This is a genomic window from Shewanella chilikensis, from assembly GCF_002836945.1.
Lineage (GTDB): Bacteria > Pseudomonadota > Gammaproteobacteria > Enterobacterales > Shewanellaceae > Shewanella > Shewanella chilikensis.
Genome location: NZ_NIJM01000038.1, coordinates 1 through 41,637 on the forward strand (window position 1 = coordinate 1; position 41,637 = coordinate 41,637).

At 51.7% G+C, this 41,637-nt stretch carries 31 protein-coding genes and 3 tRNA genes; 18 read left to right on the forward strand and 16 right to left on the reverse strand.

Annotation, left to right across the window (positions count from 1 at the left end):
• Positions 1-92: 92 nt before the first annotated feature.
• Positions 93-1,475: a Na+/H+ antiporter NhaC family protein gene (locus CX651_RS14060; RefSeq protein ID WP_101056552.1), complete on the reverse strand. Its 1,383-nt coding sequence runs from the start codon at positions 1,473-1,475 to the stop codon at positions 93-95.
• 575 nt (positions 1,476-2,050) lie between these two features.
• Between CX651_RS14060 and CX651_RS14065 the strand changes: the two genes are divergently transcribed.
• The 3 genes from CX651_RS14065 to CX651_RS14075 all read left to right on the forward strand — a co-directional run bounded on the left by CX651_RS14065 (position 2,051) and on the right by CX651_RS14075 (position 5,308).
• Entirely contained in the window at positions 2,051-3,265 is a 1,215-nt protein-coding gene (locus CX651_RS14065) for a pyridoxal phosphate-dependent aminotransferase (RefSeq protein WP_101056553.1), read from the forward strand.
• A gap of 109 nt (positions 3,266-3,374) precedes the next feature.
• Positions 3,375-3,962, forward strand: a complete 588-nt coding sequence (gene yfbR, locus CX651_RS14070) for a 5'-deoxynucleotidase (RefSeq protein WP_101056554.1) — start codon at positions 3,375-3,377, stop codon at positions 3,960-3,962.
• An 11-nt stretch (positions 3,963-3,973) separates the two neighbouring features.
• A complete protein-coding gene (locus CX651_RS14075) occupies positions 3,974-5,308 on the forward strand; it encodes an anti-phage deoxyguanosine triphosphatase (RefSeq protein ID WP_101056555.1) in 1,335 nt (444 codons plus the stop codon).
• Positions 5,309-5,716: 408 nt separating this feature from the next.
• Here CX651_RS14075 and CX651_RS14080 read toward each other — a convergent pair.
• The 4 genes from CX651_RS14080 to CX651_RS14095 all read right to left on the reverse strand — a co-directional run bounded on the left by CX651_RS14080 (position 5,717) and on the right by CX651_RS14095 (position 8,049).
• Positions 5,717-5,803 (reverse strand) — tRNA-Leu (locus CX651_RS14080).
• A 41-nt stretch (positions 5,804-5,844) separates the two neighbouring features.
• Positions 5,845-5,918: transfer RNA gene (locus CX651_RS14085), tRNA-Cys, on the reverse strand.
• Positions 5,919-5,938: 20 nt separating this feature from the next.
• Positions 5,939-6,014: transfer RNA gene (locus tag CX651_RS14090), tRNA-Gly, on the reverse strand.
• Between the two features lie 592 nt (positions 6,015-6,606).
• On the reverse strand, positions 6,607-8,049 hold the full coding sequence (locus CX651_RS14095) for a glyceraldehyde-3-phosphate dehydrogenase (protein WP_039032918.1): 1,443 nt from the start codon (positions 8,047-8,049) through the stop codon (positions 6,607-6,609).
• A 193-nt stretch (positions 8,050-8,242) separates the two neighbouring features.
• Here CX651_RS14095 and CX651_RS14100 point away from each other — a divergent pair, with 193 nt between their 5' ends.
• The 4 genes from CX651_RS14100 (at position 8,243) to CX651_RS14115 (ending at position 13,381) form a co-directional block, all read left to right on the forward strand.
• The gene (locus CX651_RS14100) at positions 8,243-9,187 is read left to right on the forward strand and encodes a DUF2989 domain-containing protein (protein ID WP_308427930.1); all 945 of its coding nucleotides are present in this window, start codon (positions 8,243-8,245) and stop codon (positions 9,185-9,187) included.
• A gap of 211 nt (positions 9,188-9,398) precedes the next feature.
• A complete protein-coding gene (gap, locus tag CX651_RS14105) occupies positions 9,399-10,409 on the forward strand; it encodes a type I glyceraldehyde-3-phosphate dehydrogenase (protein ID WP_101056556.1) in 1,011 nt (336 codons plus the stop codon).
• Positions 10,410-10,748: 339 nt separating this feature from the next.
• Positions 10,749-12,299 carry a YjjI family glycine radical enzyme gene (locus tag CX651_RS14110; RefSeq protein WP_101056557.1) on the forward strand — a complete coding sequence of 517 codons (1,551 nt, stop codon included), beginning with the start codon at positions 10,749-10,751 and terminating at the stop codon, positions 12,297-12,299.
• Between the two features lie 11 nt (positions 12,300-12,310).
• On the forward strand, positions 12,311-13,381 hold the full coding sequence (locus CX651_RS14115) for a YjjW family glycine radical enzyme activase (RefSeq protein WP_308427931.1): 1,071 nt from the start codon (positions 12,311-12,313) through the stop codon (positions 13,379-13,381).
• Here CX651_RS14115 and CX651_RS14120 read toward each other — a convergent pair.
• Both CX651_RS14120 and pssA read right to left on the reverse strand, forming a co-directional pair.
• Entirely contained in the window at positions 13,368-14,303 is a 936-nt protein-coding gene (locus CX651_RS14120) for a LysR family transcriptional regulator (RefSeq protein WP_101056558.1), read from the reverse strand. The genes CX651_RS14115 and CX651_RS14120 overlap by 14 nt on opposite strands.
• A gap of 120 nt (positions 14,304-14,423) precedes the next feature.
• Complete coding sequence (pssA, locus tag CX651_RS14125; protein WP_101056559.1) at positions 14,424-15,737, reverse strand: CDP-diacylglycerol--serine O-phosphatidyltransferase; 1,314 nt, start codon at positions 15,735-15,737, stop codon at positions 14,424-14,426.
• Positions 15,738-16,085: 348 nt separating this feature from the next.
• Between pssA and CX651_RS19990 the strand changes: the two genes are divergently transcribed.
• Together CX651_RS19990 and dacB are read left to right on the forward strand one after the other, a co-directional pair.
• A complete protein-coding gene (locus tag CX651_RS19990) occupies positions 16,086-16,250 on the forward strand; it encodes a hypothetical protein (RefSeq protein ID WP_100143596.1) in 165 nt (54 codons plus the stop codon).
• A gap of 51 nt (positions 16,251-16,301) precedes the next feature.
• On the forward strand, positions 16,302-17,840 hold the full coding sequence (dacB, locus tag CX651_RS14130) for a D-alanyl-D-alanine carboxypeptidase/D-alanyl-D-alanine endopeptidase (RefSeq protein ID WP_101056560.1): 1,539 nt from the start codon (positions 16,302-16,304) through the stop codon (positions 17,838-17,840).
• A gap of 105 nt (positions 17,841-17,945) precedes the next feature.
• Here dacB and CX651_RS14135 read toward each other — a convergent pair whose 3' ends face one another.
• From CX651_RS14135 to CX651_RS14175, 9 genes are all read right to left on the reverse strand, one after another.
• Complete coding sequence (locus CX651_RS14135) at positions 17,946-19,715, reverse strand: acyl-CoA dehydrogenase family protein (protein WP_101056561.1); 1,770 nt, start codon at positions 19,713-19,715, stop codon at positions 17,946-17,948.
• A 254-nt stretch (positions 19,716-19,969) separates the two neighbouring features.
• Positions 19,970-20,704 carry a 5,6-dimethylbenzimidazole synthase gene (gene bluB / locus CX651_RS14140; protein WP_101056562.1) on the reverse strand — a complete coding sequence of 245 codons (735 nt, stop codon included), beginning with the start codon at positions 20,702-20,704 and terminating at the stop codon, positions 19,970-19,972.
• A gap of 174 nt (positions 20,705-20,878) precedes the next feature.
• Positions 20,879-22,867 (reverse strand): cation:proton antiporter domain-containing protein, encoded by a 1,989-nt coding sequence (locus tag CX651_RS14145; RefSeq protein WP_101056563.1) that lies wholly within the window; start codon positions 22,865-22,867, stop codon positions 20,879-20,881.
• Positions 22,868-23,203: 336 nt separating this feature from the next.
• Positions 23,204-24,208: a Holliday junction branch migration DNA helicase RuvB gene (ruvB, locus tag CX651_RS14150; protein ID WP_025009694.1), complete on the reverse strand. Its 1,005-nt coding sequence runs from the start codon at positions 24,206-24,208 to the stop codon at positions 23,204-23,206.
• Positions 24,209-24,243: 35 nt separating this feature from the next.
• A complete protein-coding gene (ruvA, locus tag CX651_RS14155) occupies positions 24,244-24,861 on the reverse strand; it encodes a Holliday junction branch migration protein RuvA (protein ID WP_101056564.1) in 618 nt (205 codons plus the stop codon).
• Entirely contained in the window at positions 24,858-25,379 is a 522-nt protein-coding gene (gene ruvC / locus CX651_RS14160; protein ID WP_025889772.1) for a crossover junction endodeoxyribonuclease RuvC, read from the reverse strand. The genes ruvA and ruvC overlap by 4 nt, the downstream gene beginning before the upstream one ends.
• Positions 25,380-25,390: 11 nt before the next feature.
• Positions 25,391-26,137, reverse strand: a complete 747-nt coding sequence (locus CX651_RS14165) for a YebC/PmpR family DNA-binding transcriptional regulator (protein WP_039032909.1) — start codon at positions 26,135-26,137, stop codon at positions 25,391-25,393.
• Between the two features lie 106 nt (positions 26,138-26,243).
• Positions 26,244-28,025: an aspartate--tRNA ligase gene (gene aspS, locus CX651_RS14170; protein WP_101056565.1), complete on the reverse strand. Its 1,782-nt coding sequence runs from the start codon at positions 28,023-28,025 to the stop codon at positions 26,244-26,246.
• A 188-nt stretch (positions 28,026-28,213) separates the two neighbouring features.
• The gene (locus CX651_RS14175; protein ID WP_373296853.1) at positions 28,214-31,021 is read right to left on the reverse strand and encodes a transporter substrate-binding domain-containing protein; all 2,808 of its coding nucleotides are present in this window, start codon (positions 31,019-31,021) and stop codon (positions 28,214-28,216) included.
• A 156-nt stretch (positions 31,022-31,177) separates the two neighbouring features.
• Here CX651_RS14175 and cmoA point away from each other — a divergent pair, with 156 nt between their 5' ends.
• The 9 genes from cmoA to CX651_RS14215 all read left to right on the forward strand — a co-directional run bounded on the left by cmoA (position 31,178) and on the right by CX651_RS14215 (position 41,466).
• Entirely contained in the window at positions 31,178-31,909 is a 732-nt protein-coding gene (cmoA, locus tag CX651_RS14180; RefSeq protein WP_101056566.1) for a carboxy-S-adenosyl-L-methionine synthase CmoA, read from the forward strand.
• Complete coding sequence (cmoB, locus tag CX651_RS14185; RefSeq protein WP_101056567.1) at positions 31,906-32,874, forward strand: tRNA 5-methoxyuridine(34)/uridine 5-oxyacetic acid(34) synthase CmoB; 969 nt, start codon at positions 31,906-31,908, stop codon at positions 32,872-32,874. Before cmoA ends, cmoB begins: the two co-directional genes overlap by 4 nt.
• A gap of 63 nt (positions 32,875-32,937) precedes the next feature.
• Positions 32,938-33,702, forward strand: coding sequence for an ATP-dependent zinc protease family protein (locus tag CX651_RS14190; RefSeq protein WP_039032905.1), 765 nt, complete (start codon positions 32,938-32,940; stop codon positions 33,700-33,702).
• An 8-nt stretch (positions 33,703-33,710) separates the two neighbouring features.
• Positions 33,711-35,216, forward strand: a complete 1,506-nt coding sequence (locus CX651_RS14195) for an inactive transglutaminase family protein (RefSeq protein WP_101056568.1) — start codon at positions 33,711-33,713, stop codon at positions 35,214-35,216.
• A 1-nt stretch (position 35,217) separates the two neighbouring features.
• Positions 35,218-36,165: an alpha-L-glutamate ligase-like protein gene (locus CX651_RS14200; RefSeq protein WP_039032903.1), complete on the forward strand. Its 948-nt coding sequence runs from the start codon at positions 35,218-35,220 to the stop codon at positions 36,163-36,165.
• Positions 36,137-37,975 (forward strand): M3 family metallopeptidase, encoded by a 1,839-nt coding sequence (locus CX651_RS19885; protein WP_110691264.1) that lies wholly within the window; start codon positions 36,137-36,139, stop codon positions 37,973-37,975. The genes CX651_RS14200 and CX651_RS19885 overlap by 29 nt, the downstream gene beginning before the upstream one ends.
• Positions 37,935-39,005, forward strand: a complete 1,071-nt coding sequence (locus tag CX651_RS14205; RefSeq protein ID WP_229839804.1) for a DUF3541 domain-containing protein — start codon at positions 37,935-37,937, stop codon at positions 39,003-39,005. The genes CX651_RS19885 and CX651_RS14205 overlap by 41 nt, the downstream gene beginning before the upstream one ends.
• 58 nt (positions 39,006-39,063) lie before the next feature.
• On the forward strand, positions 39,064-39,960 hold the full coding sequence (locus CX651_RS14210) for a LysR family transcriptional regulator (protein ID WP_101056570.1): 897 nt from the start codon (positions 39,064-39,066) through the stop codon (positions 39,958-39,960).
• 414 nt (positions 39,961-40,374) lie between these two features.
• Positions 40,375-41,466 carry a hypothetical protein gene (locus CX651_RS14215; protein ID WP_101056571.1) on the forward strand — a complete coding sequence of 364 codons (1,092 nt, stop codon included), beginning with the start codon at positions 40,375-40,377 and terminating at the stop codon, positions 41,464-41,466.
• Positions 41,467-41,637: the final 171 nt, after the last annotated feature.

Genomic DNA, 41,637 nt, shown 5'->3' on the forward strand with positions numbered 1-41,637 from the left:
CCGATTGTCTCTCATCAGAAGGATCGGTCAACCGATCCTTATCTGATCTACATTGAGGACATACCCGGGGATTTTAGGTCCCTAGTTAAGGCTCAAGCCACTATGATAAAACCAACAAAAGTCAGTGCCGCTGCGATTAAAGCATAAGGCAGTTGAGTGACTGCGTGACTTACCAGGTTACAGCCGGAGCCTTGCGCCGCAAGGACGGTGGAATCTGAGTAGAAACACGCCTGACTACCAAAGGATGAAGCAGACAACAAAGCACCTATCACCAAGGGGATATCAGCACCAACAGATTGCGCCAGCGGCATTACAATAGGAATGGTTACCGCAAAGATTCCCCAACTGGAACCTGTGGCAAAGGCCAGAATCGCCATGGCTACAAACACCACTGCTGGCAAGAGCTTAGGTGTCATAAAGGGACTCAGGGAGTCAATGACATACTGGGGCAGCAGCAGTTGGTCGCAAACATCCTTGAATACAAAGGCGGCGATAACAGTGCCTATGGCCGGTAGCATGCTCTTGAAACCATCGATCATCTGATCCATCATCTCGGACAAGGGCATCAAACGCTGCACCGCGTAATATGGCAAGGTAATTACCAAGGTTGCCAACAAGCCTTTCCATACATCGATATCGAAGTAGACGGTAAAGCCAACCAACAGCAAAATAGGTATCAGGAAATTGTGTAATTGTCCTTGTTTATCGGCCTGCTCAAACTCCTCCTCCATCGCACGCACGGCATATTCATCCAAGGTCTGGACTTCATCAAAATTTGTTTGCTCTTTAGCCGGACTACCGGCCGCCGCAGCAAGCTGTGCTTTTTTCATTGGCCCTATAGCCGGAACTATGCCGAGAATAACCAACAGCACCATAGCAACCGCCAACCAGGCGTAAAACATATAAGGGATCGCCTGCATATAGATTTGGATCCCCTCACCTTCGGCGGCCACACCGTTGTTGACCAAAAGCCCGCCAAAAAATACTGCCCAAGTGGATAGCGGCACCAACACGCACACTGGCGCAGCGGTAGAGTCGACCACATAGGCAAGCATCTCACGGGAGATCTTGAACCTGTCGGTGACCCGCTTCATGGTTTCGCCGACCGTGAGTGCATTCAGGTAATCATCAATGAAGATAACCAGGCCGAGTACAAAGGTCATCAGCAGAGATGAGCGTGGCCCCTTGGCGAGTTTGAGCGCTTTACGGCCAAAGGCCAAGGCGCCGCCGGTGCGCACCAATAAGGCAATCAGGGCACCGAAACTGCCACACACCAGGATTAACCAACCTATGGTCTCATCGGCCATCACTTTGAGTGAAATATCAGCGAAGTTATTCAGTACCTGGCTGGGATCCAAAAGTAGCAGACCACTGACAGCGCCTATGATCAATGCCAGGATGGGACGACGCAGCCAAATGGCCAGCACCAATACAACAATGGGGGGAACAAGACTTAACGCTGTCGGCTCAGACATGCACTTAGGTCCTCAAAAAGATGGCCTTACGGCCCTATAAAGTCATGTGGGGCGTTTAAGACACCGCCAAAACAACTGCTTTATTTACGGCTTTCCGCCAGACGGACAGTAACAACTGGTCGCTTTTGTTGGAGCCTTGCTAAAAACATCGCGCAGAAAATAATGCTCAACTGCTTATGAGTCAACCATAATCTGAGTCAGTCAGCGCAAATTTTGACCTTACAGGCAATTATCGAAAAATTTCTATATGATTCAATAGCTTTTACATGCACATTTTAAGCGCTTTTAGCGTTATTGACATATAAGCATTCAGTTAAACTGCCTTTTTATTTTAAATAATATCGAATCAGTTTTGTGTTAATCACCAGTTTCTTGATGATTATGTAGTTTTAAATGCTGATTCATAACCAGAATATGGCTATATCATCTATTATTTGGTGTGTTATTTGCCATTAAAAGATAAAGATTCTGTTAAAAGCGAAAAAATATGACTCCCCCCCCCTTTCTAAGATGCTTTAAATTAGGTATCGTGCCGAAGGTTAAACTCTTTCATATCAGCCAGTTTCGAGGTAGTAATGCGGCCAATCATCAAATCCAATAAGCTCGACAGTGTTTGTTACGATATTCGAGGACCGGTACATAAAGAAGCACGTCGATTGGAAGATGAAGGCCATCGTATTCTTAAGCTCAATATAGGTAACCCGGCCCCCTTTGGCTTTGAAGCCCCGGAAGAAATAGTTCGTGACGTGATCCTCAACCTGCCATCGGCCCAAGGGTATTGTGAGTCCAAAGGTTTGTTCTCTGCCCGCAAGGCGATTGTGCAGCATTACCAGTCCCAGGGGATCTTCGGTGTCGATATCGAAGATATCTATATAGGTAATGGCGTTTCCGAATTGATTGTGATGGCCATGCAGGGGCTACTCAATACCGATGATGAGGTGTTGGTTCCCTCCCCTGACTATCCACTGTGGACCGCGGCGGTTAACCTGGCCGGCGGCAAGGCACGCCATTATCGCTGCGATGAATCAGCCGACTGGTTTCCCGATCTTGAGGATATCAAGAGCAAGATTGGCCCAAGAACCCGAGGTATAGTGATCATCAACCCCAACAATCCAACCGGTGCCGTATACAGCCGTGAGCTGTTGTTGGAGATTGTTGAACTGTGCCGGCAACACTCCATCATACTGTTTGCCGATGAGATCTATGACAAAATTCTTTACGATGGCGCTGTGCATATCCCGGCCTGTAGTCTGTCGGATGATATTCTCACCGTGACGTTTAATGGCCTTTCCAAAGCCTATAGAGCCGCCGGTTTCCGGGTCGGTTGGATGATGCTGTCCGGTAATCTCAAAGCAGCGCACAGCTATATTGAGGGGCTGGAGATGCTCTCCTCTATGCGTCTTTGCGCCAATGTGCCCAATCAGCATGCGATTCAAACCGCGTTGGGCGGTTATCAAAGTATCAATGAGCTTACCGCCATCGATGGTCGCCTGACCCAGCAGCGGGATATCTGTTATGAGCTGCTCAATCAAATTCCCGGTGTGAGTGTGGTGAAACCCAAGGGCGCCATGTATGCATTTCCCCGTCTCGACAGCAAGCGTTTCGGCCTCAGGGACGATGAGCGCCTGGTGCTGGATCTACTGAAAGAGAAGAAAATTCTCTTGGTACAGGGCACGGCTTTTAACTGGCCGGAGCCGGATCACCTGCGAGTGGTGTTCCTGCCTCATAAGGAAGACTTACAGCGGGCCCTGCTCGCCTTCGGTGACTTCCTCGAGTACTACCGTCAATAACACAATGCCAGCCGCCCGTCGAGGCGGCTTTTTTATCCTCGCCCGGCACTGACAGCCTTTAACCACTGAGGTAAAGTAAGAGAAACGCGCAAAAACTTAGGGAAGTTGTATGAGTCACCTTTTTGCCCACCTGGCCAGGATGAAGTTAATTCAGCGTTGGCCTTTAATGTATAACGTCCGCACCGAGAATGTGCAGGAACACTCATTGCAGGTTGCCATGGTGGCCCATGCGCTGGCCATCATCAGTAACCGTAAGTTCAATGGCCAATATTCGCCCGATCGCGCCGCCACCCTGGCTATCTTTCACGATGCCGGCGAAATACTTACTGGCGATCTGCCCACCCCGGTCAAATACTTCAATGCCGAGATAGAGGCCGAATACAAGAAGATTGAAGCCATAGCCGAAGCCAGGCTGCTGGAGATGGTGCCTGAAGAGTTTCGTGACGATTACCGAGCGCTGTTTATCAGTGATAGCGCCGAGCTCAGCCATCGCAAGTTGGTCAAGTCTGCCGATACTCTGTGCGCTTATCTTAAGTGTCTCGAAGAAAAGCGTGCCGGAAACAACGAGTTCAACAGTGCCCGCAAGCGACTCGAAACCATGCTGGATGCCAACCCAGACCCGGCGGTGGCGTATTTTCGCGAACATTTCATTCCCAGTTTCACCCTGGATCTGGATGAAATCAATCAACTGCTCTAGCAGGAGAGATTATGAGCCAAGCCCACTGGCAAACCAGGCGCGAGCCCAATAACAGTCAGCGCCGAGACGATAATCGCAGTCCCTATCAGAGAGACAGAGCCAGAATTCTGCACTCCGCCGCCTTTCGGCGCTTACAGGCCAAGACTCAGGTGCTTGGAGTGGGCATGAACGACTTTTACCGCACCCGCCTGACCCACTCTCTGGAAGTCTCACAAATAGGTACGGGCATAGCCGCCCAGTTGAAGCAGCGCTATCCCGAAATGGCCTTTTTACTCAACTCCATGAGTCTGCTCGAAGCCCTGTGCCTGGCCCATGATATCGGCCACCCACCCTACGGCCATGGTGGCGAGGTGGCACTCAACTACATGATGCGTGAGCACGGCGGCTTTGAAGGCAATGGCCAGACCTTCAGAATCCTTACCCGGCTTGAACCCTATACCGAACACTTTGGCATGAACCTGACCCGCCGCACCCTACTCGGTGTACTCAAATACCCGGCGCCGGTACGCACACTGAAAGTGGATAGACCCCAGCCAGAATTGAATCACTATCGTCAGCTAAGGCCGAGCCAATGGCCACCTGTCAAAGGGGTTTTCGATGACGATGAAGCTATCCTCGATTGGGTACTTGAGCCGCTGGACAGTAAAGACAAGCAAAGCTTTCTCAGCCATTATAGTCCGGGCGATGGGCTGCACCGCCGTACCCGTTACAAGTCATTCGACTGCACTATTATGGAGCTGGCTGATGATATCGCCTATGCGGTGCACGATCTCGAAGATGCCATAGTGATGGGAATTGTCACCGGCTCCAATTGGCAAGAGGATATGCATGCCCCGCTGCAAGCCATTGAAGATGAGTGGATCCAAAGCCAACTCGGAAATATTGAGCTCAAGCTGTTTTCCCGCAAACATCACTTGCGCAAGGATGCCATTGGGACTCTGGTAAATGCGCTGGTCACCGCCATCAGAATCGACCAGACCCCGGACTTTGCCGAACCCTTGCTCAGGTTTAACGCCAAGTTGGAACCGGCCTTTGCTGAGCTATTGGAGCTACTGAAGCAGTTTGTCCTTAAATATGTGGTGCGTAAGCCCGAGATCCAGATGCTGGAGTACAAGGGGCAGCAGATAGTGATGGAGCTGTTTGAAGCCTTTGCCTCGGATCCTCTGAGACTCCTGCCCCACAATACCCAATCACGCTGGCAACAGGCCAACAATAAAGGCGAAAACAGTCACAGAGTAATAGCAGATTATATCTCAGGTATGACTGATGAGTTTGCCGCCAGGTTACATCAACAACTGTTTAGCCCAAAGGGCGGTGCCATCATAGACTTGAGCCAGAATTATTGACCTCAGCATACAAGTGCCGATCAGTTAATAAGGGGCCAAAAAAGTTAAACTGTTAAAGGGACCCCATTCATTTATTTCACATGAGTGAGATGCTATTTACACAGGCTTTGCCATATCGTTGTAAAGGGGCGCCAATAACCCGAGCTCATCAAGGCAGGTATATAATAGCTGTTATTTTTTGATGATTTATACCAAGGGGAACATGGCGATAGTTTTACCATCATGAATCACTACATGATTGACCATGACCAACCACTATAGATGGCTGTATAGCTGCGCTGCTGCCTTTTACCTTGATGTATGAAAAAAGAGGTTACTTTTGTTGGGTAGCCATCTTAGAAAATATTCGGAATGCTAGCTGTGAAAATAAAAAAGAGGCCGCAAAATTGCTTGGCCTCTTTTTTAATATGGTACCCGAGGACGGACTTGAACCGTCACGCTGTTACCAGCGAGGGATTTTAAATCCCTTGTGTCTACCGATTCCACCACTCGGGCAAATTGTGCGACAAGGAGTATATCTCATCGTCGCTGAAGAGTGGAGGCGCGACCCGGAGTCGAACCGAGATCGACGGATTTGCAATCCGCAGCATAGCCATTCTGCCATCGCGCCCCAAGCCGTAAGGCTGGGATTGGAGCGACATATCGGGTTCGAACCGATGACCTGTACCTTGGCAAGGTACCGCTCTACCAACTGAGCTAATGTCGCATCACTTGCTTGCTTCATCATCCAAGCTGACGATCAACAAAGGTACCGACCTTCTGTTTTATCAACTGAGCCAATGTCGCATCACTTGTTTGCTTCATCATCCAAGCTGACGATCAACAAAGGTACCGACCTTCTGTTTTATCAACTGAGCCAATGTCGCATCACTTGTTTGCTTCATCATCCAAGCTGACGATCAACAAAGGTACCGACCTTCTGTTTTATCAACTGAGTTAATGTCACATACCAGTTCCGCTATTCAAGCGGAAGCCAGAGTCTTATCCCCTGACTGCGGAATGGCATTCTACCGATTTAAGGGCGGGAGTCAATCGGCAAATAGGCATTTTTATGTCAAAACCGCTTGAATGCTGGCAATTTACTCAACCGGGAGCAGTTTCCAATCAAAATGATTAAAATGCAATCCGATTCAGTAGCTTGTCGACTCCCTTCCCTATCAAATGGCATCTTAAAAGTCGTTGTACAACGCCGCTATAAAAACACTTCCCAAACGGCCCCTGGTGAATCCAATAATATCCAGGCCTGGATATAACAAGGCCCGGTACTCAGACCGGGCCTTGGCTATTAAGAGTCGGAATTAATCTTCAGACAGCGGCAGAGACAAGTAGTTAAGACCTAACATCTTCTGCATTACACCCACCACCTGGCAGCTGTAACCAAACTCGTTGTCATACCATACATAGAGGATGGCACGTTTGCCATCGGCGATGGTGGCTTGAGAGTCGACCACACCAGCGTAGCGTGAGCCGACCAGGTCACAAGAAACGATTTCCGTAGACTCGGTGAAGTCCACCTGGTTTTGCAGCTCTGAATGCAGCGCGATATCACGCAGATAAGCGTTCATATCTTCTTTGCTGGTTTCAGCATTCAGGTTCAGACTGATGATGGCCATGGACACATTCGGAGTCGGTACCCGAATTGCGTTACCTGTCAGCTTACCGGAAAGTACCGGCAGCGCCTTGGCAACCGCTTTGGCGGCTCCGGTTTCAGTGATCACCATGTTCAGCGGTGCACTGCGGCCGCGACGATCGGCTTTGTGGTAGTTGTCAATCAGGTTCTGGTCATTGGTATAAGAGTGGATGGTTTCCACGTGACCATTTTCGATACCGTACTTGTCATTAACGGCCTTCAGTACAGGCGTAATGGCGTTGGTGGTACAGCTGGCGGCAGAAACAATAACATCTTCCGGCAGAATATCGCTGTCATTAACACCAAAGACTATGTTCTTGATACTGCCTTTGGCAGGTGCAGTGAGCAGAACTTTTGACGCACCTGGGCTCTTAAGGTGCAGACCCAAACCGTCTTCATCTTTCCAGATACCTGTGTTATCGACCACCAAGGCATCGGTAATACCGTACTTGGTGTAATCCACTTCATCGGGTGAGTTGGCGTAAATCACCTGAATATAAGTACCGTTGGCGATGATGGCATTGTTCTCTTCATCCACCTCGACAGAGCCGTTAAAAGGTCCGTGTACTGAATCACGGCGCAGCAGGCTGGCACGTTTTTCCAGGTCACCCTTACGGCCACCGCGCAGAACAATAGCGCGCAGGCGTAGCTTGTTGCTGCGGCCGGTTTTTTCAATCAACAAACGGGCCAGCAGACGACCGATACGACCAAAACCGTAGAGAACGACGTTGCGTGGCTCAACTTCATCTTTGCTTTCAATGGCACTGGCCAGCTCGCGGCTCATATAAGCCTCAATTTCGCTGCCATCGGTATGGTTACGCCAGTACTTAACGGCCAGTTTACCTATATCCACTTTGCACTGTTTGACATCCAGTTTGCTCAGGGCTTCTACGAAGGGGAAGCTCTCACGCAGGCGCAGCTTGTCGCCCACATGGCGACGAACCAGACGATGGGCCTTGATAATATCGATGGTGGAGGCGATCAGCAGGGGTTTACCATAAACCACCACTTCTACGCCCTGATTGCGATACAACTTGCCCAACAGGGGCTGCATGGCCTCTGCCAGTTCGAAGCGTTCTTGCCAACTTTGTAGGTGTTTATCAGCGCTCATTTACAGATCCTTTATCTCACTTTTCCACTTAAATTAACGGGAAAGGTTTGAGTAACAAAAAGAAAAGACCAATAATCATATTTATGACAGCTAACCTGCCCCTCTTTGGTCGGCGCTATTGTAATGAAAACTGCAGCTTCAAGCTAGTAGCAGATTTTCGCTAAATCTCTAATTAAATTACAGATTTAACCATGTGGAGCGTATTTTGACGCGTAATCTAGTAATAATTACATCATTTATCCTTATAGCTTGGGTTAGTGGCTGTGATAACAGCGGTAACCCTGCCACTATTTGTAAGAATAATCCTGAACTTTGTGACGATTTGCATAAGGATAGCTGGTGCCGACGGGAAAAAAACAGTCTGATTATTCAGCGCTACCAGGTAAAAACCACATCGGAACCCTCAGGCAAGCAAATTTATCACTTGCTCGTTAACTTGGAAAATTACAACCGCTGCGTGGGGCTTGCGTCAGGAGTACAACATATTCTCAATCCAGAGCGCACCAATGACAGGGCCAGAGCCTATGGCTTGAGTGCGCAAAGTCTGTCTGAATTGCAAGCCTCCACCAAGGGCAGCAATGACATCTATATAGCCTTCTATCACTGGGCTCATTTGGGTGATGATGCGGCGCTCAAGATACTGCTGGAGGCGGAACAACAGCAACAGATAGATTCGCCCGAGATCCTTGCCGGGCTCGCGGGCTATTATCTCAAGTTTGATGCCATCAAAGCGAAACAACTCTATCTTAAAGTGTTTTCAAAAAGTACAGATAAGAACTTCGACTCCGATTGGTTGTTGGGGCTGGCAAGTGCTTCCCGGCAGTTGCAGGATATGGAGCAGGCCTATCTGCTCTCGAGAGCCAATTTGCTTTTGACCGACAACCCGGTCGATGAGGCCCAGCTCAAGGCCATGATAGGCAACAACAGTCAGTTAAGTACACACTTGGATGAACAGGCAAGCAATTTGGCCGAGGCTCTGAAAACTGGGAATTATCTTGAGAGTGACTGGCCCAAACGCCTGCAAGGTAATGCGGGGAAACAAGTTGATACTGAGGCGGGAGCAGCACAAGCCGCAAATAGTAAAACCACTGATAGCAGCAAGCTTGAGAAAAGCGCCGAAGCGGCCAAACAAAACTGATGATGTACTCTCCGGGCGGCAAATTACTTGCCAGTTTGTAATTTACGCCTGTCGGTCGCACAATTAAAGCATTGTTTCGCGACCGCTGTAATAAAAACACCTAATTTGTTAACGGAATAGCCAGTTGCAGCGTGATTTAACTTGACGACCCGCGACATTTTTGTAATTTTACTACCAATTACTGTTTTTACATTCACCAGAGGGATATGAGATGACTATCCGCGTAGCAATTAACGGTTATGGCCGTATCGGACGCAATGTTCTGCGAGCTCTATACGAGAGCGAGAAAGACTATCCAATTAAAATCGTTGCCATCAACGATCTCGGAGACGCTTCCATCAATGCTCACCTGACCAAGTATGACTCTGTTCATGGCCGCTTCAACGCCAAAGTCGAACACGACGATGAAGCTATTTATGTCAACGGCGACAAGATCCCAACCTTCCAGGAACGCGATCCATCCAAGCTGCCATGGGCCGAGCTGCAGGTAGACGTAGTCTTCGAATGTACCGGTATTTTCACTTCCAAAGAAGCGGTACAACCGCACCTGGATGCAGGCGCCAAGAAGGTTATCATCTCAGCTCCCGGCAAGAATGTTGATGCCACCGTGGTATACGGGGTTAACAACCAGGAAATCACCAAAGAGATGACTGTTATCTCCAATGCTTCCTGTACCACTAACTGTCTGGCGCCTGTGGCCAAGCCGTTGAATGATGCCATCGGCATTGAGTCCGGCCTGATGACTACGATTCACGCCTACACCAATGACCAGCGTCTGTCTGATGTGTATCACAGCGATATGCGTCGTGCCCGCGCCGCGGCACTGTCGATGATCCCGACCAAAACAGGCGCAGCGGCGGCTGTTGGTTTGGTTGTACCAGAGCTTCAGGGCAAGTTCGACGGCCTGGCGGTTAGGGTTCCGACAGTCAACGTGTCTCTGGTTGATCTGTCCTTTATCGCTTCCCGCGACACCACAGTGGAGGAAGTTAACGCCATTATAGAAGCGGCAGCCAAGACTTCACCCATGAACGAAGTGCTGGCGGTAAACAAGGAACCTCTGGTTTCCATCGACTTCAACCACAACGCCTTCTCATCCAACTTCGACGCCACCCAGACTCGCGTCAAGGGACGTCTGGTGAAAGTCATGGCCTGGTATGACAACGAGTGGGGTTTCAGCAACCGTATGCTGGACAACGCCGTTGCCTTGATGACAGCCAAGTAATCCGAATTCAAAGCCAAACGCCTGCCAAGTGCAGGCGTTTTTTATGCCAGTTGTATACTGTCCTGCCAAGGCTTAGGTCTTTCTCAAGCGACCATGACCCGTTTTTATCCGTCCCTCAGCAGTGCTTTCACCCTATATCTCCCAGCTTCTTCATTGTCCTTGCAATATTTGATGTAAAGCAGCGGATTTCCATTTTAGATAAGCGCTCTCAAGCACATTTCACTTCCGGAAAATAAAGTCCCTACTTAGACTCAGGTTAAAAGCCATTTCAATTATTATGTTTGAAAGCCAATTCGGCCATTGCGCCGGTTAGCGCCTTTCCTTTAACGGAGTCTCACTATGGACAATCAATTTCTCAGTCTTATTACCGATCCCTTGCTTGACCCCAAGCAAAAGACCCTGGCGCTGGCCGGTGCTGCCGATGCCAGTATTCCCTATCTTCCGCGCAGTGAAGCACTGACCCAAGCCATGGATAAAGGCGTTATCTGCGATATGTTTGAGGGCCATGCCCCATTCAAACCCAGATATGTTTTGCCCGATTACCAACGTTTTCTCGAGCAAGGCTCCGAGTATCTGGAGTTGACACCGGCCGAAGATCTGGATGATGCCCTGATGAAGCTGATGGTGCTGTATCACCATGTACCGTCAGTCACCAATATCCCGGTGTTTCTCGGCTATCTCGATAGTTTATTGTTGCCTTACTGCCAGGATGTCAGAGATGACGCCTTGTATCAGAAACTGAAACGCTTCTGGATCCAGTTGGATCGCACCCTGCCAGACGCCTTTATGCACGCCAACATAGGCCCAGAGGACAACCGTGTCTGCCGCACTATTTTGCGCATTGATGCCGAGCTCAAGCAGGTGGCCCCCAATCTAACCTTTATGTATGACCCCAAGCGCACGCCCAAAGCGCTGCTGCGACTGGCGACAGACAATATCATTGCCTGCAGTAAACCTCACATAGGCAACTGGCCGATACATGCCCAAACCTTTGCTTGTGCTCCCGGTGAGGCGCCAAATCAAACGTTTGGCATTGTCAGCTGTTATAACGCGCTCCCCACCCGAGGCGGCGCCAATACGCTGGTCAGACTTAACCTCAAAGCCGTCGCCGAAGAAGCCGGTACCCTGGAGGAAATGCTCGAGCGCACCCTGCCACATTACTGCAACCTGATGTATGAACTGATTGAGCTACGCTGTGAGTTTTTACACCATAGGTCCCATTTCTTCGACTCTTTCCTGGTAAAAGAAGGCCTCATTGACGAATCCCGCTTTGCGCCCATGTTCGGCGTTTATGCCATGGCCGAAGCCGTCAATCATCTGCAGCAGCTGGCTGGAATGAGTGGCGAATATGGTCACAGCGAGCAGGCCAATGCGCTCGGTTTAGCCATTACCCGCGCGCTCAGTGATAGAGTAACCACGACCCAAGTCAGTTTCGGCTTTAATGGCCGCGCCTTACTTCATGCCCAGGGGGGACTTTCCATCGACAAAGGCACCACTCCGGGAGTCAGAATCGCCTACGGCCACGAGCCGGATCCTGTCACTCATGTGTTGGCGCTGGCGCCGCAACACGCTTTCTATCCTTCCGGGATCAGCGAGATCCTGACTCTGGATGAAACCATCAAGGCCAATCCTGAAGCCCTGCTTGAGCTGTGTATCGGCGCGCTGGATACCGGCTTTCGTGAATTTACCGCCAATACCGCCGATACCGATCTGGTGCGCATCACAGGTTATATGGTGAAAAAGTCGCAGATCGCCAGTTACCGGCAACAAGGTTCACGTACCAACACCACCTTCCTGGGCACAGAGGCCAGTGAAACCACGGCCGTGACCCAAAGGGCACCGCGGGTAGTGAGCGCCGAGTTCCATGCCGCCGGCAAGTCCCAGGTGTAAGGGCGTAAGCTATGAAGAGTGCAGCCCCGGGAGTGTTTGATAGCCCGTTCAATCATTCTGAGCTTAATCGCTATAAACTGAATGGGTGTGAGTCGCATAGCCGTGAGTTAAGTCGCGGCGATACCGATGCTTCGGCATTGGCTATGGACTCCGAGGTTGCCAGTGCCGAAGTCGCCAGGGTACTGCCCTTCTCGACCGTAGATGGCCCGGGCAATCGCATGGTGTTTTTCCTTCAGGGTTGCAATTTTCGCTGCCCGGGTTGCCATAATCCGGAAACCATCACTCTGTGTAATGCCTGCCAAGAGTGTATTGCGCACTGCCCGGCAGGTGCCTTGAGCCTTAAATCAACTGCGACTGACACTCAAGCAGTTCCCAATAGCAAGGCGTCTCTCAGGCTTGCCTGGGATAGTACAAGCTGCATCGGCTGCGACACCTGTCTCGATGTTTGCCCTTCGAGCAGCCAGCCCAAGACCCAACGCCTGTCAGTCGGAAAAGCGTTGGCGCTGATTAAAAGGCAGAAAGCTTTTATCCGCGGTATCACCTTGAGTGGTGGAGAGGCCAGCTTGCAGCTGAAGTTCGTCAGTAACCTGTTTAAGGCCATTAAACAAAGCCCAGAGCTCAAACACCTGACTTGCCTTTTGGATACCAATGGCAGCCTGGGAGCAAGTGGTTGGCAACGTCTGCTTCCTTGGCTTGATGGCGCCATGGTTGACCTGAAAGCCTGGGATGAGCCGGCTCACCGACGACTGACAGGCCGTGGCAATATCAAGGTTAAGCAGAGCCTGCAACTGCTGGCCGAAGCAGGGAAACTGGCGGAAGTCAGGCTACTGGAAGTCCCCGGAACGAGTGATTATTGGCAGCACTTTAACGCTTTGGTGTCGTTTTTGCTCGACTTGCAACGCCGGCAAGCGCTGAAGGGGGAGCCGATGCGGCTACGCCTAAACGGTTACAATCATCATGGTGTCAAAGGCGAGGCCTTGCTCTGGCCCAAGGCAAGCCAACAGCAGATTGATGACCTGGCCAAGGCGCTCAGCCGTGCCGGCATAGCCAATATCAGTCTGCCACCGGTTAACCTAGGCTGATGGACTGCTTAAAGCCACTGAGTAGGGTCGCTTTTAGCCATTGCAGCGCCGGATCCCGGCTGCCACTTTGATGATGCACCATGCTATAGCCCACCTTGCCATAAGCAAATGGCAATGGCTTAACCACCATGCCGCTTGCCTGCGCCGCCATTGAAGCCCACAGCGCCGAGCAGGTAAACAGCAAGTCCGTGTGGCGGCAGAGACTGGCGGCGGCGCCGAAGTCGGCGACTTCCATCGCCAGAACTCGCCTGCGGCTCAATTGTGCCAATGACTGCTCGAAAAAGGGTTGCTGCAGATCGGCGTCCAAAATGCCCACATGGGCGAAGCTCATATAGGCATCCAGCGTCAGCTCTTTTGCCGCCAGCGGGTGCTCGGCTCGCATCAGACAACACATCTCGTCCTCGGCCAAGCGCTCCCAAATCAGTTCGTTGCGGCCAGTCGGCGGTTGTCCCAAGTCGTGAGGCAGAACCAACAAGTCCACCCGTCCTTCACACAGGGATTGAAACCCCGTGCTCTCTTTGGCATGCACTGCCAGTGTCATTCCCGGCGCCTGCTGCTGCACACGGGCGATAGCGCTCGCAAGCAGTTCGAAGCTGCTTTCCCTCAGCGCTAAATTCATCCGCCCTTGAAATCTTTCCGGGCGAAAGCCCTCTTCGGTAAACAGGTTATCCATCTCTCTGAGCATGGCGCTGATAACCGGCCCGAGTCGTTTGGCCTTGGCCGTCGGCAACAGCTGGTTACCCTGACGGTAGAAGAGCTCGTCGTCAAGGCAATCCCTGAGCTGGGAGAGTATTTTGCTGACCGCCGAAGGGCTCAAACACAGCCGCGTGGCCGCCTGGGTGACGCTTTGCTCTTCAAGCAGCTGTCTGAGCACCAGAAGATGACGGAAATTGATGCGGGATAAGCGGACGATATCACTCATTCTGGCTGTGCTTAACCTTGACTGGATTTAACCTTGACTGAATAAGCCAAGGTTAAACCATAACTGAATGAAGTTCTGCAATCATGCTCTCATTCGGCCAAGCGCTTGAGAAAAGCGCTATCAGAGAATACGCCGCAGCAGAAAGTCGGCCTTGAGTCTGCGAATGCGGTTCATGATTTTCTTTACCGGCTTGGGGTAACTCTGCAAGGTATCTATCTGGCTGTAATGATACAAACGCTGGCTGTGCAGCAGCAGATGTTGCTGCTCTTTGACAAAAGACTCGGCCAGCTCTTGTTTGTCATCATGCAGCAGCAAACCATTTTCCAGATCCAGAGCCCAGGCCCGCGGATTCAGATTGCTGCCGGTGAGCAGGTGTTTGCGACTATCCATGCTCACCCCTTTGAGGTGATAACTGTTGTTGTCATGCTTCCACAGATGGATATTGAGTAGTCCTTGATCCACCGCCCATTGCTGGCGTTTGACAAATTTACGCAGCGACTGCTCATAGAGGTACGGCAAGGCACCTATGGTGGAAAAATCCTGCTCCGGCGGGATATAAAAGTCATTGGCCGTCTTATCACCCACCAGAATATCCAGACGCTTGCCGTTGCGCAGGTGTTTAACCAACGCCCGCACCAAAGCATAGGGCGGGTTAAAATAGGGAGTGCAGATAAAGAGTGATTCCTTGGACTCTTCCACCATGGCGAGTACCGCCTTGTTGAGCGGATTACGTTTGCGTCCAAGGCCCAAAAGCGGCGTGACCCGCAATCCCTCTTTAACACCCTTAAATTGATAGCTTGCCGCCGACAGTCGCTGTTTAAAGCTTCGGACATCAATTTTTTCCGGCAGTACTTCCTCTTCTTCCGGACAGCTTAGGCAACTGACCGCTTTGTCGCTCAAAATGGCACTGTCAATCATCTCTCGCATGCTGGCAGCCAACTCGGCCGATTCCAGTAAGTGATAGCGATCGAAACGATATCTGTCTTTCTGCTGCAAATAGATATTATTGAGGCTGGCGCCACTGTATATCACGGCATCATCGACAATAAAGCCCTTGAGGTGCAACACTCCCATAAATTCGCGGGATTTCACCGGTACACCATATATATTGAAACGCTGCTGTGCTTGTGCCATCACCTGACGGTACATCAGGTTGTTGCCGCCATCACCCTTGTGGCCAATAAGGCCGCGGCGGGCACGGTGAAAATCCACCAACACCTTGATTTCGAGTTCGGGTCTGGCTGCTTTGGCCGCCAGCAGTTCGGCAAGAATTTCGCGTCCGGCCTCATCGTCTTCCAGATAGAGTGCCGCAATATAGATGGCCTCTTTGGCGTTACGGATCCGCTCAATCAAGGTCTGTTTGAAGTTACTTGGGGTCAGCAGCCAGTGCAATGCATCCGGCGCTATGGCAATTCCACCCAGCTTATCCAGCAAGGTATCCTCCTGTCACTGTATGTTCCGGCAATCCACTCGCTCCCTGTGTTTCCCGGCAAAATGTCCTTCCCCTGTGATGGCGTAATCAATAAAGATCCGCGGCGGGGCGAATAAGGCAATAGAAATTACCCACTTGTCTTCGCTCGGGCAAGCCTTTTCTAGTCAACAGTCGCTATTGGTTCACGATTTCGGCGCAATTTGTATCAAAAGCGGTGATTACGACACCACGCCATGAGTAAAACCGACCCAGATCACGCTTTTGTGATGGCAGCCCTGTTATCACAGCATTAGCCTTATACACTAAGATGCCCTTAACTCCTCACTCACTGAACTCAAACCTGGATGGCAATGAACAAACAATTCTGGTTGACGCTTATCGGCACCTTGCTCGCGGCCTGGGCCCTGTTTCACTTCAAAACCTATCTCGGCCCTTTGGTACTGCCGCTGTTTATCGGTTTGGTATTGATAGTCACACTTAAACTCTATGCTCTGATGGACAAGGACGACAGCTGAGGCTCTGCAGGTTATACTCTCAAAAGCATTCACGGAACCGGAGGCTTTTCCATGCCACAGCTGTCCCTGCAGGGCTTGGCACGTCCACTGTTATTATTGAGCGCCATGGCGCTGCCTTCCCCTTTGAAGGCCGATAATACCTCCCTTGATGATCTTTTGAATCTGATTACCCCGGCTTCATCGCAAACTGCCGTCTGGATAGAAGATCTGCAAAGCGGCGAGCAACTGCTGAGCCACAACAGCGAAACCCTGATGATCCCGGCCAGTACCCAAAAGCTGCTGACCGCGGTAACAGCCACCGAACTGCTGGGAGGAGAATTTCGCTATCACACCAGCATTCTCAGCACAGGTTCCCCCCAAAATGGCGTGCTTAAAGGCGATCTCTATCTGCTGTTCAGTGGCGATCCTACCTTAAAGCGCCAGGATCTGATGGAACTGATCAAGCGTGTCACCGAAGCGGGTATCAACCAGGTGCAGGGCAATCTTATCTTGATAGGAGAAACCCATGAACAGCTCAGAGCACCCGGTTGGGTATGGGATGATTTGGGGATCTGTTACGCGGCCCCCGTCTCTAGCTATGTGATTAACCAAAACTGTGTCCATGGCAAACTCGAGCCCACACTCGCCTCGGATAAAGCCAAAATTTCCGCACCGATTTATCTGCCGGTCAAGCTAACCACCAACGCCATCTTCGACAAGGGCCACAAGCAGGGCTTTTGCGAACTGCAACTTGCTAGATTACCCGGTAACCACTTTCATTTCAGTGGCTGTTTCCCAGGTGCTCAGGTATTACCGCTGGCGCTGGCGGTCAACGACCCCGGCCAATATGCCATCGACAGCGTCGCCGGCATCATCAAGGGCAAGCTCAATATCAAAGGCAAGATACTGACTTCCAATCAGCTGCCTGCCAGCTCAAGGGTGGTGGCCAGTCACGCCTCAGATGCCCTGCCCGAGCTTTTGGAAACCATGCTGCTGGAATCCGACAACCTGATTGCCGACAGTCTGCTTAAACAGCTGGGTAAACACTATTATGGTGATGGCGCCAGTTTCAGTGCTGGTGCCAAGGCCATCAGGGAAGTGCTGGCGGAAAAAGGCATAGTGCTGGAAAGAGCCCAGTTGATAGATGGTTCAGGCCTATCTCGCTACAACCTACTCAATGCCCGGCAGTTGGCGCAGTTGCTGCGATTGATTGCCGATACCCCGGATTACCAGTGGTTGATGCACAAGCTGCCGGTTTCCGGCCACAGCGGCACCTTGAAGTACCGTAAGCATTATGCCAACAAACCGCTCAAGGGCAGAGTCTGGGCCAAAACAGGCAGCATGCAGGGTGTGGTGAATCTGGCCGGTTATGTTACCGATGACAGTGACAAGCAAGTGCCCAGATACCTGTTTGTGGTGCTGGAAAATGGTTTGAGCCCCCAGAGTAAGGAACTTGAAGCCGCGCCCTTTGCCACACTTTTGCTGCAAGGGCTGACAGATTACCGTGCAAACAGCCACGCAGAAGGCCAATTGGCGGCAAAAGAGCAAGACAAGCCCAAACCAACACAGCAGGAAAAAGCGCAGACAGAGCTTAATGTCAGCGCCCGTTAGTAGAGCAACGTCAAAGCTTGTACTTAGATAAAAACGGCAATAAAGCCATAAGAAAAGAGCCGCTTATAGCGGCTCTTTCGATTCAGCTTGAATACTTCTGTATTATCAGAACAGCTCGGGCGCAAGGGCCATCACACTATCATCACCACCGGCCAGCTGACTCAAGTGGAAATCGGCCTTGGCCAACAACTTGGCAAAGTAGAACTCCTTCAGTTGGCTCTTGACCTCGGCAAAGCCTGGTTCGAGCGCATCGGTTGCAGCGAGTGCCTTATCGGCCATCAACAGCCACAGGTAACCGTAGAGTATGTAACCAAAGGCATCCAAGGCTTCAACCGCCAAGGCGTTAATGAGCGCAGGCTTAGCGCCTTTTTGCTCGTTAATAGCGGCAATCGCACTGGCAAACTGGTCGAAAAGGCTTTCAACGCGCTGTTTCTGCTCATTTGATACTTGTTCAAAAGTCGCCATATCGGCCTTGATATCGGCGATAAACTCATTCAGGGTCGCCAGGCGGTCACCAGTGAGCTTACGCCCCAAAAAGTCGATGGCCTGAATACCATTAGTGCCTTCATAAATCTGGGCGATACGGGTATCACGCACTAACTGCTCTATGCCGGTCTCTCGAATATAGCCGTGACCACCGAATACCTGCTGCGCCAATATGGTGGCATCCAGACCGCGATCGGTCAGGAACGCCTTAGCGACCGGAGTCAAGAGACCCACATAACAACTGGCTTTGGCTTTAACCGCTCCATCTTCAGCAAACTTGGCCAGATCCAGCTGTTTACCTGTGAGCATGGCCAAGGCCCTGCCCGCTTCTGTCATGGCGCGGATATTCAGCAGCATGCGCCGCACGTCGCCGTGTACCAAAATAGGATCTGAATCGCTGCCGGTTGGTGAGCCGCCGGCAGCGACGCCCTGGAGGCGCTCTTTGGCATAATCGGCCGCCATCTGATAAGCACCTTGAGCACTGCCAAGCCCCTGAATACCGATAGACAGACGTTCGTAGTTCATCATGGTGAACATGCACACCAGGCCACGGTTGGGCTCGCCGATAAGATAACCCTCGGCATCATCGAAATTCATCACACAAGTCGCCGAGCCCTTAAGGCCCATCTTGTGCTCTATGGCGCCGACAGTTACACCGTTGGCCTCGCCCAAACTGCCGTCATCGGCCACCTTAAGCTTAGGAACCAGGAACAGCGAGATGCCCTTACTGCCGCTGATCTTGGCCAGCACCAGGTGAACCAGGTTCTCGGTCAAGTCCTGATCGCCACCTGTGATGAAAATTTTTGAACCACTGATAAGGAAACTGCCACTGTCGGTCGGTTCGGCGCGAGTGCGGATATTACGCAAGTCCGAACCAGCCTGAGGCTCTGTCATATCCATGGCCCCAGCCCATTCACCGGAGTAGAGTTTAGGCAGATATTTAGCCTTGAGCTCCTCACTGCCGTGAGCGTGAATACACAGTGCAGCGCCTGAAGTCAGAGCGCTGTAAAGTGTAAAGGCGTTACAGGCGCTATAACCCATTTCATCGACCATAACACCGAGCATTTTCGGCATGCCCATACCACCCAGCTCAGGATCGCCGCACAGCCCTACCCAACCACCTGCTGCAAACTCGGCATAGGCCTCTTTGTAGCCATCGGGTGTAATCACCTTACCAGCCTCGAAACTGACTCCTTGCTCATCCCCATTGCGGTTTATAGGATGGATAAGGTCGCGACACAGTTTAGCTCCTTCTTCAAGGATAGCGCCGGCAGTATCAAGATCGACCATATCGGCCATTGCCGGTAATGAAGACCAGGTTTGTTCGGCATCAAAAACATGTTCAAGCAAGAAGCGCATGTCGGTTAACGGGGCTTGGTAGGGATTCATCTAAAGACTCTTAAACGTTGAATTTAAACACTTGTTTCAATCTAACTCAGTTAGCGCAGTAATACAATGCGCCAAAGGTAGAATTACCGAGGCGATATCCACAGAAATGAGGGTTTTATGGGTATAAACATATTCTGATTATCAAGTGCAACTCCCAAACCCAAAGCGGATATCACCTGCCGTTTTCTATCGGGCCACTCCACAGCCTCTCTTCAAGTATTGACAATCAAAACAGTCAGATAGAGTTTTGGGATCTATTCATATCCCTTTTCATGAAGATATTCTGCCAAAAGTTGCTCTGTTTGTTGCTGCTGGGTCGCTTGCCAGCCATCTTCGTGTATCGCCAAGGCTAAGGGACGCCTCGGCAACCAACCTTTACGTTCAAGCTCTGGGGTATCACTAAAGGCACTTACACGACCCAAACACAGATAGGCGATAATTCTTATCTGCTCCGGGATCCCCAAGGTCTCACGCAGCACTTCATCGTCGAGAATACTGACCCACCCCACCCCAAGACCTTCTGCTCTGGCAGCAAGCCACAGATTTTGCACGGCACAAACCGCACTGTAGTTGTCCATTTCCGGTTTGATGGTGCGCCCCAGCACCACTGGCCCAGTGCGGCTTGGATCGCAAGTTACGCAGATCCCCAAAGGTGCTTCAACAATACCTTCTAGTTTTAGTCGTTGATAATGGCGTCGTCTTTCACCATTGAACTGCTCGGCAGAACGCGCATTGGCGGCGTCAAACCCTTCTTTAATTGCCTGACGCTTGGCGTTACTGCGTACCAAAATAAAGTCCCAAGGTTGCATAAAGCCGACGCTGGGCGCATGGTGCGCGGCATCCAAGATCCGCTGTAAACTATCCTCGGCAACCGGTTTTGACAAAAATTGGCTACGTACGTCACGACGAGCAAATATCGCCTTATAGAGGGCTTCTCTTTCTTGCAGAGAAAACGCCTGTGCTTCGGAGGAAACGGTAAAATCAGACATGGTTCACCTCTTTGATGACTGCTGTGCCAGGACTATAGCAGGCATTTTACTGATTGGGCCAATCCGAGGTTCCGGGAATTGATGCCATATCACCAAGCACTTTATAAAAAAATACCGGGTCGTTTGAACGATCCGGTATTTTCAATATTTTTCAGGGCAAAGGTTCATGTTTTATCAGACACTTACTTCTCCACGACCTTGTTTATTGTCCGTGCCGCCGGCTTTTCCATCTTCATTGCCCTTCTTGTCTTGCTCGTCCGATGCAGTTAATACGGCTTGCTGCTCTTTGGCTTCCAGCTCCTTGGCCTTTTGCTCGGCTTCAGCCCTTGCCTGTTTAAGGGTTTCTTCAGCTTCCTTGAGTGCTGAAGCTTCTGCCATCGCTTCTTTAGGGATCAGGCTGATAAGTTCAATTCCCGTTGGCAAGTCTGTCGTGTTACCGGTCAACATAGTGACCTTACCGTTTTTCAAATACATCAGTGGTACTACAGTTTCACCATAACGACGGTAAAAATCTTTGTAGCCAAAGCTTTCTGTCAGGTTAGTGCTCTTAAGCACCCCGCCCTTGGACATCAAACTGGCCAGTTTGGCGTAGGAGACAGTTTCACCGAATAGGCACATACGCTTCAAATAGGACTCAGACAATTGATGGCGGGCACTGGTACCATTGCTTTCCGTGTTACTGAGACCATAAACCTTCTTCTGCCCGAGTATGTCCTGAAAATGGAAATAGACCAAAGGATTAAGCTGACGATAAGGAGAGAGGATTAGCACCTTGCCGATACCGGTCAAATCCAGATAAGTGTCGGCATGTTCGGAAGCAGGATTACCGAAGTAAACCGGGATATTATCCATTCGTGCCAAACGAATATTATCCCAGTTACTGTCGGCAAGGATCACCTTGATATCCTTACCCTTGAGCACCTTGGCCAGCTCCCGGGAAAACTTGGAAGCGCCAAAGATCAGCAGGCCGCGGGCAGAGCCTGCCTGCACCCCAAGAATACTAGCCCAGCGTCTGGCGGTGAGCGACTGGATCACAACTGTGCCTATGATGATCAAGAATACCAGCGGCACTATAGTTTCAGCGCCGGGCACTTCCATCTTCTCCAGCTTGATGGCAAACAGTGATGACACAGCCGCCGCTACAATCCCTCTTGGTGCCACCCAGCTCAAGAACCACTTTTCAGCGCTGCTAAGAGACGTTCCTATGCCCGAGATCCAGATGCTCAAAGGCCTAGCCACCAAGAGCACCACAGCCAGTACTCCAAGACCGCCCAGACCAAGGTCGAGCATGGCAGATGAGTCCAACCTGGCCGCCAGCAAAATAAACAGCGCCGAGATAAGCAGTACCGTTAGTGTCTCTTTAAACTCGAGAATATCGGCAATATCCACGCCGCGCATATTGGCCAGCCAAATCCCCATTACGGTTACTGTCAACAGGCCGGACTCTTCCTGCAATAGGTTTGAACCGACAAAGACCCCGAGCATTATGGTCAGCACTGCCGTGTTGGTGAGATAGTGGGGCAAGAGGTTGCTTCTCAACATCCGACCAACAAGATAACCGGCCAGAGCCCCCAGGCCCAGGCCTATCCCCAACATGGAACCAAGCGCCAGCAGTACATGAGCCGTCTGCCCGGCACTGACAGTAATATACTCAAACACTAATACCGCCAGCATGGCGCCTATCGGATCTATGACTATACCCTCCCAGCGCAGAATGCTCGCCAACTGAGACTTGGGCTTAACAGTTCGGAGCATGGGCACTATCACAGTCGGGCCGGTAACCACTACCAAGGCACCAAACAGCAGCGCCAGCGGCCAGTCAAAGTTCAGCAAGAAATGCGCCGCCGAGGCGATACAGCCCCAGGTGATCAGCGCCCCCACAGACACTAAATGCGTCACCATCCGGCCATGATCTTTGATCTCCTTGAAGTTGAGTGTCAACGCCCCCTCAAACAGAATGACCGCCACCCCGAGGGAAATTATCGGGAACAACAGATCGCCGAAAATCGCGTCGGGATTAAGTAAACCCAGCCCTGGCCCCAGTAATAAACCACACAATAGCAGCGGCAATATCGCCGGCAGACGCATCCGCCAGCCAATCCACTGACACGCCAGAGACAAGACTCCTATCAACGCCAGCATGGCGGTGATTTTTTCAACCATAAGTGAATCCTTTTGTTTGGGGCGCCCCGAAAGCCGTTTTACCATCAGCCCAGTAAAAGCCGCATTATGAGCATATATGAGTTAACGAAATATGTACCAGCTTTGAATATCAATGATTTTTCAAAACCCGGTTGTACAAGAATAAAATCTGATAAGAACTGGAAGATGCACATAATATTAAGCAAAGTGCTTTTCCAAAGGAAGTTGAGACAGCTGCAACACTAAAGTTTTTAATACAATAAGTTAACTATCACAGTTCAGTTTGCCAAGATGCAGGATTTACCCATTTTGCGTAACTAGACAGGGAAAAGTTGTTAAGACCTTTCCCTTTTCTGGCTATTCCGGCTTTATCATCTCAAAATGGCTGTAGGCCCTGGCAGTGGCTATCCTGCCCCTGGGAGTACGCTGGATAAAACCTTGCTGGATAAGAAATGGCTCCAGCACATCTTCTATGGTTTCCCGCTCTTCGCCTATGGCCGCCGCCAAGTTGTCGAGCCCCACTGGCCCCCCCATAAACTTGTCGATGATCGCCAGCAGCAACTTGCGGTCCATGTAATCGAAGCCTTCGCCGTCCACATCCAGCATATCCAGCGCTTGCTCGGCCACCAACTTGGTGATCCGGCCATCGTGTTTCACCTCGGCAAAATCACGCACCCGTCTGAGCAGGCGGTTGGCGATCCGCGGGGTTCCGCGGGCTCGGCGGGCAATTTCCCTGGCGCCGTCAGAGTCCATCTGCAGTTCCAACATGTTGGCAGAGCGGGCAACTATGGTGCTGAGGTCGTCCACATTGTAAAACTCAAGTCGCAGCGGGATCCCGAAACGAGCCCTTAACGGCGAAGTGAGCGCACCGGCGCGGGTGGTGGCTCCCACCAGGGTAAATGGCGGCAAGTCCAGTTTGATGGAACGGGCCGCCGGGCCCTCGCCTATCATGATATCCAGTTGATAGTCTTCCATCGCCGGATAGAGAATTTCTTCCACCACTGGGCTGAGACGGTGAATTTCATCGATAAACAGGACATCGCCCGGCTCGAGATTGGTCAGCAATGCCGCTAGATCGCCGGCTTTTTCCAGCACAGGCCCCGAGGTGGACTTGATATTCACCCCCATCTCATTGGCCACTATCATTGCCAAGGTGGTCTTGCCAAGCCCAGGCGGGCCGTAGATCAACATGTGATCCAAGGCTTCCTGGCGGTTTTTGGCGGCTTGAATAAACACCTTGAGCTGAGCGCGTGCCTCATTCTGACCTGTGTACTCGTCCAGCAACTTGGGACGCATCGCCCGATCGATAAGCTCCTCCTGAGGAGAGCTTTGGGGTTGGATCAGTCTGTCGGCCTCTATCATGCCTTTACCTTCATTCCTCAGTTATCCGCTCCATGTTACAGCATGGATTTGAGTGCGGCTTTGATCAGGGTTTCTGAATCTATGCCTTCAACAAAGGCGCTGGAAACCGCTTTGCTGGCCTGGGCGGGTTTATAACCCAAAGAGAGCAAGGCTGCAATGGCATCTTCTTCAGCGCTGTTGGGCGCTTCTGCCGGGGTAAAGTTGGACTTGAGCACAAACTCACGTTCATTGCCGTTGGAGGCTTCCATCAGGCTCTTGAGCTTATCGCGCATCTCAACCAATAAACGCTCGGCGGTCTTCTTGCCCACCCCAGGCAGTTTGACCAAGGTGGCGATATCGTCGCGCTCGACACAGCTGACAAATTCCTGCGCCGTCAGCCCCGACAGTATGGTCAGCGCCAACTTGGGGCCGACACCATTGGCCTTGATAAGTAATCTGAACAGGGCTCTTTCCTGCTTGGTAATAAAACCATACAGCAGCTGAGCATCTTCACGCACCACAAAGTGGGTATAGAGAGTGGTGCTCTGTTGCAGTTCCGGCAGTTCATAAAAGCTGGTCAGCGGCATCTGCAGTTCATAGCCCACTCCATGCACATCCAACAACACTTCCGGAGCTTGCTTTTCCAGCAATATTCCCTGTAAACGCCCTATCATCTGTATCTTCCATAGCTGCGGGCCGTTGCCCGGCCGCCAAGGGCAACCAGACTCTGGCAAGTATGATAATGACACACGGCCACGGCGAGCGCATCTGCCGCATCCGCCTGCGGGGCGGACGGCAGTTTGAGCAGCTGCTGGATCATGTGTTGTACCTGAGTTTTCTGGGCCCTGCCCGTCCCGACCACGGCGCTTTTGATCTGGGTTGCCGTGTATTCAGCCACCGGTAAATTCGCCACTGTGGCCGCCACTATGGCCGCGCCTCTGGCCTGGCCCAATTTCAGCGCCGAATCGGCATTTTTGGCCAAAAACACTTTCTCAATGGCAAACTGCTCCGGCTGATATTGGCGGATAATCTCCGACAGGCCGTCGAATATCTGTTTGAGACGGGAGGGAAGGTCCTCGCAGCTGGTGCGAATGCAACCGCTGCCGAGGTAAATCTGGTGTCTTCCCTGACACTGGATCACGCCGTAGCCAGTGATCCGCGAGCCTGGGTCAACACCCAAAATAATCGCCATAGTCCGCCTTATCAGCCGAGGCGTTCCATCACATCATCGGCAATTTCCGCGTTGTGATAAACTTCCTGAACGTCGTCGTGATCTTCCAGTGTGTCGATAAGACGCAGGAACTTGGCGGCGGTATCTTCATCCAGATCGGCCTTGGTCGATGGCACCATGGTCACTTCGGCATTCACCGCTTCAACCCCAATGGCATCCAGCGCATCTTTCACCGCACCGAAATCGGCAGGTGCAGTGTAAACATCCACTGAGCCGTCATCATTGCTGACCACATCCTCGGCGCCGGCTTCCAGCGCGGCTTCCATGATGGCATCTTCATCAACGCCCTCTTCGTAGCTGATAACGCCCTGCTTGGTGAACAGATACGCCACTGAGCCGTCTGTCCCCAGGTTGCCACCGGACTTATTGAAGGCGTTACGTACGCCGGTCACAGTGCGGTTGCGGTTGTCTGTCATGCACTCGACCATAACGGCGGTGCCGCCTGGGCCATAACCTTCATAAACTACGGTTTCCAGCGCCTGGCCGTCGAGCTCACCGGCACCGCGCTTAACCGCACGATCGACTGTGTCACGGGTCATGTTGTTGGACAGCGCTTTGTCGATAGCGGCACGTAAACGGGGGTTAGAGTCCGGATCTGAGCCACCTTCGCGGGCTGATACTGTCAGCTCGCGGATAAGTTTGGTGAACAGTTTACCGCGCTTGGCATCCTGAGCGGCCTTGCGGTGTTTGATGTTGGCCCATTTACTATGACCTGCCATAGGTATATCTCCTCTCAATACCGGTTTAAATTCAAACCGGTAAAAAAACAGACCGAGGCTTATGCCCCGGTTTGATTCACACTTTTATGACTTCAAGCTCAGTCCTTCAGACTTCAGCTTTGTCGGCCGCCTTTTCAGCAACCTTGATACCCAATTCCACCAGTTGTTGTGGATTGGCCTCACCCGGTGCATTGGTCAACGGGCAGGCTGCGGTAGTGGTTTTCGGGAACGCCATCACGTCACGAATCGAGCTGGCGCCTGTCATCAGCATTACCAGACGGTCGAGACCGAAGGCCAAACCTGCATGCGGTGGTGTGCCGTAGCGCAGTGCTTCCAGCAGGAAGCCGAATTTTTCTTTGGCTTCTTCATCTGTGATCCCAAGAATCCGGAATACTGTGGCCTGCATCTCCTGGTTGTGGATACGCACAGAGCCGCCGCCGAGTTCGGTACCATTAAGTACCATATCATAGGCGTCTGATACCGTCTCGGCCGGGTTGGCTTCCAGCTCAGCCGGAGTCACGCCCCGCGGCGCGGTAAACGGATGGTGCACTGCGTACAAACGGCCGTCGGCCTTTTCGAACATAGGGAAGTCCACAACCCACAGCGGCGCCCACTCGCCCTGGAGCAGGTTGAAATCTTCACCCAGTTTCAGACGCAGCGCGCCCATGGCTTCGGCAACCACATTGGCCTTGTCGGCACCAAACAAAATGATATCGCCGCTTTGCGCGCCGGTGCGCTCCAGCAGCGCCTTGACGATATCTTCATTGAGGAACTTGAGCACAGGTGACTGAATGCCTTCCATGCCGGCAGCCAGGTCGTTGACCTTCATCCAGGCCAGACCGCGAGCGCCATAGATACCGACATACTTGGTGTAGTCGTCTATCTGCTTACGGGACAACTCGGCGCCGCCCGGCACCCGGATAACCGCCACTCGGCCTTCAACATCGTTGGCCGGGCCGTTGAATACCGCAAACTCAACATCCTTGACCAGATCGGCCACGTCCACCAGTTCCAGTGGGTTACGCAGATCCGGCTTGTCGGAACCGAAACGGCGCATGGCTTCGGCATAGGTCATGGTCGGGAATTCCCCCAGGTCCACGTTGAGCAATTCGAGGAACAGACTGCGCACCATCTCCTCGGTCTTTTGCATCACCTGCTCAGAGCTCATGAAAGAGGTTTCGATATCAATCTGGGTAAATTCAGGCTGACGGTCGGCGCGCAAGTCTTCGTCGCGGAAGCATTTGACGATTTGGTAGTAACGGTCGAAACCTGACATCATCAACAGCTGTTTGAACAGCTGAGGCGATTGAGGCAAGGCGAAAAACTGCCCCTTGTAAGTGCGGCTTGGCACCAGATAGTCACGGGCGCCTTCCGGCGTAGCCTTGGTCAGAATAGGGGTTTCGATATCCAAAAAGCCGTTGCTATCCATAAAACGACGCACGGCACTGGTGACCTTGGCGCGGAAAATCAGTCGCTGGGCCATTTCCGGACGACGCAGGTCCAGATAGCGATACTTGAGACGCTGCTCTTCGCTGTTGTTCTGGAAATTATCCATACTCAGCGGCAGAGGGTCGGCGGCGTTGATTATGGTCAGTTCCTTACCCAGCACCTCGATTTCGCCGGTACGCATATGAGCGTTGACCTGGCTGTCGGGACGGGCTCTGACCACACCTTTGACCTGGACACAGAATTCGCTGCGCAGTGTGCTGGCGACATCGAAAACCTCAGGCAAGTCCGGGTCATATACTACCTGGATCAGTCCTTCACGATCCCGGAGATCCAAAAACACCACACCACCCAAGTCGCGGCTACGGTTTACCCAACCCACCAGGGTCACTTCTTGTCCAACGTGGGACTTGTTTACGTCCCCACAATAATGACTGCGCATCTGCTTTATATCCTTTATTCCGGCCTGCTGAGCTCTGGAATGATTCAACACGATAAGAGCGGCATTATAGAGAAAATCTGCCACTTACCAAAGTACTTCACTTTCAGACGGTGAAGTATCAAACAGTTTGCTCCCTTTGACCAGTGGCTGAACCAAGGTCAAAGCACGAGCGTTCAAAATAACAACAATCAGGCACTACGATAACAGTTGCCGCCGCCCTTTTTAGCGCGATACATGAGTTGATCGGCCCGTTTGAGCAGTTCGATGGCGTTGTCACCGTCCACCGGATACACGCTGATCCCGACACTGAGCGACAGCTGCACACTGATATCTTGCCACTTAAGAGGCCCTGCCAGCGATTGGATAAAGTTCTCCGCCACCTGGCAGACGGCATCGAAATCCTGAATCCGATTGAGGATCACCACAAACTCGTCGCCACCAAAGCGCACCAGGGTATCAGATTTGCGAATAACAGTAGCCAAGCGTTCTGTTACTTGTAGCAGCATTCTATCTCCTACCTCATGGCCATAGGTGTCGTTAATGGCCTTAAAGCCATCGACACCCAAAAACAGCACAGCAAAACGCTCCTGCTCTCTGGCATGTTGCAAAAACGCCTGCTCCAGCCTGTCATCGAGTAGCGCCCTGTTGGGTAAGCCGGTGAGCGGATCGTGATTGGCCAGGTGTGCCATCTTGAGCTCGGCCTCGCGCCTTAAGCTCATTTCCCGGCTGAGGCGCCGATTGAGCTGCAACACCAGCAGCACAATAAACAGTGCAATCAAGAGTGCCAGTAAAAAATAGCCAAGCCACTCCTTGTATTCTTGGCTCTTATCGGTAATCACAGTGCCAACCCATTTTTGATGGATCCTTTGCCTTTGGCTGTCATCCAGTCCCCTTATGGCTTGGTTAATCAAAGGCACCAGCGACTTATGACCAGGCGTGACACCGATATGACTTTTCTGATCGGCCATATCGGTTATCAGGTTCATCTTCAGCGCCGGATATTGCCCGGTAGAAAGTGCTGAGCCCAGCGATACCACTTTATCGATAAAGAGATCTGCCCTTCCCTGGCTGACGGCCTCCAATCCTTCACGCATGCCGGGCACCAACACCGGGATTATCCCCTGGCTCTTGGCCATAAGTTCACCGGCGAGCTGATAGCCTTCAACAATCGCTACCCGCTGACCATTGAGTTGCCCCAGGCTATAAAGAGTCAGATGATCCACGGTGGAAACCATGGCCCAGGGCGATGGCCAGTAGCCGTCGGAAAAAGCCAGCGCAGCATCTTGTTCATCCCTCGCCGCCAGACTGGCGGCCATCACCACTTCGCCGCTGCCAAGCGCCTTGAGGAGATCGCGCCACTCATCGAAAGCCACGGGCAGCAGTTTAAGCCCCAACTGCTGCGCCACCCTCGTCATCACGTCGGCATTAATTCCGGCAAACTGCCCCTGTTGGTCTTCAAATTCAAAGGGAGGCCAATCCTTGAGATAGCCCACTTTGAGCTCGGGTAAACTTTCAAGATAGCGCTGCTCGGCTTGAGTCAATGGCAGCCGACTCTGCTCCTTGCTGTAAACATGATCATCGCCATTGAGCATCCATTTGTTTTCCAGCGCCGCCAACTCCTCGCGGGTCAACAGGTTAAAGCCTGCGATCAGCCTTTGGGTCAGGCCATGGTCCTGTTTGCGAGTCAACACATAGATATCTGAGCTGAACTGCAAAGCTTTGGCTTGCTGGTAATCGGCCCAGAGTCCATGAGTCAACAGATAATGCTGCGTCCAGGCCGAGGGCGAGACAAAGCCTGAGATATCGCCACGGTCAGCGGCGTTGACCATGGCATCGAGAGAGTCAAAATACTTGAGCTGTACCTTGGGCAAGGCCTGTTTCAGCTCTGTGATATAGGGCGATGATGGGAAAATCCCTAAGCGTTTGCCGGCCAAAAGTGCCAACGAATCCACCACCTGGCCTTTGAGAAACAGACGGCTGCTTTGGGTGTGCAGGTGCCAGGCACGCTTGAGTCCTGAGCTAAGGTCGTCACTTTCAGGGTAGCCAATATGGGCATCGACAATCCCCTGCTTAACCAGCCCTAAAGCGCTATTCATGTTGCCGGCAACAAACTCCACCGGCACCCCGGTTTTGGCGGACCATTTGTGCCAGATATCCACATACAGGCCATGGGGTAAACCATCCGGCCCAAGATCAGAAAACGGCTCCATATTCAGTGGCATGGCAACCGTGATCCCGTGTTGATCGGTACGATACCCCAGCCAGCGCCTTTGGGTTTGAACAATAAACTCAGGAGTGATCTGGGCAAAACCGCGATCGATTTCGGCCACCAAGGCCTGCCTTCCCTTGGCAACAGCCGGTGCCACTTGTGAGTGCTTGATCAACATCCGGTTGGCGGTTGGGTATTGCTGGGCGATACTGCGGGCCAACTGGCGGTCGCGAAGATACCCTTCCATGCCGGCAAACACCTTGATTTCTCCCCGGGATACCGCCTTGAGCAATGCGTCGCGACCTGGGTATAAGGCAAATGAAAGGCCGGGCTCCTGCGCCTTAAGATCCGATTCATGGGATGAGCCTGTGACTATCCCTATCCGATACGGCAGCAGCTTCTGAAAACTGTCCTTGTGCCTCAGTTCAAAATGCAGATAGAGGTAAGTATCAATACGGCTAATAGGCTTGGCAAATTCAAACTCGGCCTCTCGTTCCGGGGTCAAAGCCAACGCCAGATGCACATCCGCCTTGCCGTCTTTGAGTTGCCTTAATGAGTCGTTCCAATGCCGCGCCACTAGTGTGATGGGTCTTTGATTAACCCGGCTCCATTCCTGCCAAAGGTCCACCAATATCCCTTGTGGCTGGCCGGCATCATCAACAAATTGGTAGGGGTAACTGTCCTCCCCCATGACGATGACAAGCGGGGGCGCAGAAGACAGATCTTGGGTGGCCGCTTCCAGCGGCAGACATACGAGCACACACAATAGACTCAAAAGAGAGGTCAGCGATTTCAAGTGCTTATTTCCTGATAAGGCGATGTAATTATTTTGTTACTCCCGCATCATTAGACAAAAAATTTGCGTCAATTACCAGAGCACACTTGCTGCTTTCAGGCGGGATTCGGTAAAATAGGTCACTGATTTTCCCGCACTAGATTTCAGATGAACACTTCTCAAGACACCATATATGCAACTGACTGCGGTCAGGTCTCAGACTTTGCTTTTGATGATAGGGTGGCCGGCGTATTCAGCGATATGATCCGTCGCTCTGTGCCGGGTTACGGTCAGATCATCAACACCATAGGCGATTTCGCCGAGCGCTTTGTGACACAAGACAGTAAAGTCTATGATTTAGGGTGTTCTCTTGGCGCGGCAACTTTAAGTATTCGTAGGCGTATTGAAGGCAAGGGCTGCGAGATTATCGCCGTCGACAACTCACCGGCGATGACCGAGCGCTGTCAGGAGTATCTCAATGCTTATGTCAGCGATACCCAAGTGCAGCTTATTTGTGGTGATATCCGTGATGTCGCCATCGAAGACGCCTCCTTGGTGGTACTCAATTTTACTTTGCAGTTTCTGCCGCCTGAGGATCGCGATACCCTGATCCAGAAAATATATGCCGGCTTACGCCCCGGTGGTGCCTTGGTACTGTCGGAAAAAATCCGCTTCGGCGATGAAGTTATCCAACAAGTACTGGATGAACATCATCTGGATTTCAAACGCGCCAATGGCTATAGCGAGTTGGAGATCAGCCAAAAGCGCAGCGCACTGGAAAACGTGATGAAACCCGATCAACTCGACAATCACTACAACAGATTATCCCAGGCCGGTTTTGCCCATTACGGCGTCTGGTTTCAGTGCTTCAATTTCACATCCATGGTAGCTATCAAGTGATCAGTTTCAGTAATTTCTATCAACAGATTGCCGACTCCAATCTGCAGCATTGGCTGGAAACACTGCCAGCCAAACTCGGCGACTGGCAGAGAGAACACAAGCACGGCGCCCTACCCAAGTGGGAAAAAGTGCTCGCCAAGCTCAACTACCCCGCCCCCGACCGACTGGATTTCAAAGACAGTGTCACCATAGGCTCAGGTGAGCAATTGGCAACAGGGCAGCGGGAAAAACTGGAAAACCTGCTGCAGTTGCTGCATCCCTGGCGCAAGGGGCCATTTCATATTCACGGCATTCATATCGATACCGAATGGCGCTCTGATTGGAAGTGGGAGCGCGTCGCGCCCCATATCAGCCCGCTGGCAGGTAGAACCGTGCTGGATGTGGGCTGCGGCAGCGGCTATCACATGTGGCGCATGTATGGTGAAGGCGCCAAAATGGTGGTCGGTGTCGACCCCTCCTCACTATTTTTATGCCAGTTCGAAGCGGTCAAACGCCTCGCCGGCGACACTCCGCCAGTGCACCTGCTGCCTTTGGGGATAGAAGAACTGCCACCACTGGATGCCTTTGATACTGTGTTCTCCATGGGAGTGCTCTATCACAGACGTTCCCCCATTGATCACTTGTTGCAACTACGTGACCAATTGCGAACCGGAGGTGAACTCATTTTGGAGACTTTGGTCATAGAAGGTGATGAAAATGCCGTACTGCTGCCACGGGATAGATATGGAAAGATGAATAATGTATGGTTTATCCCGTCCGTTGCCGCGTTGCAACTCTGGCTTGAAAAGTGCGATTTTCGTGAGGTTCGCTGTGTCGACGTCGATGTAACATCACTGGCCGAGCAACGCTCCACGCCCTGGATGCGCAACGAATCTCTGGTGGATTACCTCGATCCGACCGACATCAATTTAACAGTGGAAGGTTACCCCGCCCCCAAACGGGCAACCTTTATCGCGATTAAGTAAGTCGAGTTCACCGAACCCTATATAAAAGTGACGCAATCTGGAAAACAGAATACAGGAAGCACTATGTTGAAACAGACGATTTCAATCGCCGTCATGGCCTCCATGGCAACACTTGCCGGCGGCTGCGCCAGCACTCAGGAAGTGGCCAATGCCCCGGTGCCGGTCGACGCCCAGACCTTGCAGTCCAACCTCGCCTCTCAGGAAGCCAGCATAGTCAATGTGATTGCTCAGGCTCAGAATCAACAGCAACAGCATCTGGATGCCCTGAATACTCAGCTTCAGAGTTTGCAACAGCAGATGAAGAAACTGCAGCAGCCCCCCAAGGAAACCATCAAGGAAGTACAGGTGCCTGCGCCCTGCGAAGCCTCGCCCATTGGCGACAAATATATTCTCGGTGAAGTCGAAAGCGTCTTTATCGATGAGCTGAATGCCAGTTTCGATACCCGTATCGATACCGGCGCCGAATCCTCTTCACTCGATGCCCGCAACATTATTCTGTTTGAGCGTGACGGCGCCCAGTGGGTTAGATTCGATGTGATGATCAATGGCGCGGATGCGCCGGGAAAAACTTTCGAATCTAAGGTGGTACGTTTTGTTCGTATCAAGCAAGAGGCCGATGAAAAAGACGATCGCCGTCCGGTAATCCACGCCCACCTCAAAATAGGCAAATATGCCGCCGAAACCGATCTTAACCTTACCGACCGCAGTCACCTCGAATATCCTTTGCTGCTCGGCCGCAAGTTTATGAAAGACATAGCCGTTGTCGATGTAGGCCAAGCTTACCTGCACGGCAAAGCCAAAGACTTAGTGATTTCGAGCCATAAATAGGAGCGGTAATGCATTCACGGAAACCTTTCTACCTGGTGGTAGCTCTGCTGTTTATTGTTGGGCTCAGCGCCAGTATTTATCGTGGTATTGAACACAATGTACCCTTCCTGCCCGGTGAGCAGGTGCAAAGTTGGGCAGTCGATGCCAAAGTGAGTTTTCAGGGTACGGGAGGTCCGGCAGAAGTCTCTTTCTCCCTGCCACAGGATCCGGCATTTGAAGTCTTGATGGAAAATGCCACCTCCCCGGGTTATGGCCTGACTATCAGCAACAATGAACAGGGCCGCCGTGCGCTTTGGTCGATTCGTCAGGCCAATGGCCAACAAGACCTCTACTATAAAGTCACCCTGATCCCCACAGGCCGTGAAATACTCAAGGCTCAGGAAGAACCTCTGCCGCCGATACCTTACATCTGGTCAGCGACCGAGAAAGCAGCCGCCGAGCAGGTGATGGACGAAGCCTGGGCTCGCAGTGCCGGTAACCTCTCTTTTGCCCGTGAGATCATGCGCGCCATTGCCGGCCGCGATCGCAGTCAAAACATAGAACTGCTGCTGTCGGCTAACTCACCCACCAAGCTGTTTGTCCATATGCTCAACAGCCGCGGTATCCCGACTCAGGAAGTCAATGGGCTATATCTGGAAGATCAGCGCCGTCGGCAGCAACTGTCTCCCTTTGTCGAAGTCTATCAGGACGGTCAATGGCACCTGTTCGATCTGGTCAAAGGCACAGAAGGCCGTCCGGAAAACATGGTGCTGTGGGAGCGCAATGGCAAATCGGTATTGGACGTGCTGGGTGGCAGCAACTCCCAGGTCAACTTCTCCATGTTGAAAGACACACGTTCAGCCCTGGCGACCTCCATAGACATGATGGCCAAAAACAGCGCCTTCGACTTTTCCCTCTATCAACTGCCGCTGGAAGAACAGAGCCTGTTCAAGGGTATTTTGCTGATCCCCATCGGAGTGCTGATGGTGGTATTCCTTAGAGTTATCATAGGCATCAAGACGTCAGGTACCTTCATGCCTGTGCTTATCGCCCTGGCCTTTATCCAGACCACACTGCTGACCGGCCTGATAGGTTTCCTGCTGATTGTGGCCTTTGGCTTGATGATCCGCTCCTATCTATCACATCTGAACCTGTTGCTGATTTCGCGAATATCGGCGGTGATCATAGTGGTGATAGGCATCATAGGCCTGTTTACCCTGCTGTCGTACAAGTTTGGCCTCAGTGAAGGCCTGACTATCACCTTCTTCCCGATGATCATTCTCGCCTGGACCATTGAACGTATGTCTATCCTCTGGGAAGAGGAAGGCGCCAAAGAAGTAATGGTACAAGGTGGCGGTTCACTTCTGGTAGCCATTCTGGCTTATCTGGCCATGAGCGCCACTTGGGTACAGCACTGGGTGTTCAACTTTCTGGGTATCCATTTGGTGATCCTGGCGCTGGTGCTGTTGATGGGTCAGTACACGGGTTATCGACTGCTGGAGCTCAAGCGCTTCAAGCCACTGGCAGGAGAATAAGATGAATTTTGCCTGGCCATGGCAGCTACGCCGCGCTGGCGTGCTGAATATGAACAAGCGTAATATCGACTATATTGGCCGCTACAACCCGCGCAAGTTTTACAAACGAGTGGACGACAAGCTCACCACCAAGCAACTGGCGCTTGCCAATGATATTGCCGTGCCCGATCTGATAGGCGTGGTGCGCGAGCAACACGGTATCAATAGCATTCCCGAGCAGGTAAAAGATCGCAGCGGCTTTGTGATCAAACCCTCCAAAGGCTCGGGCGGCAAAGGGATCTTGGTGATCACCCATGTGGAAAACGGTCGCTTCTATAAGCCCAACGGCAATGAAGTCACCCCGAGCGAGGTCGATCGCCACGTTTCCAATATCCTCAGCGGCCTGTTCTCCCTCGGTGGCAAGCCGGATGTAGCTATTATTGAGGGCTTGATTGAGTTCGATCCCGTATTCGATGGCTTCAGCTATGAAGGGGTTCCGGATATCCGCCTGATAGTGTTCAAGGGTTTTCCTGTGATGGGAATGCTCAGGTTGTCCACCGCCGCTTCCGATGGCAAGGCCAACCTGCACCAGGGCGCGGTTGGTGTCGGCTTGGATATCGCCACCGGCCGCGGTCTGCATGCGGTGCAGTTTGACCGCCCGGTCGATTTGCATCCGGACACGGGGCGTAACCTGATTGAAATCGAGGTGCCCCACTGGGATACCTTGCTGCACACGGCCTCGAGCGCCTATGAGATGTGCGAACTAGGTTATCTGGGAACCGATATGGTACTGGATCAAAACAAGGGACCACTGCTGCTGGAGCTCAACGCCCGTCCCGGGCTTGCCATCCAGATAGCCAATGGCATGGGGATATTGCCAAGGCTGCAGCATGTGGAAAGAATGACGGGCAAACCCATGTCAGTGGAAGAACGGGTCGCTTATGCCAAGAAGCACTTTGCCAGCCGCTAACTCCGGCCTGAGTCCATCTCGCCTCAAGTCCAGGCTGCCACTGTCGGTGTTGGCTTCGCTGCTGGCATCGACAATGGCGTCGGGCATTTCCCCTGCCCTGGCCGCGCCTGATGCCGTCCCCTTGCTGACGGCTCAATGTGTCGAATACAGCAGCAATTTTCAACCTGAATTTCAAGATCTGCAGCTGCTGGAGCGACAAACCCTCGGGCTGCACAATATCAATGACCGCCTCGGTTATTATCGGAGTTTTCCCCTGTCAGCGGCGCAGCATGAGCTGTTGTTGCAGTGTCAGTTGAAACTGGCCGACACCATGGATAGATTCCTGAGCGAACCGGCGCTGATAAGCCTCACATCCGAACTGAACCAGAATGATGAGCCACAGCTTCAGGCATTGGCCCAGAGGTTGGACTGGTTGATGCAACAACATCTGGGCATAGAGGAAAAAGCACGCCTTCATGGCGCCCAGGCCAGCATTCGCCAGGGAATGCGCAGTGACGATCTCAAGCTGGAGTTGGGACAATGCGCCCTGCCCGGCATGCAACAGGCTCTCAACCCCGAAGAGAATTCAGCGGAGCAGGAAGCCGCTCAATCAGCCCAAAAGCCCGGCTTTTTTGCAGTCAATATCGCCTCTTACTTGATGCAACAGGCCGATGGTGATTGTCGCGCCAAGGTTTGGCGCACTTATCAGGGCCGCGCCAGATTACGCAATCAACTGCCGCTGTCATCTGTGTTTGCCCTGAGACAAGAGCAAGCCAAAGCGCATGGTTACCCGAGCTACAGTGATTTTATCCTCAGTTCTCAGTTGCTGAGCACCCCAAGCGATGTGGCCAAGTTTCTCGATGCCAGCACTCAAAAACTGGATTACGCCCCTTGGGATCTGGGCCGCGAGTTACAACAGGCCCAGTCAACAGAAATGGTCGCGCTCAAAGACTCTGAAGTACTAAAAGCTCTGTTTGACCATCTCAAACCGCTGGGATTAACCGCAGAGCGGATTAACGACGACTGGCTCAGGGTGTATCACCATGGTCGGCTGTTGGGTGAACTGCTTATCAGCGAAGGTAAACACAACCGCCATAAAATGCTGCGCCGCGCCGTTGTCGGCCAACAAACCGGCCAGAGCGAGCTGGTGCTTAAGCCTCAGCAAGTGAAGCTCAAGGACTATCAGACCGCAGTTTCTTCCCTGAGTGCCGCCATAGCCCAACTCAGTGGCGGCGGCCGTTATTATCTCAATAACAGTCTGGAGTTGCCTCAGGATGGCGCCGGAGTGGGCAAAGCCTGGCTTGAGCGCTATCTGAGCGATGCCTTTGCGTTTTCACTCAAGCCGGCTCCCGGCTCGCGCGAACAACTGGCCGAAGAATACCAGCAGCAGCTCAAGGTGTTTCGTGCCAAAGTGGCCCTCGCCAGCTTTGAAGCCTTTGGCAACAGCCAATACCCACAGCTGCACAAGGCGTTTGAAGCCAGTTTTAATGGCTCCTGGCCCGAAGTCAGTGATTATAGCTACAGCTTTGGCGCCATCAGCGATCAGGGGCCGCTCTATTATCTCGGGCTCTGGCAACAGCAACTTGCCAAAGCCATAGATGTTCACACCCGGGGCTGCAACCCGGCGCAACTATTTGATCTCTTGCTGGTCAACGAATCAGCCCAACCTATGGCCGCCCGTTTGCAAAGCCTGTTTGGCGCTGCCGATGCGGCCACACTCATCCGGAGGATACGCGATGCCAATACTCAAGAGAACCGGTCAACTGACACTTGCCCTCTGCCTGGGAGTGATGAGCAGTACCCTGGCCGCCAAGAGCCAGCCCAGCGCTGATGAGGTTTATCAACGCATTCAGCAGAATCTGGAGCAACATCTCTACCAGCTGCCCCCAAGGGTGCAGGGCCATTACGGGATCCGCCTCTATCGGATGACAGGTGACGAGCAGTACGCCAACGCCGCCTTGGTGGATCTGTTTGCGGTTACTGAAGCGCAAAGCTTCTATGCCTGCCAGCTGGACGACCCTGAATTTGTCAAAAGTGAATCGCTCAAGGCGATATCCCAACTGGGCAATGGCCCCCGGGCCAAGGCACGCAAAAAAGCGCTCAAACCCTTCCCCGAATTTCTGTTTTATACCGATGTGCTGCTGCGCTACGCCAGCCGTATAAATGAGTTTGGTTTTACCGGCCCCTGCCACGACAAGTTGCTCAAAGGGCTCAAGAGTACAGATCTGCAGCACGGCCTGACCGACGAAGCCATGATTGAAGCCTGGGCGGCGCAGCTGATCAATTATGTTTACTGGGCCAAGCAACTTGGCGTTGGCGATTACCTGGAAGACTACAAAGCCGCCTTCAAACGTGTCTACCCGGATGCCGAAGATAGCAAGCTCAGTAAGGCACAATATCGCAATAAGCTCTATGGCCTGACTCACTTTATCTTCGCCGCCAGTGAATACTATCAGCACCCGGTAGATGCCAAGGAGTTCGCCTGGATCCTCGACTACTTCGAAGCCAACCGCGAGCGGATCCTCAGTGATGCCACCAACGATATTATTGCCGAAGTAGGAATAAGCTATCTGCTCGCCGGCAAGGGCAAAGATCATCCCATGGTGAAAGCCACTCAGGCGCACATAATCAACTCCTTCGATCCTGAGGTGGACTTTATTCGCTCCCCCAAAGGCAACCCGGCGCTGGCTCTGGGGGAACACCGTAATGTGCTGGCGATGATGCTGCTCAAATGGCCGGAAAAACTGCATAAAGGCCCCTATTTGAGTGAGCTCAAGGCGACCCGAAAATACCTGCCGATGCAGGTGACGCCACTCGAGTCGGTCAAACAGGCGACCGAGTCGACGAAAAAGGCTAAATAGTTTGAAAAACTGGCAGTTTCCACCCATGATAGGCCGAAATCTGACGAGTTTTTAGAAAATGAACAGACCCAAGTCCACATTGGAACAGTGGCGGATCCTGCAGGCCGTCGTCGACTTCGGTGGTTACGCCCAGGCCGCAGAGCAGCTCAACAAGAGCCAATCATCCCTCAACCATGCTGTGGCCAAGCTGCAGCATCAGTTGGGGATCCAACTCCTCGAAGTGCGTGGCCGCAAGGCCTATCTGACCGAATGCGGCGAAGTACTGCTGCGTCGCTCTCGTCACGTCACTCAGGCTGTGGGGGAATTGGAGCAGCTCGCCAGCAATCTGGAACAGGGCTGGGAGCCAAGTCTGAGCATCGCCAGGGAGTTGGTCTACCCGATGGAAACCCTGACCGAGGCGCTGGCCGCCTTTCTGCCCCAGAGCCGCGGAACCCGGGTCACAGTGCGGGACACAGTGATCAGCGGCACCCAGGAGATGATCAAAAACCATCAGGTAGATATTGCGATTTGCGGTACCCCGCCCATGGGTTATATCTCAGAGCCCCTTTGCGACTTGGACTTCTACCTGCTCTGCCACCCTTCCCATCCGCTGGCGGCCCAAGTGGAAATTGAAGACGACAGAGTGCTGGCCCAACATCTGCAAATTGTGATCAAAGATACCGGCGTCAATAGTCAGCAGGAAATCGGCTGGCTCAAGGCCGAGCAGCGCTGGACCGTCAGCAACTTCCACGAAGCCAAGGTGATCCTGGCCAAAGGCATAGGTTTTTGCTGGATCCCGGCGCATCTGGTCAAGCAGGAGCTGAAAAATGGAGAACTGGTACGCCTCAGTCTCAAAGGCTCCAGCAGCCGCAAGATACTGCTCAGTCTGGTAGTGCCACAGAGAGACAAACAGGGCCCGGCCTGTAAGCTGCTGGAATCACTTATCCTGGCTCAGCATAAATCTGGCTCAGTATAAATCTGAGCTCATTATAAATAGTAAGAAACGGAGCAACTTCATATTTACGCTGTGTCCCTATGGTATGACGTCACGAATATCAGTTAGAAAAAGACTCGAACAGCTCCGGGAGAGCGCGATAACGCTGGTTTTTCAAGCATTATTGAGGTTTTAACAAAAGCCCCTGAAATTTGAAGATAATCTGGCGCATTATTTCTGTAACATCACAGAAAGTATCGTTAAAGTCATATAGATATAAAACACTGTTGGTAGATAATAGGTTTGGAAACCGCGCATGTACGTTTAACTACAAGGGATATTTTGGCTAGACTCTATTATATCTAACTAATACAAAGAGATAGCTATGCGCGTTTACAGCCCTCCGAGGACTAAAACGCGCATGCGCACTATAAGCTGGTATGTTTACGAGAAATCATGAGCACATCTATACACACAATTGATGCACGCGGGCATATTATGCTCGAGACAATGCGAGACTATTTTGGCCTGTCTCCAGAAGTCATGTTTCGAGAAATACAAGGGATGGTCGCAACGACGATCGATATCCTGAATTCTAAAGGAATTAAGTATCAGGATTTAAGAACAGCCTTGGTTCCTAGAACCGACCGATTTGAAGCTGGATTTATTTTTGATTCACAAGATATTGAATCAAGCTGGTATGGCTTAGAAGTAATGAAACAGGTTCTACCGCTTCTTGATTTAAAATCAAATCATAGCGTGCAATGCGGAGACCTGATTGGAAATGATCAGGAATTCATATTCTCGGTTCTTCAGGAGTCATTAGTTCTGTCGAGAGATTTGGAGTTTGTGCACGGGACAGTGCTATATTGTGTTTATATAAATAATTTAACTGAGTCTGGTTTAGAGCGAATTCACAAATCTCTATCGCAGTTCAAACCATATGTTGGGTTTATACCGGGAACTTTCTCTTCCCGTGCTCGCATTTATTTGTCTACGATCCTCGCCAATAGTTTTCTCAAACATGGCAAAAAGGTTATTATGGGGCATGAGGATGATAGGCCAAACGAAGAGAATATAAATATGGCTGGCTATCCTTTCGCAGACTATGGCTTAGAGGTTTATAGCCTCCAATCCATGTATTTTGATGTTCTTTTAAGCTATAAAATTGAGAGGCCTATTTTCAAAGGTTTTGAATCTGACACGGAATTATCACTTAATGCAATATCTGATCAGATATTTCCAATTGATGGATTTGAAATTAAAATTGAAGATGCGAAATATGAATATTTGAAATCTGCCAAATGTGGAAAACTTGAAAAGGCGGGAATCGAATCCTTAGACAAGGAAGATATTTCGGATCTTATTCGCTCGAAGGTTTCTGATAGTTATATATATAACCTGTCGTATTTGCCAGATCATAATGTATCAAAATTTAACGTGATGATTGAGATTCCTAGGCCTGATGGTAGTTACCCAACAAGAGTGGTAACTGCTCTTGAATATAAGCCACAAGAGAAAGTATTGCGAGTGATAACGATGCATTAAAAACATAATAATTTTCCAAAAAATATAAAAATAATATGGAAAAACGAATATAAAAGAATATGAAAAAGAATATGGACTCCCAGCGTTAATGACGCGGAAGTAAACATCCGACTATACTTTGTTTAAGCATTTAACAAGGAGGTTATTATGCCGCGCCCTCGCCGAACTCAA

What these genes read in the sequence shown, in the direction of transcription:
- CX651_RS14060 (WP_101056552.1), bottom strand. Translation starts at nt 1,475, where the DNA reads ATGTCTGAGCCGACAGCGTTAAGTCTTGTTCCCCCCATTGTTGTATTG.
- CX651_RS14065 (WP_101056553.1), top strand. Translation starts at nt 2,051, where the DNA reads ATGCGGCCAATCATCAAATCCAATAAGCTCGACAGTGTTTGTTACGAT.
- yfbR (WP_101056554.1), top strand. Translation starts at nt 3,375, where the DNA reads ATGAGTCACCTTTTTGCCCACCTGGCCAGGATGAAGTTAATTCAGCGT.
- CX651_RS14075 (WP_101056555.1), top strand. Translation starts at nt 3,974, where the DNA reads ATGAGCCAAGCCCACTGGCAAACCAGGCGCGAGCCCAATAACAGTCAG.
- CX651_RS14095 (WP_039032918.1), bottom strand. Translation starts at nt 8,049, where the DNA reads ATGAGCGCTGATAAACACCTACAAAGTTGGCAAGAACGCTTCGAACTG.
- gap (WP_101056556.1), top strand. Translation starts at nt 9,399, where the DNA reads ATGACTATCCGCGTAGCAATTAACGGTTATGGCCGTATCGGACGCAAT.
- CX651_RS14110 (WP_101056557.1), top strand. Translation starts at nt 10,749, where the DNA reads ATGGACAATCAATTTCTCAGTCTTATTACCGATCCCTTGCTTGACCCC.
- CX651_RS14115 (WP_308427931.1), top strand. Translation starts at nt 12,311, where the DNA reads ATGAAGAGTGCAGCCCCGGGAGTGTTTGATAGCCCGTTCAATCATTCT.
- CX651_RS14120 (WP_101056558.1), bottom strand. Translation starts at nt 14,303, where the DNA reads ATGAGTGATATCGTCCGCTTATCCCGCATCAATTTCCGTCATCTTCTG.
- CX651_RS19990 (WP_100143596.1), top strand. Translation starts at nt 16,086, where the DNA reads ATGAACAAACAATTCTGGTTGACGCTTATCGGCACCTTGCTCGCGGCC.
- dacB (WP_101056560.1), top strand. Translation starts at nt 16,302, where the DNA reads ATGCCACAGCTGTCCCTGCAGGGCTTGGCACGTCCACTGTTATTATTG.
- CX651_RS14135 (WP_101056561.1), bottom strand. Translation starts at nt 19,715, where the DNA reads ATGAATCCCTACCAAGCCCCGTTAACCGACATGCGCTTCTTGCTTGAA.
- bluB (WP_101056562.1), bottom strand. Translation starts at nt 20,704, where the DNA reads ATGTCTGATTTTACCGTTTCCTCCGAAGCACAGGCGTTTTCTCTGCAA.
- CX651_RS14145 (WP_101056563.1), bottom strand. Translation starts at nt 22,867, where the DNA reads ATGGTTGAAAAAATCACCGCCATGCTGGCGTTGATAGGAGTCTTGTCT.
- ruvB (WP_025009694.1), bottom strand. Translation starts at nt 24,208, where the DNA reads ATGATAGAGGCCGACAGACTGATCCAACCCCAAAGCTCTCCTCAGGAG.
- ruvA (WP_101056564.1), bottom strand. Translation starts at nt 24,861, where the DNA reads ATGATAGGGCGTTTACAGGGAATATTGCTGGAAAAGCAAGCTCCGGAA.
- ruvC (WP_025889772.1), bottom strand. Translation starts at nt 25,379, where the DNA reads ATGGCGATTATTTTGGGTGTTGACCCAGGCTCGCGGATCACTGGCTAC.
- CX651_RS14165 (WP_039032909.1), bottom strand. Translation starts at nt 26,137, where the DNA reads ATGGCAGGTCATAGTAAATGGGCCAACATCAAACACCGCAAGGCCGCT.
- aspS (WP_101056565.1), bottom strand. Translation starts at nt 28,025, where the DNA reads ATGCGCAGTCATTATTGTGGGGACGTAAACAAGTCCCACGTTGGACAA.
- cmoA (WP_101056566.1), top strand. Translation starts at nt 31,178, where the DNA reads ATGAACACTTCTCAAGACACCATATATGCAACTGACTGCGGTCAGGTC.
- CX651_RS14190 (WP_039032905.1), top strand. Translation starts at nt 32,938, where the DNA reads ATGTTGAAACAGACGATTTCAATCGCCGTCATGGCCTCCATGGCAACA.
- CX651_RS14195 (WP_101056568.1), top strand. Translation starts at nt 33,711, where the DNA reads ATGCATTCACGGAAACCTTTCTACCTGGTGGTAGCTCTGCTGTTTATT.
- CX651_RS14200 (WP_039032903.1), top strand. Translation starts at nt 35,218, where the DNA reads ATGAATTTTGCCTGGCCATGGCAGCTACGCCGCGCTGGCGTGCTGAAT.
- CX651_RS19885 (WP_110691264.1), top strand. Translation starts at nt 36,137, where the DNA reads ATGCCAAGAAGCACTTTGCCAGCCGCTAACTCCGGCCTGAGTCCATCT.
- CX651_RS14205 (WP_229839804.1), top strand. Translation starts at nt 37,935, where the DNA reads ATGAGCAGTACCCTGGCCGCCAAGAGCCAGCCCAGCGCTGATGAGGTT.
- CX651_RS14210 (WP_101056570.1), top strand. Translation starts at nt 39,064, where the DNA reads ATGAACAGACCCAAGTCCACATTGGAACAGTGGCGGATCCTGCAGGCC.
- CX651_RS14215 (WP_101056571.1), top strand. Translation starts at nt 40,375, where the DNA reads ATGAGCACATCTATACACACAATTGATGCACGCGGGCATATTATGCTC.